Source organism: Geodermatophilus obscurus (assembly GCF_900143215.1).
GTDB lineage: Bacteria > Actinomycetota > Actinomycetes > Mycobacteriales > Geodermatophilaceae > Geodermatophilus > Geodermatophilus obscurus_A.
In genome coordinates this window covers 1-41,279 of sequence record NZ_FRDM01000033.1, presented here as the reverse complement: position 1 = coordinate 41,279, position 41,279 = coordinate 1, and the positions used below count along the sequence as shown (strand labels likewise).

At 75.5% G+C, this 41,279-nt stretch carries 41 protein-coding genes and 1 riboswitch; of the genes, 17 read left to right on the top strand and 24 right to left on the bottom strand.

Features of this window, described 5'->3' with window-relative positions; translation table 11 throughout:
• Window positions 1-843, top strand: a complete 843-nt coding sequence (locus tag BUB17_RS20475) for an ABC transporter ATP-binding protein (RefSeq protein WP_280173900.1) — start codon at window positions 1-3, stop codon at window positions 841-843.
• A gap of 48 nt (window positions 844-891) precedes the next feature.
• Here the strand turns inward: BUB17_RS20475 and BUB17_RS20470 are convergent, their stop codons facing one another.
• Window positions 892-1,812: a siderophore-interacting protein gene (locus tag BUB17_RS20470; RefSeq protein WP_072920529.1), complete on the bottom strand. Its 921-nt coding sequence runs from the start codon at window positions 1,810-1,812 to the stop codon at window positions 892-894.
• Between the two features lie 105 nt (window positions 1,813-1,917).
• Between BUB17_RS20470 and BUB17_RS20465 the strand changes: the two genes are divergently transcribed.
• Window positions 1,918-2,913: an ABC transporter substrate-binding protein gene (locus BUB17_RS20465; RefSeq protein WP_072920528.1), complete on the top strand. Its 996-nt coding sequence runs from the start codon at window positions 1,918-1,920 to the stop codon at window positions 2,911-2,913.
• 45 nt (window positions 2,914-2,958) lie between these two features.
• On the opposite strand, the gene BUB17_RS20460 is transcribed toward BUB17_RS20465, so the two are convergent.
• From BUB17_RS20460 to BUB17_RS20450, 3 genes are all read right to left on the bottom strand, one after another.
• Window positions 2,959-3,906 (bottom strand): EamA family transporter, encoded by a 948-nt coding sequence (locus BUB17_RS20460; protein ID WP_083606472.1) that lies wholly within the window; start codon window positions 3,904-3,906, stop codon window positions 2,959-2,961.
• 73 nt (window positions 3,907-3,979) lie between these two features.
• Window positions 3,980-4,384 (bottom strand): VOC family protein, encoded by a 405-nt coding sequence (locus tag BUB17_RS20455; RefSeq protein ID WP_072920526.1) that lies wholly within the window; start codon window positions 4,382-4,384, stop codon window positions 3,980-3,982.
• 71 nt (window positions 4,385-4,455) lie between these two features.
• Window positions 4,456-6,297 carry a BCCT family transporter gene (locus tag BUB17_RS20450; RefSeq protein WP_083606470.1) on the bottom strand — a complete coding sequence of 614 codons (1,842 nt, stop codon included), beginning with the start codon at window positions 6,295-6,297 and terminating at the stop codon, window positions 4,456-4,458.
• Window positions 6,298-6,551: 254 nt separating this feature from the next.
• On the opposite strand from BUB17_RS20450, the gene BUB17_RS20445 reads away from it, so the two are divergent.
• The 4 genes from BUB17_RS20445 (at window position 6,552) to BUB17_RS20430 (ending at window position 9,217) form a co-directional block, all read left to right on the top strand.
• Window positions 6,552-6,929, top strand: coding sequence for a hypothetical protein (locus tag BUB17_RS20445; RefSeq protein ID WP_141243121.1), 378 nt, complete (start codon window positions 6,552-6,554; stop codon window positions 6,927-6,929).
• 22 nt (window positions 6,930-6,951) lie between these two features.
• Window positions 6,952-7,755 carry a thioesterase family protein gene (locus BUB17_RS20440; protein WP_083606469.1) on the top strand — a complete coding sequence of 268 codons (804 nt, stop codon included), beginning with the start codon at window positions 6,952-6,954 and terminating at the stop codon, window positions 7,753-7,755.
• 86 nt (window positions 7,756-7,841) lie between these two features.
• Window positions 7,842-8,747: a mechanosensitive ion channel family protein gene (locus tag BUB17_RS20435; protein ID WP_072920524.1), complete on the top strand. Its 906-nt coding sequence runs from the start codon at window positions 7,842-7,844 to the stop codon at window positions 8,745-8,747.
• A complete protein-coding gene (locus BUB17_RS20430) occupies window positions 8,744-9,217 on the top strand; it encodes an Rv3103c transmembrane domain-containing protein (RefSeq protein ID WP_072920523.1) in 474 nt (157 codons plus the stop codon). Before BUB17_RS20435 ends, BUB17_RS20430 begins: the two co-directional genes overlap by 4 nt.
• 4 nt (window positions 9,218-9,221) lie before the next feature.
• On the opposite strand, the gene BUB17_RS20425 is transcribed toward BUB17_RS20430, so the two are convergent.
• Window positions 9,222-10,238 carry a zinc-dependent alcohol dehydrogenase family protein gene (locus BUB17_RS20425; protein WP_072920522.1) on the bottom strand — a complete coding sequence of 339 codons (1,017 nt, stop codon included), beginning with the start codon at window positions 10,236-10,238 and terminating at the stop codon, window positions 9,222-9,224.
• A gap of 99 nt (window positions 10,239-10,337) precedes the next feature.
• A riboswitch (SAM riboswitch) is annotated at window positions 10,338-10,454 on the top strand.
• Window positions 10,455-10,497: 43 nt separating this feature from the next.
• Between BUB17_RS20425 and BUB17_RS20420 the strand changes: the two genes are divergently transcribed.
• Complete coding sequence (locus BUB17_RS20420) at window positions 10,498-11,790, top strand: bifunctional o-acetylhomoserine/o-acetylserine sulfhydrylase (protein ID WP_072920521.1); 1,293 nt, start codon at window positions 10,498-10,500, stop codon at window positions 11,788-11,790.
• Window positions 11,791-11,806: 16 nt separating this feature from the next.
• Window positions 11,807-12,907: a homoserine O-acetyltransferase MetX gene (gene metX / locus BUB17_RS20415; RefSeq protein ID WP_179951322.1), complete on the top strand. Its 1,101-nt coding sequence runs from the start codon at window positions 11,807-11,809 to the stop codon at window positions 12,905-12,907.
• A 16-nt stretch (window positions 12,908-12,923) separates the two neighbouring features.
• On the opposite strand, the gene BUB17_RS20410 is transcribed toward metX, so the two are convergent.
• Window positions 12,924-13,502: a gamma carbonic anhydrase family protein gene (locus BUB17_RS20410; RefSeq protein ID WP_244277397.1), complete on the bottom strand. Its 579-nt coding sequence runs from the start codon at window positions 13,500-13,502 to the stop codon at window positions 12,924-12,926.
• Window positions 13,503-13,572: 70 nt separating this feature from the next.
• Here BUB17_RS20410 and BUB17_RS20405 point away from each other — a divergent pair, with 70 nt between their 5' ends.
• Window positions 13,573-14,151 carry a YdeI/OmpD-associated family protein gene (locus tag BUB17_RS20405; RefSeq protein ID WP_208983519.1) on the top strand — a complete coding sequence of 193 codons (579 nt, stop codon included), beginning with the start codon at window positions 13,573-13,575 and terminating at the stop codon, window positions 14,149-14,151.
• Here the strand turns inward: BUB17_RS20405 and BUB17_RS20400 are convergent.
• From BUB17_RS20400 to BUB17_RS20375, 6 genes are all read right to left on the bottom strand, one after another.
• Window positions 14,117-15,592, bottom strand: coding sequence for an APC family permease (locus tag BUB17_RS20400; RefSeq protein ID WP_072920518.1), 1,476 nt, complete (start codon window positions 15,590-15,592; stop codon window positions 14,117-14,119). The two genes, BUB17_RS20405 and BUB17_RS20400, sit on opposite strands and share 35 nt — an antisense overlap.
• A 109-nt stretch (window positions 15,593-15,701) precedes the next feature.
• Window positions 15,702-16,724: a C40 family peptidase gene (locus tag BUB17_RS20395; RefSeq protein WP_072920517.1), complete on the bottom strand. Its 1,023-nt coding sequence runs from the start codon at window positions 16,722-16,724 to the stop codon at window positions 15,702-15,704.
• 197 nt (window positions 16,725-16,921) lie between these two features.
• Complete coding sequence (locus BUB17_RS20390) at window positions 16,922-17,410, bottom strand: hypothetical protein (RefSeq protein WP_072920516.1); 489 nt, start codon at window positions 17,408-17,410, stop codon at window positions 16,922-16,924.
• A gap of 225 nt (window positions 17,411-17,635) precedes the next feature.
• The gene (locus tag BUB17_RS20385) at window positions 17,636-17,938 is read right to left on the bottom strand and encodes a hypothetical protein (protein ID WP_072920515.1); all 303 of its coding nucleotides are present in this window, start codon (window positions 17,936-17,938) and stop codon (window positions 17,636-17,638) included.
• 345 nt (window positions 17,939-18,283) lie between these two features.
• The gene (locus tag BUB17_RS20380) at window positions 18,284-19,675 is read right to left on the bottom strand and encodes a metallopeptidase TldD-related protein (protein WP_072920514.1); all 1,392 of its coding nucleotides are present in this window, start codon (window positions 19,673-19,675) and stop codon (window positions 18,284-18,286) included.
• 34 nt (window positions 19,676-19,709) lie between these two features.
• Complete coding sequence (locus tag BUB17_RS20375; RefSeq protein WP_072920513.1) at window positions 19,710-21,224, bottom strand: TldD/PmbA family protein; 1,515 nt, start codon at window positions 21,222-21,224, stop codon at window positions 19,710-19,712.
• A gap of 90 nt (window positions 21,225-21,314) precedes the next feature.
• Between BUB17_RS20375 and BUB17_RS20370 the strand changes: the two genes are divergently transcribed.
• Together BUB17_RS20370 and BUB17_RS20365 are read left to right on the top strand one after the other, a co-directional pair.
• Window positions 21,315-21,641 (top strand): hypothetical protein, encoded by a 327-nt coding sequence (locus tag BUB17_RS20370; protein WP_141243120.1) that lies wholly within the window; start codon window positions 21,315-21,317, stop codon window positions 21,639-21,641.
• 47 nt (window positions 21,642-21,688) lie between these two features.
• Window positions 21,689-22,507 carry an MBL fold metallo-hydrolase gene (locus BUB17_RS20365; RefSeq protein ID WP_072920511.1) on the top strand — a complete coding sequence of 273 codons (819 nt, stop codon included), beginning with the start codon at window positions 21,689-21,691 and terminating at the stop codon, window positions 22,505-22,507.
• Window positions 22,508-22,540: 33 nt separating this feature from the next.
• Here BUB17_RS20365 and BUB17_RS20360 read toward each other — a convergent pair whose 3' ends face one another.
• The gene (locus tag BUB17_RS20360) at window positions 22,541-23,164 is read right to left on the bottom strand and encodes a TetR/AcrR family transcriptional regulator (RefSeq protein WP_072920510.1); all 624 of its coding nucleotides are present in this window, start codon (window positions 23,162-23,164) and stop codon (window positions 22,541-22,543) included.
• Between the two features lie 64 nt (window positions 23,165-23,228).
• On the opposite strand from BUB17_RS20360, the gene BUB17_RS20355 reads away from it, so the two are divergent.
• Complete coding sequence (locus BUB17_RS20355) at window positions 23,229-23,636, top strand: RidA family protein (protein ID WP_072920509.1); 408 nt, start codon at window positions 23,229-23,231, stop codon at window positions 23,634-23,636.
• 69 nt (window positions 23,637-23,705) lie between these two features.
• Here BUB17_RS20355 and BUB17_RS20350 read toward each other — a convergent pair whose 3' ends face one another.
• Window positions 23,706-25,004: an amidohydrolase family protein gene (locus tag BUB17_RS20350; protein WP_072920508.1), complete on the bottom strand. Its 1,299-nt coding sequence runs from the start codon at window positions 25,002-25,004 to the stop codon at window positions 23,706-23,708.
• Between the two features lie 63 nt (window positions 25,005-25,067).
• Between BUB17_RS20350 and BUB17_RS20345 the strand changes: the two genes are divergently transcribed.
• From BUB17_RS20345 to BUB17_RS20335, 3 genes are read left to right on the top strand one after another with little or no spacing between them, the layout of a single operon-like run.
• On the top strand, window positions 25,068-25,742 hold the full coding sequence (locus BUB17_RS20345; protein ID WP_072920507.1) for a DedA family protein: 675 nt from the start codon (window positions 25,068-25,070) through the stop codon (window positions 25,740-25,742).
• Window positions 25,739-26,407 (top strand): HAD-IA family hydrolase, encoded by a 669-nt coding sequence (locus BUB17_RS20340; RefSeq protein WP_072920506.1) that lies wholly within the window; start codon window positions 25,739-25,741, stop codon window positions 26,405-26,407. Before BUB17_RS20345 ends, BUB17_RS20340 begins: the two co-directional genes overlap by 4 nt.
• On the top strand, window positions 26,404-27,147 hold the full coding sequence (locus BUB17_RS20335) for an alpha/beta hydrolase family protein (protein ID WP_244277396.1): 744 nt from the start codon (window positions 26,404-26,406) through the stop codon (window positions 27,145-27,147). Before BUB17_RS20340 ends, BUB17_RS20335 begins: the two co-directional genes overlap by 4 nt.
• On the opposite strand, the gene BUB17_RS20330 is transcribed toward BUB17_RS20335, so the two are convergent.
• The 4 genes from BUB17_RS20330 to BUB17_RS20315 form a co-directional block, all read right to left on the bottom strand.
• The gene (locus BUB17_RS20330) at window positions 27,116-28,036 is read right to left on the bottom strand and encodes an SRPBCC family protein (protein WP_072920505.1); all 921 of its coding nucleotides are present in this window, start codon (window positions 28,034-28,036) and stop codon (window positions 27,116-27,118) included. The two genes, BUB17_RS20335 and BUB17_RS20330, sit on opposite strands and share 32 nt — an antisense overlap.
• A gap of 188 nt (window positions 28,037-28,224) precedes the next feature.
• The gene (locus tag BUB17_RS20325) at window positions 28,225-29,082 is read right to left on the bottom strand and encodes an FAD binding domain-containing protein (RefSeq protein WP_072920504.1); all 858 of its coding nucleotides are present in this window, start codon (window positions 29,080-29,082) and stop codon (window positions 28,225-28,227) included.
• Window positions 29,083-29,110: 28 nt separating this feature from the next.
• A complete protein-coding gene (locus BUB17_RS20320) occupies window positions 29,111-31,606 on the bottom strand; it encodes a xanthine dehydrogenase family protein molybdopterin-binding subunit (RefSeq protein ID WP_072920503.1) in 2,496 nt (831 codons plus the stop codon).
• 73 nt (window positions 31,607-31,679) lie between these two features.
• Window positions 31,680-32,219: a (2Fe-2S)-binding protein gene (locus BUB17_RS20315; RefSeq protein ID WP_072920502.1), complete on the bottom strand. Its 540-nt coding sequence runs from the start codon at window positions 32,217-32,219 to the stop codon at window positions 31,680-31,682.
• Between the two features lie 328 nt (window positions 32,220-32,547).
• On the opposite strand from BUB17_RS20315, the gene BUB17_RS20310 reads away from it, so the two are divergent.
• The gene (locus BUB17_RS20310) at window positions 32,548-33,546 is read left to right on the top strand and encodes an iron-siderophore ABC transporter substrate-binding protein (RefSeq protein WP_072920501.1); all 999 of its coding nucleotides are present in this window, start codon (window positions 32,548-32,550) and stop codon (window positions 33,544-33,546) included.
• Between the two features lie 28 nt (window positions 33,547-33,574).
• Here BUB17_RS20310 and BUB17_RS20305 read toward each other — a convergent pair whose 3' ends face one another.
• The 5 genes from BUB17_RS20305 to BUB17_RS20285 are packed head-to-tail and all read right to left on the bottom strand — an operon-like array spanning window position 33,575 to window position 39,666.
• Complete coding sequence (locus BUB17_RS20305) at window positions 33,575-34,900, bottom strand: GAF domain-containing protein (RefSeq protein ID WP_244277395.1); 1,326 nt, start codon at window positions 34,898-34,900, stop codon at window positions 33,575-33,577.
• Window positions 34,897-36,453: a mycofactocin biosynthesis glycosyltransferase MftF gene (gene mftF, locus BUB17_RS20300; protein WP_072920500.1), complete on the bottom strand. Its 1,557-nt coding sequence runs from the start codon at window positions 36,451-36,453 to the stop codon at window positions 34,897-34,899. The genes BUB17_RS20305 and mftF overlap by 4 nt, the downstream gene beginning before the upstream one ends.
• Window positions 36,450-36,992, bottom strand: a complete 543-nt coding sequence (locus tag BUB17_RS20295; RefSeq protein WP_072920499.1) for a cysteine hydrolase family protein — start codon at window positions 36,990-36,992, stop codon at window positions 36,450-36,452. Before BUB17_RS20295 ends, mftF begins: the two co-directional genes overlap by 4 nt.
• 38 nt (window positions 36,993-37,030) lie before the next feature.
• Window positions 37,031-37,726, bottom strand: a complete 696-nt coding sequence (gene mftE / locus BUB17_RS20290) for a mycofactocin biosynthesis peptidyl-dipeptidase MftE (protein WP_072920530.1) — start codon at window positions 37,724-37,726, stop codon at window positions 37,031-37,033.
• A 14-nt stretch (window positions 37,727-37,740) separates the two neighbouring features.
• Window positions 37,741-39,666: a mycofactocin system FadH/OYE family oxidoreductase 2 gene (locus BUB17_RS20285; protein ID WP_072920498.1), complete on the bottom strand. Its 1,926-nt coding sequence runs from the start codon at window positions 39,664-39,666 to the stop codon at window positions 37,741-37,743.
• 54 nt (window positions 39,667-39,720) lie between these two features.
• Here BUB17_RS20285 and BUB17_RS20280 point away from each other — a divergent pair, with 54 nt between their 5' ends.
• The gene (locus BUB17_RS20280; RefSeq protein WP_072920497.1) at window positions 39,721-40,098 is read left to right on the top strand and encodes a YchJ family protein; all 378 of its coding nucleotides are present in this window, start codon (window positions 39,721-39,723) and stop codon (window positions 40,096-40,098) included.
• A gap of 98 nt (window positions 40,099-40,196) precedes the next feature.
• Here BUB17_RS20280 and BUB17_RS20275 read toward each other — a convergent pair.
• The coding region (locus BUB17_RS20275; RefSeq protein WP_072920496.1) for an HNH endonuclease signature motif containing protein at window positions 40,197-41,279 on the bottom strand (1,083 nt) is incomplete at its 5' end.

The following is a 41,279-nucleotide window of genomic DNA, read 5'->3' as shown; positions in this document are numbered from 1 at the left end:
GTGACCACCCACCCCGTGACCACCCACCCCGTGACCACCCTCCCGCTCCGGGCCGGACCGGTCCGTCTCGCCGCCGAGTCGGTCAGCCTGGCCTACGACGACCGGGTGGTCGTCCGCGACCTGGACCTGCAGCTCACCGACGGCTCGTTCACCGCGATCGTCGGTCCCAACGGCTGCGGCAAGTCCACGCTGCTGCGGGCGCTGGGCCGGCTGCTGCGTCCCGTCGAGGGCCAGGTGCTGCTCGACGGCCGGGCCATCGCGCGCACGCCGACCCGCGAGGTGGCCCGGGTGCTCGGCCTGCTGCCGCAGACCCCGGTCGCCCCGGAGGGCCTCACGGTCGGCGACCTGGTCGCGCGCGGCCGGCACCCGCACCAGTCGTGGCTGCGGCAGTGGTCCCGCGACGACGAGGCGGCGGTGGCCGAGGCGCTGACCTGGACGGACATGGCCGACCTCGCCGACCGGCCGGTCGACGAGCTCTCCGGGGGACAGCGGCAGCGCGCCTGGATCTCCATGGCACTCGCCCAGGGCACCGACCTGCTGCTCCTCGACGAGCCGACGACCTACCTCGACCTGTCCCACCAGATCGACGTGCTGGAGCTGGTGGCGCGGCTGCACGCCGAGCGCGGCCGCACCGTCGTCGTGGTGCTGCACGACCTCAACCTGGCCGCGCGCTACGCGCACCGGCTGGTCGCCATGGACGACGGCAGGCTGGTGGCCTCCGGGGCGCCGGAGGAGGTGCTCACCGAGCAGCTGCTGGCCGACGTCTTCGACCTGGAGGCGCGGATCGTGCCCGACCCGGTGGCCGGCACGCCGATGGTGGTGCCGGTCCGCCGGCTGCGCTGAGACGGCCCCCTCCAGGGCACCGCCCCGAGCTCGCGAGGAGGGGGTCCTTCAGGAGGCGACGCCCTGCCGCCAGTAGCCCATGAACGCCACCGACCCGCGGGGGACGCCGAGGTCGCCGACCAGGCGGCGGCGCAGCGTCTTCACCACGCCGGCCTCACCCGCCAGCCAGGCGTAGCAGCCCGAGGCGGCGTCCGGGTCCGGCACCTCCCAGAGCAGCTCGTCGCCGACCTCCTCCGGCGGGGTGGCCGGCGTCGAGGCGATGCCCAGCTCGCACAGCGCGGCGTGAACGGCCGGCACCAGCCGCGACCCGCGGGCCACGCCGTTCCGCGGCAGCCAGCGCAGCGTCGCCCCGGCCGGCAGCGCGACGTTCATCGCGTCGTCCGCGGTCGGCACCTCCAGCAGCGCGGTCACCGAGCGGGGCCCGCTCGTGAGGGACTCGAGGATCGCGCACACCGCGGGGACGGCGGTCTCGTCGCCGGCCAGCAGCAGCGTGCGCGCAGCCGGCGGCGGCGCCCACTCCACGCCCCATGCACGGCCGGCGCCGGGGCGGTCGGGGCCGAGCAGCACGATCCGGTCGCCGGGCACCGCCGCGGCCGCCCAGCTCGCGGCCGGGCCGGCGTGCCCGTCGACTCCGTGCAGGACGACGTCGACGTCGAGCTCGGCGCACTCGGGCCGGTACGCCCGCACCGTGTAGGTGCGGATGACCGGGCGCTGCTCCTCGGGCAGAGCGCAGTACTCGGGGTACCAGGCCTGGCCGCGGTCGCGCAGCCGGGCCAGACCGGCGTCGTCGCGGGAGAGCACCAGCTTGAAGCGCTGGTCGCAGCCGGCCGCTCCGAACCCGGCGAGCTCCGTCCCGGTGAGCGTCAGCCGCACGAAGCTCGGGCCCAGCCGGCGGACCGCGGCGACCGAGGCGTCGAAGAACTGCCAGGCGGGAGCGGCGACGACCTCCGGCTGCGCGGTGAGCGTCATGCATCCTCCCCCGATCCGGCCGACCGGTGTGGCGGCTGACTTAGGCAAGGCTAACCTGAGCGTCTTGGCCAGGGAAACACCCCGGGTCCGATCGGAAGGAGACCCGTGCACCGCGGACCCCGCCACCTGACCGGCGCCACCGTCACCCTGGCCGCGTTGATCGCGACGGCCGGCTGCTCCGGTGGGTCCGCCGGGCCGGCCGCAGCGGACGAGGGCGGCTGGAGCTTCACCGACGACCTCGGGAACACCGCCGAGCTCGACGCCGCCCCCGAGCGCGTCGCCGGCCTCAACGACGTCGTGGCCTCGCTGTGGAACTACGGTGTGCAGCCGGTGGCCAGCTTCGGCCAGACCTCCGCGGCCGACGACGTCGCCTTCGAGGGCAGGGACCTCGCCGACCTGGAGATCGTGGGCGAGAGCTACGGGCAGATCGACCTCGAGCGGCTGGCCGCGGCCGACCCCGACGTCATCGTGACCTCGGTGTACCCCACCGACTCCTCCGGTGCCCTGGACCCGGGCCAGCCGCTCTACGGCTTCGAGTCGATCGAGCAGCAGGAACAGGTCGCCGAGATCGCACCCATCGTCGCGATCGCCTACCGCGGCTCGGCCGCCGACGTCATCGAGCGGACCGTGGAGCTGGCCGGCTCCCTGGGGGCCGACGCCGCGGTCATCGACGCGGCCCGCGAGGACTTCGAGGCCGCGTCGGCCGAGCTGACCGCAGCCGGCGAGCGCGGGATCACCGTGCTGCCGGTGTACGCCACCGCCTCCGAGGGCTGGTGGATGGGCAAGGCCGCCGACGACCCGTCCCTGCGCCTCTACTCCGACCTGGGCGTGGACTTCGTCGACCCGGGCGGGGACACGTACTTCTGGGAGTCCGTCAGCTGGGAGCAGGTGACCGACCACCCGAGCGACGTGATCCTGTACTCGCTGCGCGGCGGGGAGAACCCGGAGCAGATGCGCGCCCAGCCGACCTACCCGCTGCTGCCGGCGGTGCAGGCCGGCCAGGAGCACCCGTGGAAGTACATCGGCATGGACCACACCGCCCAGGCCGCGTACATGACCGAGCTGGCCGGCTGGCTGACCGAGGCCCGGAAGGTGACGTGAAGGACCCCGTCCTCCCCACCCTTCGCAAGCTCAGGGCGGGGCCGATCAGGCGGGGGCCGGCTCGGGCACGGGCGCCGGACGGCGCGCCGCCCGGGCGGTCTGCGCCAGCCCGATCCCCACGAGGACGACGACCCCGCCGAGCACCTGCCACCCCGACAGCACCTGCTCCACCCACAGCCAGGCGACGACCGAGGCCAGCACCGGCTCCACCGTGGCGACCAGCCCGGCCGTCGTCGGCGGCAGGTGCCGCAGCGCCGCGAGCGACAGCCAGAACGGCAGCACCGCCCCGAGGACGACGATCCAGCCGACCAGCACCCACAGCGGCACCTGGAGGGAGCCGAGCGAGACCGGCACGGGGGCGCCCAGCACCGCGGGGTCGAACGGCCAGAACGGTGCGGCGACCGCCCAGAACAGCCCGGCCGCGACGAAGGTCCAGCAGGTGAGCGCCACCGGGTCGCGGGTTCTGGTGCCCCGCTCCCCCATCAGGTAGTAGGTCGCCAGGCACAGCGCCGCGCCGAAGGCCGCGGCCACGCCGCCCGCGTCGAGCGAGCCGCCGCCGCGCCAGACCTCGGCCACCAGGACCAGCCCGGACAGCGACAGCCCCAGCGCGGCCCACAGCCGGCGGCGCACCCGCTCCCCGCGCACCAGCCACACGTAGAGCGCGATGAGGACCGGCGCGGTCATCTCGAAGACCAGCGCGATGCCCACCGGCAGCCGGCCGATCGCGACGTAGTAGAGGTACTGGGTCAGCGCGATGCCCACCACGCCGAAGGCCGCGAGGAAGGGCACCTCCCGCCAGGACACCCGCAGCCGTCCCGGCGCGACGACGGCCAGGACGGCGAGCAGGACGACCGCGGCCCCGCCGCAGCGGAGGGCGGTCAGCCAGGGCGCGGGGACGCCCGCCTGCAGGGCCAGCGTGGAGACCGTGCCGTTGACGGCGAACAGGCCCGCGGCGGCGACGGTCAGCGCGTGGCCGAGCGGAGGACGGGACACGCGGCCGACGGTAGCGACCGTCACCCCCCGAGCCCCCTACCGGGGGGTCGCGGTCACCCTGCTCCGGACGGGGTCACTGCACGGCGGCGGGGTCCATCCAGACGGCCTCCCAGACGTGACCGTCGGGATCGGTGAAGCTCACCCCGTACATGGAGCCGTGGTCCTGCGCCGGCTGCCACGGGCGCCCACCGGAGGCCAGCGCCCGCGCCAGCAGGTCGTCGGCCTCCTGGCGGCTCTCGGCCGACAGCGCGTTGAGCACGGTGGTCGCCTTCGCGGGGTCGCCGACCTCGGCGCCGTCCGGGACGAAGTCGGCGAACCGGTCGCGGGTCAGCAACATGACCACGATGTTGTCCGCGACGACGACCGACGCCGTCCGCTCGTCGGAGAACTGCTCGTTGAAGCCGAAGCCCAGGCCGCTGTAGAAGGCCTTGGCCGCGGCCAGGTCGCTCACGGGCAGGTTGACGAAGATCCAGCGCACGGCGTGCCTCCCGGCGTCGCGGGGGCCCGGTCGGCCCCGTCGCAGGTGCAGACGGGGCCGGCCGGCCGAACTCATCGGTCGCCGTCGGGGACCCGCGCGCCCGGGTCGGGGACCGGCGAGCCGACGTCGCGCGCCGTCCGGGCGCCGCCGGAGCCGTGGTGCTCCGCGACCACCAGCGCGGCGGTGCAGGTGGCGGTGTCCGGCACGCCGTCGCGGTCGGCGTCCGGCGCCGGCTCCACCACCAGCACGAAGTCCTGGCCGTGCCGGGTGATGCCCTCCACGACGGCCTGCTCGACCGCCTCCGCGGCGACGGTGCGCCGGAGCATCATCGGATCCGAGCGCACGTCCTTCGCCAGCGACACCGCGAGCCCCACCATGACCAGCGCGAAGGGCAGCGCGGCGATGATCGTCAGGTTCTGCAGGCCGGTGAGCGCCTCGTCGCCGCCCACCAGCAGCATGATCGCCGCCACCGCGCCCATGACGACACCCCAGAACACGACCGTCGACCGGCTCGGCTCGATGGTGCCCCGCTGGGACAGCGAGCCCATCACGATCGACGCGGCGTCGGCGCCGGACACGAAGAAGATCGCCACGAGCACCATGACGAGCACGGTCATCACCGTGGCCAGGGGGAACCCGTCGAGGACGGCGAAGAGCTGACCCTCCGCGGTCGCCTGCCCGCCGAGGTCGGCACCGCCCCGCTGAGCGGCGATCCCGGCTCCGCCGAAGACCGCGAACCAGATCAGGCTGACCACGCTGGGCACCAGCAGCACACCGGTGACGAACTGCCGGATGGTGCGGCCGCGGCTGATCCGGGCGATGAACAGCCCGACGAACGGCGTCCACGAGATCCACCAGGCCCAGTAGAAGACCGTCCAGCCGCTGAGCCACTCGGCCATCGCATCGCCGCCGCTGGCCTCCGTCCGGGCCGCCATCCGGCCGAGATCGGCGAAGTAGTTGCCGATCGTCGTGGGCACCAGGTCGAGGATGAGGACCGTCGGACCGACGGCGAACACGAACACCGCCAGGATCAGCGCGAGCACCATGTTCGTGTTGGCGAGGTACTGGATGCCCTTGGCGATGCCGGAGACCGCCGAGGCGACGAAGGCCGCGGTCAGCACGGCGATGATGCCCACGAGCAGCCCGTTGCCGACGTCCCCGGCCCAGCCGAGGATCTCCGCGCCGCTGCCGATCTGCAGCGCCCCCAGCCCCAGCGAGGCCGCCGAGCCGAAGAGCGTGGCGAAGATCGCCAGGACGTCGATGACCGTGCCGGCCGGGCCCTCGGTGCGCCGCGTGCCGAACAGCGGCGCGAAGGCGGCGCTGATCAACTGCCGCCGGCCGCGGCGGAAGGTGCCGTAGGCGATGGCCAAGCCGACGACGGCGTAGATGGCCCACGGGTGCAGCGACCAGTGGAACAGCGTGGTCGCCATCGCCGTCTGCAGGGCCTCGGGCGTCTCGGCCGCCACGGTTCCCGGCGGCGGGGAGACGTAGTGGGACAGCGGCTCGCTGACGCCGAAGAACATCAGCCCGATGCCCATGCCGGCGCTGAACATCATCGCGACCCAGGAGACGGTCCGGAACTCCGGCGCCTCGTCGTCCCGGCCCAGCGGGATGCGCCCGTACCGGCTCGCGGCCAGCCACAGCACGAAGACCACGAAGGCCGACGCCAGCAGCACGAACAGCCAGCCGAGGTTGTGCATCACCCAGGCCAGGGCCGTGCCGCTCGCGCCGCCGAGGCCCTCCGGGGTCACGAAGCCCCAGGTCACGAAGGCCAGGGCGACGACGGCGGCGAAGCCGAAGACGGCGCGGTCCAGCGCGGCCCCGCGGTCGGCCGGCGACGGCGGTGGCTCGGCGACGGCGGGGTGAGTCTCCGCGGCTCCGGACGGTCTGGGGTGTGCGGGTGTCGTGGTCACAGGTGTCGTCGCGCCGGTGCCGGCGCGCCTCCCTCTCTCGCTCGACGACGGGCACCACCGGCACGGAGCGCCGACGGCAACCCGTCCACGGTAGGGACGCCGCAGGACGGGTGCGAACTCGCCGCGATCTCAGCGAGGCCGACTCGGGAGGACCACCGGGTGGTGTGCCCGCCCGGGGAGCCGGGCACACCACCGGCAGCGAGGCGTCCGCCCGACCGGGACGGCGGAGCCGTGACGAGGGGAGCCACCGGACCGTGAGCGAGCCGCGTCCGCCCTGGTCAGCGCGCCGGCGGAAGCTGCTGCTGTGGCTGGCGGTGGGCGCCGTCCTCGGGGGTCTCGGCGCCGTCGGCCTGCCGGACGAGTTCGGGGTGACGGCGGGGTTCGTGGCCGCCCTCTGCGCCTTCCTCGTGGTGGTCGCCCTGGTGGTGTTCATCACCGTCCCGGGGCCGGACACCCTGGGCACGCTGCTGCGCACCGCACCGCTGGCCGGCGCGGTGCTCGTGGTCGCCGTCCTGCTGGTGCTGTCCAACCCGACCGGGTCGTCGCTGCGCTGGCTGTGGGTGGTCGCCGCGGTCGGCGCCGCGGCGTGGACGGCGTTCGCCGTCTGGGAGACCCGCCGCTCCGGCGGCTGACCGCGGCGGCAGACTGCCCGACGTGACCGCCGGCCTGCCCACCGCCCTCTACGTCCCCGACGGCGACGGCTTCCTCGCCACCGACCTGACCATCGGGCCGTGGGACCCGGGGCTGCAGCACGCCGGGCCGGTCGCGGCGCTGCTGGCCCGGGAGGCCGAGCGGGTCACCGGGATCCCCGACGGGCAGACCGTGCGGCTGGCCTTCGACATCCTCGCGCCGGTGCCGGTGGGCCCGGTGCAGGTCACCGCCCGGCTGCTCCGGCCGGGACGGCGGATCGAGCTGCTCGAGGCGGTGCTGACCGCGGAGTCCTCCCCCACCCGCCCCGCGCGGCCGCTGATGCGGCTGACCGCCTGGCGGATGCGGACCTCCCCGGTCGAGGGGACGCCGGAGGCCGGCGTCCCGCTGCCCGGGCCGGAGGAGAGCCGCTCGGAGACGGCGGCCTTCTTCACCACCGACGTGGCCTACCACCGGGCGCTGGACTGGCGCTTCGCGCACGGCTCCTTCAACGCCCCGGGGCCGGCCGCCGCGTGGACCCGGCCGGTGTGCGCCCTGGTCGAGGGCGAGCCGATCAGCCCGCTGCAGCACCTGCTGGTGATGACCGACGCGGCCAGCGGCATCTCCGCCGTCCTGGACTGGAAGCGGGCCACCTTCGCCAACGTCGACCTCACCGTCGCCCTGGTGCGGCCCCCGGCCGGGGAGTGGCTCGGCGCGGACGCCGTCACCACGGTCGGCCCCTCCGGTGCCGGGCAGTGCTTCGCCGACCTCTACGACGCCACCGGCCGCATCGGCCGCTCCGCGCAGGCGCTGTTCGTCGCGCCGCGCTGACCGGCCGGGACCGGGTCGGCACCGGGTCGGCACCGGGTCGGCACCGGGTTGCCGTTGCCGACGTCCGCCGTGGAGGCTGGGGACCGATGGAACCGCTGGACACGCTGCTGACCTGGCTCGCCGGGCGCGGGCTGGAGATCGTCCTGCTCGTCCTGGGGTCGGTGTTGCTGGCCCGGTTCGTCGCCTGGGTCGGCGAGAAGATCACCGACCGCATCGACGCCCGCGCCACCGGCGGTGACGCCCTGGTGCGCTCGGAGGCCGCCAAGCACCGGCACTCGCTGACCCAGGTGATCACCTGGACGCTCGTCGTGCTGATCTACGCGGTCGCGGTCTTCGCCGTGCTGGACCGGGCCGGCATCCCGATCGGCGGGCTGGTCGCGCCGGCGACCGTGCTCGGTGTCGGGCTCGGCTTCGGCGCCCAGCGGATCGTCGGCGACGTGCTGGCCGGCTTCTTCATCATCACCGAGCGGCAGTACGGCTTCGGGGACGTCGTGTCGATCCAGGTCGTCGGCGGGGTCGAGCCCGCCGAGGGCACCATCGAGGACGTCACGCTGCGGGTCACCCGGCTGCGCTCGGCCAACGGCGAGGTCATCACGCTGCCGAACGGGCAGATCGTCAAGGTCACCAACCTCTCCCGCGACTGGGCCCGCGCCGTCGTCGACGTCCCGGTCCCGACGACCGTGGACGTCGGCCGGGTCAACGAGATCCTCAAGGACGTCGGCGCGGAGGCCTTCCGCGACCAGCGGCTGCGCCCGCTGCTGCTCGACCCGCCCAGCGTGATGGGTGTGGAGACGATCGACCTGGAGCAGGTCAACGTCCGGATGGTGGCCCGCACGCTGCCCGGCAAGCAGTTCGAGGTCGGCCGTGACCTGCGCGCCCGCGTCGTGGCGGCGTTCCGGCGAGAGGGCCTCAACGTCCCGCCGCCGACGGCGGCACCGCAGGCCGGCGGGTTGACCGCCTCGGCCCCGTCCTCCGGCGACGGTGTGCGGTGACCACCCCGGAGACCAACGGCCCCGGCGAGCCGGTCCGCCAGGTGTCGGTGAGCACCGCGCCGCCGCCCGTCCCCCGCCGATGGTGGTCGGCGGTGCCCCACCACCTCGGACGCGCCCGCACCTCGACCGTCGTGCTGGCGCTGCTGTTCGTCGGGGTCTACACGCTCTACATCCACGTCCGCCCGCCGGACGCGGCCGTCGCGCCCGCGCCGGAGTCGACGGTGCAGACGCCGGTGGATCCCGCCCCGGCGGAGACCGCCGAGCCGACCACCACGGCCCCGTCGTCGGCGCCGACGACGACGGCCGACCCCGGCTCCACGCCACCTGCGGGGACGACCGGCGAGGAGGCCCCGGCGGGGTCCGCGGAGCCGGCACCGACCACGGCCGGGGACGAGACGACGCAGGCGCCCCCGACCGCCGCGCCGACCGCGACCGCGGTGCCGACGGCGACCGGTGCGCCCGGGACCTGACCGGTCAGAAGCGGGTGACCACCGCGATCCCCGGCTCGCGGCCCACCGCGGCGATGGCGGCGCCGGCCTCGTCGAGAGCCAGTTCCCGGGTGACCAGCGCCTGCGGCCGCAGCCGGCCGGCGGCGATCAGTCCGAGCACGGCGGGATAGCTGTGCGCGGCCATGCCGTGGCTGCCCCTCACCTGCAGCTCCCGGGCGACGACGAGGTCCATCGGCACCGCCGGGCGGCCCTGGGCCGGCGGCAGCAGCCCGACCTGCACGTGCCGGCCCCGCGGCCGCAGACACCGGATCGAGTTCTCGCAGGTGACGGCCGCACCGAGGGCGTCGAGCGAGACGTGCGCGCCCCCGGCGGTCAGCTCGGGGATCGCGGCCGGGTCCGCCACGGTGTGCTCCGCGCCGAGGTCGGCGGCCAGCCGCAGGGCCGCCGGCGAGACGTCGACGGCGACCACCCGAGCGCCGGCGACCACCGCGACCTGCACCGCCGAGAGCCCCACCCCGCCGCAGCCGTGCACGGCCAGCCACTCCCCGGGCTGCACCCTCGCCACCTGGACGACCGCGCGGAAGGCGGTGGTGAAGCGGCAACCGAGGCTCGCGGCGGTGGCAGCGTCGAGCCCGTCGGGGAGCGCGACGAGGTTGACGTCGGCGGCGTCGAGCGCCACGTACTCGGCCATCGAGCCCCAGTGCGTGAAGCCGGGCTGGGTCTGCCGGGTGCAGACCTGGTGCTCGCCGGCGGCGCACTGCGCGCAGCGGCCGCAGGCGTTGACGAACGGGACGGTCACCCGGTCGCCTCCCCGCCAGCGCCGGACGTCCGCCCCGACGGCGGCCACGGTGCCGGCCAGCTCGTGCCCGGGCACGTGCGGCAGGACGACGTCCGGGTCGTGCCCCTGCCAGGCGTGCCAGTCGCTGCGGCAGACGCCGCTGGCGCCCACCCGGACGACGACGCCGCCAGGGGCCGGGTCGGGCGCGGGGACCTCCCGCACGGTCAACGGGCCGCCGAAGGTGTCGAACAACAGTGCGCGCACCCCGGCAGCCTCTCCCGGGCCGCGCCCGGGCTGCCTGCGGGTCCACCACCCGAGACGCCCGGTTCCACGGAGCACGGCGGCCTGCCTAGGATCACGCTGGCTCACGAGAGGCAGTGACAAGCACCTGGCTGGCTGCCCGGCAACCTCTACTCCGTCTGAGGTGCTCCCAGGGGAAGAGCCGGCCGGACGGCATCCGCCGCCCGGCAAGGACGGAGTTCTCGCGCGCCGCGGGTCCTCCGCGAGGAAGAGGAGACGGCGCATGAGCGACCCGCAGAGCTGGAGCTTCGAGACCCGGCAGATCCACGCCGGCACCAGCCCCGATCCCACGACCGGCGCCCGCGCGCTGCCGATCTACGCGACGACGGCCTACCAGTTCCGCGACAGCCAGCACGCCGCGGATCTGTTCGCGCTGGCCGAGATGGGCAACATCTACACGCGGATCATGAACCCGACGCAGGACGCGCTCGAGCAGCGCGTCGCCTCCCTGGAGGGTGGGGTCGCGGCGCTGGCGGTGGCGAGCGGCCAGTCGGCGACGACGCTGGCGATGCTCAACGTCGCCGAGGCCGGCGACCACGTCGTCGCCTCCGCCTCGCTCTACGGCGGCACCTACAACCTGCTGCACCACTCGCTGCCCAAGCTCGGCGTCACCGTCTCCTTCGTCGAGGACCCCGACGACCCGGAGAACTGGCAGTCGCTGGTGCGGGAGAACACCCGGGCGTTCTTCGGCGAGTCGATCGGCAACCCGAAGGGCGACGTCCTCGACATCGAGACCGTCGCCGGCGTCGCCCACCGCAACGGCGTGCCGCTGATCGTGGACAACACCATCGCCACGCCGTACCTGATCCGGCCGCTGGAGTTCGGCGCGGACGTCGTCGTGCACTCCGCCACCAAGTACCTGGGCGGGCACGGCACGGTCATCGCCGGGGTGATCGTCGACGGCGGGACGTTCGACTGGACCCGCGGCAAGCACCCCATGTTCACCACGGCCGACCCGACGTACCACGGCGTGGTGTACGCCGACCTGGGTGCGCCGGCGTACGCGCTCAAGGCCCGGGTGCAGCTGCTGCGCGACCTCGGCCCGGCCGTCTCGCCGTTCAACGCGTTCCTCGTCGTCCAGGGCGTCGAGACGCTGTCGCTGCGGATGGAGCGGCACGTGCAGAACGCCCAGCGGGTGGCCGAGTTCCTCGAGGCCCACGACGAGGTGGACCGGGTCAACTACCCGGGCCTGCCCTCCTCCCCCTGGCACGCCGCGAAGCAGAAGTACGCGCCCCGTGGCGCCGGCGCGGTGCTCACCTTCGAGCTGCACGGCGGTCGCGAGGCCGGCCAGCGGTTCGTCGAGGCCCTGGAGCTGCACAGCCACGTGGCCAACATCGGCGACGTGCGCAGCCTGGTCATCCACCCGGCCTCGACGACGCACTCGCAGCTGACCCCCGAGGAGCAGCTGACCACCGGTGTCACGCCGGGCCTGGTGCGGCTGGCCGTCGGCCTGGAAGGCATCGAGGACATCCTCGCCGACCTGGAGTCCGGCTTCCGCGCCGCGAAGGGGGCCTGAGGTGGGCGGGGCCCGGGTGACCTCCTGGGCCCCGCCACGGCTGGGGGGCTGGCGCGAGGGGGACCCGGTCGGCGACCGGCGCTTCCTCGACCTGCCCGGGCCGCTGCGGCTGGAGCGCGGCGGCGAGCTCCCGGCGGTGCGGGTGGCCTACGAGACCTGGGGGACGCTCGCGCCCGGCGGCGGCAACGCCGTCCTCGTCGAGCACGCGCTGACCGGCGACAGCCACGTCGCCGGCCCCGCGGGCCCCGGGCACCCGACACCGGGCTGGTGGGACGGGCTGGTCGGCCCCGGGGCGCCGCTGGACACCGACCGGCTGTTCGTCGTCTGCGCCAACGTCCTGGGCGGCTGCCAGGGGACGACGGGACCCTCCTCGACCGCCCCCGACAAAGCCCCGTACGGCTCGCGGTTCCCCGCCGTCACGGTCGCCGACCAGGTGCGGGTCGAGGCCGCGCTCGCCGACGCGCTGGGCATCCCCCGGTGGACGGCGGTCCTCGGCGGCTCGATGGGCGGCATGCGCGCGCTGGAGTGGGCGGTGGCGCTGCCCGACCGGGTGGAGCGGCTGCTGTTCCTCGCCTCCTGCGCCGCCGCGACCGCCGACCAGGTGGGCACCCAGACCACCCAGCAGGCCGCGATCCGCGCCGACCCCGCGTGGGCCGGCGGGGACCATCTGCCCGGCGAGGGGCCGGTCGCCGGGCTGGGCGTCGCCCGCCGGATCGCGCACCTCACCTACCGCAGCGGCCTGGAGCTCGACGCCCGGTTCGGCACCGAGGTGCAGGACGACGGCCGGTACGCCGTCGCCTCCTACCTCGACCACCACGCCGACAAGCTGGTCCGCCGGTTCGACGCCGGCAGCTACGTGGTGCTCACCGAGGTCATGAACTCCTGGGACGTCGGCCGCGGCCGCGGCGGGGTCCGGGCGGCACTGGCCCGGGTCACCGCGCGGACCGTCGTCGCCGGTGTCGACACCGACCGGCTGTACCCGCTCGCGCTGCAGCAGCAGGTGGCCGACGCCCTCGGCGTCCCGCTGCAGGTGATCACCTCCCCGTACGGGCACGACGGCTTCCTCGTCGAGGCCGACGCCGTGGGCGCGCTGGTCCGGGACCTGCTGGGGACGTGACCCTGCAGGGAGGTCCTCAGTCCATCGCGTCGCCGGGCGTCTGCCCGGCCGGTGGCAGCGGGCTGCGGACGACCGGGCGCACCCGGCGGGCGCTGTCGAGGCGGTCGGTGTAGCTGGCGGCGTTCCCGCGGATGTGCGCCAGGTCGTCGTCCGTGGCCTGCCGGAGGACCTTGGCGGGGACGCCGGCGACGAGCGAGCCGGGCGGCACCTGCGTGCCCTGGGTGACGACGGCGCCGGCGGCGACGATGGAGCCCGAGCCGATGTGGGCACCGTTCAGGACGACGCTGCCCATGCCGACCAGGACGTCGTCGTCGATGCGGGCCCCGTGCAGGACCACGCGGTGCCCGACGGTCACGCCGCGGCCGACGAGGAGCGGGAAGCCGGGGTCGGAGTGCAGGGTGCTGCCGTCCTGGATGTTGGAGCCCTCGCCGATCTCGATCACCTCGGCGTCGGCGCGCGCGATCGCGCCGTACCAGATGCTCGATCGCGGGCCCATCGTCACGGCGCCGACCACGACGGCGGTCGGCGCGACGAACGCCTCGGGATCGATCTTCGGGGACCCGAACGGCAACTCGGCGATGTAGTTCTCGGCCACGGGCGACAGCACAGCACAGGCGCGTCCCGGGCGCACCGCCCGGAGGCCCGGTGCCGCCAGGATGGCTGCCGTGACGCTGCCGACCGACCTGCCGGTGCTGGCCTTCGCCGACCAGGCGGCGCTGGAGGAGTGGCTCGAGGCCGAGCACGCGACCGCCCCCGGGCTGTACGTGCGGCTGGCGAAGAAGGGGTCCGGCGTCCCCTCGGTGACCTACGCCGAGCTGGTCGAGTCGGCGCTCTGCTTCGGCTGGATCGACGGGAGGTCGCAGCGGCTGGACGAGACCTCCTACCTGCAGCGGATCACCCCGCGCCGGCCGCGCAGCGTCTGGTCGCAGAAGAACGTCGCCGCGGTGGAGGCGCTCATCGCCGCCGGCCGGATGCGCCCGGCCGGCCTGGCCGCGGTCGAGGCGGCGCAGGCCGACGGCCGCTGGGACCGCGCCTACGCCGGCCCGGCCACGATCACCGTTCCCGACGACCTCGCCGCCGCGCTGGCCGCCGTCCCCGCCGCGCAGCAGGCGTTCGAGGGCCTCGACGGCCGCAACCGCTACGCCGTCCTGCACCGGGTCGCCACGGCCGCGACACCGCAGACCCGCGCCCGCCGGATCGCCGCCGTCGTCACGATGCTCGCCGAGGGACGGCGTCCGTACTGACCTGCGGTCGCTCGTCCCAGAACCGCGCGTCGCGCCGCCGCCACACCAGCATGAGGACGACGCCCGCGGCCATGATCGCCACGCCGATGACCAGCGGCGGCCCGAGCCCCAGCCAGGCCTGGCCGGTGTAGCTGTTCGCCGGGTCGGCGAGGTCACGCACGGAGAGCACGAGCAGCCAGCCGAGCATCCCGGCGCCGACCAGCGGCCCGACGCCGAGCAGCAGCAGGTCGCGCAGGCTGCGGATCAGCCGCCGCCGGAAGTACACGGCGCAGGCGATGCCGGTGAGCGCGTAGTAGAGCGCGATGAGCAGCGACAGCCCGGTGATCGAGTCGAACAGCGCGTTCTCCGACACCGCGCTGACGCCGAGGTACCAGGCGACGGCCACGCCGGCGACCCACCAGGTCGAGACGTCCGGCGTCCGGTGGCGCGGCGAGATCGACCCGAACCGGGCCGGCAGTGCCGCCCGCCGGGCCATCGACAGGCCGGTCCGGGACGCCGGGATGATCGTCGTCTGCGTGGCGGCGATCGCCGAGGTGGCGACGGCGAGCAGCACCACCCAGTCCCAGCCGCCGAGCACCCGCTCGGACAGCAGCGCGAAGACCGCCTCCTCCTCGGCGGCGTTCTCCGCCAGCCAGCCGGTGCCGGCGAAGCAGACGACGGCGACCGCGACGCCGAGGTAGGTCAGCAGCAGGACGACGGTCGAGAGCACACCCGCCCGGCCGGCCGCGTCCCCGCGCGTCTCCTCGGTCAGGTTGACCGCCGACTCCCAGCCCCAGTACGCGAAGACGCCGAGCAGCAGCCCGCCGGTCAGCGCCGCGCCGCCCGCTCCGAACGGGTCCAGCCAGGACCACTGCGGGGTCAGCGCGCCGAACGGGCTGTCCCCGCGCAGGCCGCGCACCAGCGCGACGACGGCGAAGACCGCCAGCGCCGCGGTCTGCGCGACGATCAGCCCGTTCTGCACCCGGGCGGAGAGCTCGGTGCCCAGCACGCACAGCGTCGCCATGGCCAGGACCAGCAGCACGCTCAGCCCGAGGACGACGGGTGTCGAGGACTCCCAGCCGTCGAGCCCGGCCGCGAGCAGGGTGAACCGGACGCCGACCTCGGCCAGCGACCCGACCACCAGCACGCCGGTCATCGCGATCGCCCAGCCGCCGAGCCAGCCGGCCCACGGGCCCATCGCCCGGGTGACCCAGGAGAACGTCGTCCCGCAGTCGGGGTCGGCGCGGTCGAGGGCGGCGAACGCGGCCGCGATGAGCAGCATCGGCACGAAGGAGGCGAGCAGCGCGCCCGGCGCGTGCACGCCGACCAGCGCCACGACCGGCCCGATCACCGCGGCCAGCGAGTAGGCCGGCGAGGTCGAGGCCAGGCCCACGACGAGGGCGTCGCCGAAGCCGATCGCGTCGGGACGCAGGGTGGGCGGGGACTCCGCGGCTGCGGTCACGGTTCGCGACGCTACGGCCGCCGCCGCTCGCGCTGCCGTCGGCTCCCCTGCAGGAGGACCCCGTCCTCACCCTCGCGAGGTCGGGGCGAGCCTCGGGACGGGGCCGCCCTCACAGGATGCGGCGGGCTCCGGCGTAGCCACCCATGTCCACACTGGTCACCGCGACCGGCTGACCGAAGGTGCGGGCGTGCACCATCTTCCCGCTCCCGACGTAGATGCCCACGTGGTAGATGGGCGAGCCGAAGAAGACGAGGTCGCCGGGCTGCAGGTCGCCCCGCGGGACAGCCGTGCCCATCCGCGCCTGAGCGCGGCTGGAGTGCGGCAGCGAGACGCCGGCGGCGGCGTAAGCGTAGCTGGTCAGGCCCGAGCAGTCGAAGCCGCCCGGCGCCGACCCACCCCAGACGTAGGGCGTGCCGACCTGCGCGAGCGCGGCCTCGAGGACGGCCCCGACGTCGCCGCTCGGGGCGGCGGCCACGACCGCGCCGACGTCGGCGGTCAGCGCCGGTCCGGCCACGGCGGTCCGGACGGCGGCCTGCTCGGCCGCCGAGAGGCTGGCGTAGTCGCGCTCGTACTGCTGCTGCCGCGCCTGCACGTCGGCCCGCTGGCGCTCGAGCTCGACGAGGGTGGCGGTGGCCTGCGCGGCAGCGGCGTCGGCGTCGGAACGGGCCTGCCCGGCCGCGCGCTGGGCCACCGACACCTCGCCGAGCAGACCCTCGGTGTGGGCGGCGATGAGGTCCAGCGTGGTCATCTGCTGGACGACGTCCGCCGCGGAGTCGGAGGTGAGGAAGGCGGCCATCCGGGACTGCGTCGTGCCGGCGCTCTGCGCGATGGCCGCCAGCTGCGGGCCGTAACCGGCGAGCACGGCCTCGGCCTGGGACGCCAGCGCGGCGGCGTCGGCCGCGGTCTGCTGCTGGGCGGCGACGGTCAGCTGGGCCTCGTGGACCTGCTCGTCGAGGGCGGCCACCTGCTTGCTCGCCTCGGCGACCAGCCGCGAGGCCTCGTCCGCCGACGCCGGAGCCGCGCCCGCGGTGGCCGGGGTCAGCAGCACCGCGACGGCCACGGCCAGGGACAGCGGGCCGCCGGCCAGCGTGGCGCGCGACCAGCGTCGCCTCGTCGTCCGGTTGCGGCCCATGACCGGCCCCCTCTCGCCGCGCCCCGCCCCGGGGAGGAGGCGGTGTTCCAAGCGCGTGAGCACGCACGGTAAGGACGGGATGACGTGCGGTAGGGGGTGGCGCGCGGGCTGCAGCCCAGGGCGGTCGACTCAGTCGTCACACGGACCCCGATGGCCCCGTGTGCCGCAGGAGGGCCGCGTCCTGTCGGGGGTGTGGGCTACCGCCGGCGCGGCGGAGCGGAGCCGGCGGGCGTGCGGTCCGGTGCGAGGGGGACCAGCCGGTCGGCGACCGCACCGGTCACGAAGGAGTAGACGGCCTTGCCGCCGAGGTCGACGACCTGGTCCTGGCGCGACCACGTCCACGGCGGCGCTCCCACGCCGGTGGCGTTCTCGAGGGTCTGGTCGGTGGCCAACCGCACCGACGTGTGCCAGGCCGAGGCGCGCCAGCCGCGCAGCCCGCTGGCCGACCACACGCCCCGCAGGGCGCCGACGAGCGCACCGGTGCCCCAGTGCATGAGGTGGTTGCGCACGGGCGGGCGCGCGGACCCCGGCAGCCGGCGACGGGTGGTCAGCGCCGTGAGGGTGCGCCCGGGCACGTAGGAGTCCGGTCGGTGCGTCACCGATTGCTCGACCTTCTCGGCGAGCGTCATCGCCGCGGTGCCGGCGAGACCGGCGAGGGCGCCTCGGAGGGCAGCTCGTCCCAGCATGGACCGGCCCTACCCGGGCAGCGGTGCGGCAGAACCGCGGCCCGGCCCCGCGGGTGCGGAGCCGGGCCGGGTGGAGCGTTCGTCGGTCCCGTCCTGAGCCTGGTGACGTGCGGGGACGGCCACCTCTCGGGGTCCCGCCGGCCCCGTCCCGAGGCCCGCCCCGAGCCTGCGAGGGGTGGGGAGGACGGAGCCCTGCTACGAGGCGGGGCGGAGAGGGGTCCTCCCTCAGCCGGCGAGGGGCTCCGGGGCGTCGAGGCCGGCGACGACCTGCAGGTCGCGGACGACGGCGCTGAGCTCGTCGGCGGTCCACGGCTCGCAGCAGTCGCAGCCGCCCTCGCGGTGGCTGACCAGGCCGATCAGGCCCTGGGCCTGGTCCTCGGCGATGGCCAGGTGCCCGGCCGACGGGTGGCGGTGGCAGGCGCACGCCGAGATGCACAGGCCCAGGCCCCAACCGGACACCACGACGGCGTTCCCGTCGTCCCACACCCTGCCGACCTGGAAGACCGACGGCTTCTGAGCCCTCGTCACGGGACCCTCCCCTCACCGGTCCGGCTGCGCCGGAGCCCTTCTGCGGTCGGGCGGGGAGAGCCCCACCCGGTGCACGTTTCGGCGTGCGAGCGAGGTGGTGAAGTCGAAGGCCCACCGCCGCGCACGACAGAAGGTAGGCGGACAGACGCGCACCGTCACGGCGCCATGCGGAACCGCTGTGACGGACCGGTCACATCGCCCCACGGGACCCACGCGTCCCACCCGTGCCCGCCCACCCGGACGTCGGGTGACGGAGGAAGGACCCCGTCCCCTCACCCCTCGCAGGCTCGGGACGAGCCTCTGGACGGGGCCGGCGGGACCCTGCGCGGGGGCCGGGGGCTTCTTTCAGCTGGCGGGCGACACCGAGCTCATGTTGAAGTCCGGGACCCGCACGGCGGGCATCGCGGCCCGGGTGAACCAGTCGTTCCACTCGCGGGGCAGGGTGCGCTCGGTGCGCCCGGCCTGGGTGATCCGGCCGAGCAGGTCGACCGGCGACTCGTTGAACCGGAAGTTGTTCACCGCGCCGGCCACCTCTCCGCCTTCGACGAGGAAGACGCCGTCGCGGGTGAGCCCGGTGAGCAGCAGCGTCTGCGGGTCGACCTCGCGGATGTACCAGAGCGTGGTCAGCAGCAGACCGCGGTCGGTGGCGGCGACCATCTCGTCCAGCGACTCCGTGGCGCCCGGCAGCTCGAGGACGAGGTTGTCGACGGTGGCGGTGGCCGGTGCGGTGGTCCTCAGCGCCCAGGCCCGCGGCCGGATCAGGTTGGCGAGCACGCCGCCGGAGATCCACTCGACCGCCGGCGTCCCCATGCCGTTGTCGAACACCGAGGCCGAGGCCGACGAGCCGCTGACCACCTGGAACGGGCACGCCTCCAGGCCCGGCTCGAACGGGTCGCTCCGCAGCGTCAGCGGCAGCGCGGCCAGCCGCTCGCCGATGCGGTTGCCCCCGCCCGGCCGGGCGTAGACGTTGCGGCCCTCGTCGGCGTCGCGGGCCTGCATCGTCCAGTGGGTGTAGATCATCAGGTCGCTGACCGCCGAGGGCGGCAGCAGGGTCTCGTAGCGCCCGGCGGGCAGGTCGATGCGGCGCTGCGACCAGCCGAGCTTGCGCTGCACGTCGCCGACCAGGTCGGCCACGGACACGTCGGCGAAGTCGCGGGTGCCGACGCCGGCCCACACCGAGCGGCTCATGTCGCCGCTCTTGCCGTTGAGCTCCACGCGGCCACTGGGCTGGTCGTGCCGCAGCCGCAGCCCGGTCGACGTCCCGAGGTAGGTGGTGGCCATGCCGTGCTCGGCGTAGCCGAACAGCAGCTCGCCGCGGTCGCGGGCGCCGCCGAACGCCTCTCCCAGCGCCGGCGCGAAGTCGCGGAAGACGCCGATCGAGGTCTCCGCGGGGTCGGCGTCCCAGTCGCCGGCGCCGGGCGGCGCCTCGCTGACCAGCGGGACGGCGTCCTCGGCCGGGCCGGCGTCGCGGGCGGCCTGCTCGCTGGCGGCCACCAGCGCCGCGACGTCCGGGCTGCCGGTGCGGGCCACCGTGCCGGCCGCCATCCCCGCGCCGCCGTCGACGAAGGAGATGACCACGACCTGCCGGGAGCGCACGGAGCCGTTGGTGGTCAGGCTGTTGCTCGCCCAGCGGAGGTTGGCCGCCGAGCTCTCCACGACGAAGGCGACCTGTCCGTCGGCGGTGGAGGCGGCCAGCGCCTTCTCGACGACGTCCTGCGGACGGTCCCACGAACTCATCGTTGCGCTCCTCGCTCGCCGGCGCTCGCACCGCTCATCGCCCGGCCTCATGGGACGTGTTCAGGACGTTCACGTTCTCGAACAGCGCCACCGGGCAGCCGTGGCTCACCGGGGCGACCTGCCCTGGCTGGCCCTTGCCGCAGTTGAAGGCGCCGCCGAGCTGGTACGTCTGCGGGCCGCCGACGACGCGCATCGAGCCCCAGAAGTCCGTCGTCGTCGCCTGGTAGGCCACGTCACGGAGCTGGCCGGCCAGCTCCCCGCCCTCGATCCGGTAGAAGCGCTGACCGGTGAACTGGAAGTTGTAGCGCTGCATGTCGATCGACCAGCTCTTGTCGCCGACGACGTAGATGCCGCGCTCGACGCCGGCGATGAGCTCGTCGGTGGCGGGGCCGTCGGGCGCCGGCTGCAGCGAGACGTTGGCCATCCGCTGCACCGGCGTGTGCTGCGGCGAGTCGGCGAAGGCGCAGCCGTTGGAGCGCGCCATGCCGCCCATCCGCGCCGTGTTGCGGTCGACCTGGTAGCCGACCAGCACGCCGTTCCTGATGACGTCCCACTGCTGGCCGGCGACGCCCTCGTCGTCCCAGCCGATCGTCGACAGCCCGTGCGGGGCGGTGCGGTCGCCGGTGACGTCCATGATCTCGGACCCGTAGCGGAGGGTGCCCAGCTTGTCGACGGTGGCGAACGAGGTGCCGGCGTAGGCCGCCTCGTAGCCCAGCGCCCGGTCCAGCTCGGTGGCGTGGCCGATGGACTCGTGGATGGTCAGCCACAGGTTCGACGGGTCGACGACGAGGTCGTAGCGGCCGGCCTGGACCGAGGGCGCCTTGGCCTTCTCGCGCAGCAGCTCGGGGATCTCGGCGATCTCGGCGCGCCAGTCCCAGCCGGTGCCGGTCAGGTACTCCCAGCCGCGGCCGGCCGGCGGGGCGATGGTCCGCATGCTCTCGAACGCGCCGGTGGTGCGGTCGACGGTGAGCGCGGTGAGGTCGGGGTGGATGCGCACCCGCTGCTGGCGGGTGCGGGTGCCGGCGGTGTCGGCGTAGTACTTCTGCTCCTTGACCGCTTGGCAGACCGTCTCCACGTGCTCGACGCCGTCGGCGGCCAGCAGCTGCTCCGACAGCTCGGTGAGCAGTCCGGTCTTCTCGGCGTCGGGGACCTCGAACGGGTCGACGTCGTAGTGGGACACCCAGGTCGCGTCGGGGTACACCGGCTCGGGCGCCAGTTCGACGCGGTCGCTGTTGACCGCCGCCGACACCTGCGCGACGGCGACCGCCTCCTCGGCCAGCCGGACGGCCTCCGCGGCGGTGAGGACGACGCCCGCGGCGAACCCCCAGGTGCCCTCGTGCACCACGCGCACGGCCAGGCCGAGGTCCTCGCCGTCGGCCAGGGACTCCAGCCGGGCGTCGCGCAGGCTGATCGACTGGGTGCGGATCCGCTCCACCCGGAGATCGGCGTGCTCGCAGCCCAGGTCGAGGGCACGGGTGAGCGCGGCGTCGGTCAGCGCGGAGAGCGGGAGGGCGAGGAAGGACGCGTCCACGTCGCGGGAGGCAGCCACCGTCCCTGTCTACCAGCGCGGGCGGCACGGTCCACGCCGGGCCCGAGGGCCCGCCGTCCGGTGCGGCACGGGCGCCACTAGCCTCGCGGGGTGCTCCGATGCCGCGTGTGGGCCGTCACCGCGGCGGTGCTCACCCTCGCCGCCTGCGGGGGCGGCGAGCTGGACCGGCCGTCGACCGAGGCGTGCGACGCCGTGGCCGCCTGGATCGAGGTGGGGAGCCCGGCCGACCAGCGGGCCCAGGTCACCGAGCAGGCCGGCGACCTGCTCGGGCAGTCGGACTCGACACCGCTGACCGACCCCTACGAGCGCTTCCGGGACACCCGGGAGGACGACCTCGACTACGCCGCGGTCGTCGAGGCGGGCGCCAACTTCCTCCGGGCCTGCATCGACCACGGCTGGGCGCCCGCCGAGGGCTGACCCGCCGCACTGCGTGGCCGCGGAGCGACCGGGGTAGACGCCGGGACATGGCCGCGCCCACCCCGTCGTCCCCCGCCGACGACGTCACGCTGACCTTCGGCGGGAACGCCACCACGCTGCTGCGGCTCGGCCCGTTCACCCTGCTCACCGACCCCAACTTCCTGCACCGCGGCCAGCGCGCCTACCTCGGCAAGGGGCTGTGGACGAAGCGGCTCACCGAGCCCGCGCTGCAGCCCACCCAGCTGCCGGCGCTGGACTCGATCCTGCTGTCGCACCTGCACGCCGACCACTGGGACCGGATCGCCACCCGCACCCTCGACCGCGGCACCCCCGTCATCACCACCCCGGCGGCCGCCCGCGCGCTGGGCCGCCGGGGGTTCCGGGAGACCGTCGACCTCACGCCCTGGCAGCGGCACGAGCTCACCCGGGACGGCGCGACGCTGCGGATCACCTCGGTCCCCGGCGCCCACGGCCCCGGCCCGGTCGCGAAGCTGCTGCCGCCGGTGATGGGCAGCGTGCTGGAGCTGCTGCGCGACGGCGAGGTCGGCTGGCGCGGCTACATCAGCGGCGACACGGTCTTCCGGCCGGAGCTCGGCGAGGTGCTGGAGCGCTGCGGGCCGCTCGACGTCGTCATCCCGCACCTGGGCGGCACCAGGGCGCTCGGGTTCACCGTCACCATGGACGGCCGGCAGGGCGCCGACCTGGTCGAGCTGCTGAAGCCGCCGGTCACCGTGCCGGTGCACTACGACGACTACGACCGGTTCGCCTCTCCGCTGGGCGACTTCGTCCGCGAGGTGGCCGCCCGCCGCGCGCCCGGGGAGATCCGCGCGGTGCTGCGCGGCGAGACGATCTCGCTGCGGGCCTGACCTGACGGGCAGGACGCGGGGAACGCGCCCGGGTCACTCCGCCGACGCAGGCAGCGACCAGCCGGCGGACACCGAGCGGGCGGCCCGCTGCGCGTCGTCGCCGGCCGCGGCGAACAGCGCGGCCGCGACCGCCGGGGCGTGCGCGGCGAGGGCGTCGGCGGGGAGCACGCCGGTGAGCACCAGCAGGGTCAGGCCGTGGCCGGAGGCCCAGTAGCGCGTCGCGACGGCCTCGGGGTCGCTGTCCGGTGCGAAGCGCCCGGCGTCCCGGGCGCGGGCCGCGGCGTCGACCAGCGCCTGGAAGGGCGCCGCCGCGGCGTCGGGGTCCTCCAGCTCGGCCGCAGCGTCGAACATGGCCCGGTAGAGGGCCGGCGCGGCCAGCGCACTGGCCACGTAGGCCGCCCCGAGGGCGGCGAGGTCGCGGACCGGGTCGTCGCTCGTGGGCACCGTTCCCAGCCGCGCGGCCAGCCGGGTGAAGCCCTCCTGCCGGACGGCCCGCCACAGCCCCGGCATCCCGCCGAAGTGCGTGTACACGGCCATCGTCGAGGCCCCGGTGCCCTCGACCAGCGCGCGCAGCGTCACCGGCTCGCGGCGCGTCAGCATCTCGGCCGCCCGCTCGAGGAGGGCGGCGCGGACGGCGGGCGAGGCGGTGCGGGGCACTTGCCCAGTATTCCATGGCGGTGCTATACATAACACCGTCATGGAATGAGTGGAGGAGGACGACATGAGCGTCGATCTGATCGACCCGGCGGGCCTGCTGACCCCGCAGATGTACCGGCAGGTGGCCGTCGCCTCGGGCAGCCGGACGGTGTACCTGTCCGGCCAGGTCGCCCGGGATGCCGAGGGGCGGCCGGTCGGCGCCGGCGACCTGGCCGCCCAGGTCGAGCAGGCCTACCGCAACGTGGCCACCGCACTCGCGGCCGTCGGCGGCACGTTCGACGACGTGGCCAAGCTGACCGTCTACGTCGTCGACTGGTCGCCGGAGAAGCTCGCCGACCTCGGCGCCGGCGTCTCCCGCGCCGCCGACGCGATCCGGGGCGATCCGATCCGGCCGACCACCCTGCTGGGCGTGGCCGCCCTCGGTGAGCCCGACCTGCTGGTCGAGGTCGAGGCGGTGGCCGTCCTCGACTGAGCGGCGCCGGGCGGGCGGGGAACACGGCGCGCCCCCAGCGCCGGGGCACTCTGCTCGGGCGCGCTCCGCTCAGGCGCCGGCGAGGCGCCGGGCGCGGTCGGCGACGTCGGCGCGCAGCGCGTCGGCGTCCACCGTCGTGCACACGCCGTCGCGCACGACCTGCCGCCCGCCGACCCAGGTGTCGCGCACCAGCCGCGAGGTGCCCGACCAGACCAGGTGGGTGAGCAGGTCGACCGGGTCGAGCACCGGGTCGAACAGCAGGTCGCGGGTGTCGACGTGCACCAGGTCCGCCCGCCGGCCGACGGCGACCTGGCCGAGGTCCGGGCGCCCGATCGCATCGGCCGCCGCGCCGGTGGCCAGCCAGAACGCCTCGGCGGCGGTCAGCGCGGTGGCCGAGCCCGCACGGAGCCGGGCCAGGCCCGCGGCCAGCCGGACGTCGGCGAGCAGGTCCAGCCCGTCGTTGGACGCCGGCCCGTCGGTGCCCAGGCCCACCCGGATCCCGCGGTCGAGCATCGCCCGCACCGGCGCGATCCCGCTGGCGAGCTTGGCGTTGCTCGCCGGGCAGTGGGCCACCGCGACGTCGTACTCCCGCCACAGCTCCAGGTCGCCGTCGTCGACGTGCACGCTGTGTGCGGCCAGCACCCGCCCGCCCAGGACGTCGTGCGCGGCCAGCAGGGCGGGCACCGACAGCCCGTGGGTGGCCAGCAGGTCCCCGCCCTCGCCGGCGGTCTCGGCGACGTGCAGGTGCAGCAGCAGGCCGTGCTCCCGGGCGGCGGCCGCGGCGTCGCGCAGCACCGGCAGCGGAAGCGTGTAGGCCGCGTGCGGGCCGAGGCCGTACTCGACGGCGCCGTCGCCGGGCGCGGAGGTCGCCAGCGTCACCGCGTCGGCCAGCTGCTCGGCCGGCGGCGGCATCCCGGGCAGCGGCAGCAGCGGGGTGGCCACCACCGCGCGGGCGCCGGTGCGGCCGACGGCGGCGGCGATCCGCCCGGGCGAGAAGTACATCTCGACGCTGGTGGTGACCCCGCCGCGGAGCATCTCCGCCGAGGCCGCGGTCATCGCCACCTCGACGTCCTCGGGGGTCAGCCGCGCCTCCCGCGGCCAGATCACCTCGCGAAGCCAGCGCGCCAGCGGCAGCCCCTCGGCCTGCCCGCGGAACAGCACCATCGGCGCGTGCGAGTGGGCGTTCACCAGCCCCGGCAGCAGCACCCCGGGGACGGCGACGACCTCGGCGTCCCCGGGGTCCGGCGCGTCGGCGGCCGGGCCGACCCAGGTGAGCGTGCCGTCCTCGACGTCGACCGCGGCATCGGGCACGACCGTGCCGGCGCGGTCCCCGACGACGACGGCCCGGGCGGTGAAGCGCTGCCGCATGGGTGGCGAACCTACCCCCGCCGCCGCCCGGTCCCGTCCAGACGACGCCGTTACCGTGGGCGCATGTCTGCGCTCGCCGCCGCCGCGTCCTCCGACGGAGGCGGCATCACCGGCTTCCTGCTCGACCTGGTCGAGCGGCTCGGCGCCGTGGGGGTGGGCCTGTCGATCCTGCTGGAGACCGTCATCCCGCCCATCCCCAGCGAGGCGGTGCTCGGCCTGGCCGGGGTGCTGATCAACGACGGTCGGCTCTCGGTCGTGCCGGTGGTCCTCTTCGCCACCCTGGGCTCGATCCTGGGCGCGATCTTCTTCTACTACGTCGGCCGGGCGCTCGGCCCGCGCCGCTCGCACGCGTTCCTCGACCGGCTGCCGCTCGTGGAGACCGCGGACGTCGACAAGACCTTCGCCTGGTTCGAGCGGCACGGGCGCTCGGCGGTCTTCTTCGGCCGCATGGTGCCGATCGTGCGCAGCTTCATCTCCGTCCCCGCCGGGGTCGTGCGCATGCCGTTCGGGCAGTTCCTGCTCTTCTCCGCCGCCGGCAGCCTGATCTGGAACAGCGTGCTGATCGGCCTCGGCGTGGCGGCCGGCGACTTCGTGCAGGCCAACCTCAAGTACCTCGACTACGCCGTCGTCGCCGCCTTCGCCCTGGGCATCGGTTACCTGGTCTACAAGCGGGCCAAGGACGTCCGCCACCACCGCCAGGCCCGCCGCGCCGACACCGACGAGAGCCGGTCGACGTGAGCGCGCGGCGCCCGGAGGTCGTCGCCTTCGACGTCAACGAGACGCTGCTCGACCTCGGCCCCGTGCGGGCCGCGCTGGTCGAGCTCGGGCAGCCGGCCGACCTGCTGCCGGCGGTCTTCGCCCGCACCCTGCTCACCGGCTTCGCCGCCGCCACGACCGGCACCTGGTGCCGCTTCCGCGACGCGTTCGACGCCGCGCTGGCGCAGGCCACCGACCTCGGCCCGGACGAGCGGTCGCAGGTCGCCGGCGCCTTCTTCGAGCTCGCGCCGCACCCGGACGTCGAGCCCGCGCTCCGCCGGCTGGTCGGGGCCGGCGTCCGGGTGGTGACGCTGACCCACGGCTCCCCCGGCGTCGCCGAGGCGGGGCTGGAGCGCGGCGGCGTCGCCGCGCTGGTGGAGCGGTCGCTGTCCAGCGAGGTCATCCGGGCCTGGAAGCCCGCCCGCGAGGTCTACCTGTGGGCAGCCGGGGTCTGCGACGTCGAGCCGTTCCGCCTGGCGCTGGTCGCGTCGCACGGCTGGGACGTGCACGGCGCGCTGCGGGCGGGTCTGACGGCCGCCTGGTTCCCGCGCGCCGAGCGCGCCTACCCGGCCGTCTACGACCCCGCCGCGATCGTCGCCGGCGACCTGGCCGGCGCGGTCGAGGCGCTCCTCGCACTCCCTGCATGAGGCAGGTCGACACCCCGCTCGGTCCCGCCCGGGTCACCGCCACCGAGCCCGCGGGCGACGTCGTCGGGACGCTGGCCCTCGGCCACGGGGCGGGCGGGGGTACCGGGTCGGCCGACCTGGTCGCCGTCACCGCCGGTGCCGTCGCCGCGGGCTGGCGGGTGCTGGCCGTCGAGCAGCCCTGGCGGGTGGCCGGGAAGCGCATCGCGCCGGCACCGCCCCGGCTGGACGAGGGCTGGACGGCGGTGCTCGCCGCGCTCCGGGACGGCGGTCGGCTGACCGGCCCGCTGGTGCTCGGCGGCCGCAGCGCAGGAGCGCGGGTGGCCTGCCGGACGGCGGCCGGACTCGAGGCGGACGGCGTGCTGTGCCTGGCCTTCCCGCTGCACCCACCGGGCCGCCCCGAGCGCAGCCGCGCCGGCGAGCTGACCGCCGTGGCGGTGCCGCTGGGGATCGTGCAGGGCGAGCGGGACGCGCTCGGCCGCCCGGAGGAGCTCGCGGCGGTGCTGACCGGGCAGCCCGGCGCCTCGCTCTACGCCGTCCCCGGCGACCACGCGCTGGGCCGCAGTCCGGACGTCGTGGCCCTGGCCGCGGTCGACTGGCTGGCCGGGGTCGTCGGGGCGCGCCCCGGCGACCCCGCCGTCCCCACGCACCTCGGCCCCCTCCAGGGCACCGCCCCGAGCGTGCGAGGGGCGGGGAGGAGGGGGTCCTCGATCAGCGGCGCCGGCGCCGGACGACCAGCGTGACGATGAGCAGCAGCGCCGCGGCACCGGCCAGCGGAGCGGCGTAGCGGGTCAGCGCGGCCCCGCCGGCGACCTCGAGCAGGTCGATCGGCTCGGGCTCGGCCTGCTCGGGACCCGACGTCCGGGCCGCCGGAGCCGCCGGGGCGGCCGTCCTGGTCGGCGGCGGCGGGATGACGGCGGCCGGCGCGGTGTCGCCCGCCGCCGGGGCGGCGTCGGCCGCAGCGGGGGCGGTGTCGCCCCCCGACACCCCGTCGGTGGCCGCTGCTGCGGTCTTCTTCGCCGCCGCCGCGGTCCGGCGGGTCCTCTCCGCCACCGCGTTGTCCGCTGGCACCTGCTCCACGGAGGCGGCGATCTCCTCGGCGGCACCCGCCGCCGTGGCCGCGGCCTGCTTCGCCGGCGTCGCCTTCTCCGCGGGTGCCGGAGCAGCGACCGCCGTCGCCCCGGCATCTCCGGCACCCAGCTGGACGGCGAGCTTGTCGGCGAACTGGCCGAGCAGCTTGTTGCCGACGTCGGTCATGACGCCGCGGCCGAACTGGGCCGGCCGGCCGGTGATGTTCAGGTCGGTCAGGACGTCGACCCGCGTGGTGTCGCCCTCGGCCTTGAGCTGGGCGGTGATGAGCGCGGCCGCGGTGCCGTTGCCGCGCTGGTCCTTGCCACGGCCGTCGATGACCGCCTTGTGCGCGTCAGCGTCCTTCTCGATGAAGGAGGCCTTTCCTTGATAGGTGAGGTTGATCGGGCCCAGCTTCACCTTGACCCGGCCGGTGAAGTCGTCACCGGTGACCGAGTCCAGGGCCGCGCCCGGCATGCACGGCGCGATCCGCTCGATGTCCAGCAGCACCCGCCAGGCTTCGTCGATCGGCACGGGGACGGTGAACGAGTTCTCCAACTGCACGGTGCTACCTCCGAGGTGCGGCGGTCGGCCGGCCCACCCACGAGGGGCGGGCCGGCCGAGTCAGGCGCGGCCCCGTCCAGGGCCGGCCCCGTCCAGAGGCTCGCTGCGAGCCTGCGAGCCTGCGAGCGGTGCGGAGGACGGGGTCCTTCTACTGCGAGTGCTGGGGGGCAAGGGGGCCCTGCGTCAAGCTACAGCCCCACGGCGGCCGTCACCGCGCGACGGGTGAGCACCTGCGCCAGGTGCTCCCGGTAGTCCGCCTGGGCGTTGAGGTCGCTCGTCGGGGAGGTCCCCTCGGCGGCCGACCGGGCCGCCGAGGCGATCGTCTCGGGGCTGGCCTCGGCACCGGCCAGCGCGGCCTCGACCGCGCTGGCCCGCAGCGGCGTCGAGCCCATGTTCGTCAGCCCGATCCGCGCCTCGGCGATGTGCCCGTCCTCCCGCCGGACGACCGCGGCCACCGCCACGATCGACCACGCCTGCGCCACGCGGTTGAACTTCTCGTAGCGCATCCCCCACTCACCGGCCAGCTTGGGGACGCGGATCTCGACGAGCAGCTCCCCCTCCTCCAGCGCAGTGGTCAGGTAGTCGACGAAGAACTCCGACGCCGGCACCGTCCGGCGCCCCTGGGGGCCGGCGATGACGAAGTCGGCGTCCAGGGCGAGGGCCACCGCCGGCAGGTCGCCGGCCGGGTCGGCGTGGGCCAGCGCTCCGCCGAAGGTGCCGCGGGCACGCACCTGCCGGTCGGCCACCGTCTCGGTCGCCTCGGCGATGAGCGGCGCGTGCTGCAGCACCAGCGGATCGGTCATGACGTCGTGGTGCGTCGTCATGGCCCCGATGACGATGGCGTCGCCGTCGTCCCGGACGCCGCGCAGCTCGGCGACCCGGGTCAGGTCGACCACCGTCTCCGGCGCGGCCAGCCGCAGCCGCATGACGGGGATCAACGACTGGCCCCCGGCCATGATCTTGACGTCTTCGCCACCCTCGGCGACGGCCCGCAGGGCCTCGTCGACGGTGGTGGGACGGGCGTACGCGAACGCAGCGGGGATCATGGCTCGACTCCTTCGTCGTCTCGGCAGATCACCGGTCACCTCCGAGGGCGGACTGGGGGGTGGAGACGCCGGCGGTGGTCTCGGTCTGCGCCCCGCCGTAGGCATTGGTGCCGGCGGTGGCGCGGTCGCCGCCGTCCCCGCCGTCCTGCAGTGCCCGCCAGACCCGTTCCGGGGTCAGCGGCATCCGGATGTCGCGCACCCCGAGGTGCCGGACGGCGTCCAGCGCGGCATTGACCACCGCGGGCGTGCTGGCGATGGTGCCGGCCTCGCCGACGCCCTTCGCGCCGATCGGGTTGCCCGGGGCCTCGTGCACCGTGTTGCCGGTGTCGAAGTGCGGCAGGTCGGCGGCCGAGGGCACCAGGTAGTCGACGAAGCTGCCGGTGGTCAGGTTGCCGTCGGCGTCGTACACGGCCTCCTCGAACAGGGCCTGGGCGATGCCCTGCGCCAGCCCGCCGTGGATCTGCCCCTCGACGATGAGCGGGTTGACGATCGTGCCGACGTCGTCCACGCAGGCGTACTTGCGGATCTTCACCATGCCGGTCTCGGTGTCGACCTCCATGGCGCAGAGGTGGGTGCCGTGCGGGAAGGAGAAGTTCTCCGGGTCGAAGGTCGCGTCCGCGTCGATCGAGGGCTCCATGCCCTCGGGGAAGTTGTGCGCCGCGAACGTGGCCAGGGCGATCTCCTGGATGGAGACCTCCGAGCCGGGCGTGCCGCGGACGGCGAACTTCCCGCCGGAGAAGTCGAGGTCGTCCTCGCTGGCCTCGAGCAGGTGGGCGGCGACCCGGCGGGCCTTGGCCACGACCTTCTCGGCCGCGTTGACCACCGCGGCCCCGCCGACCACCAGCGACCGGGACCCGTAGGTGTCCAGCCCGCGCGGCGAGACCGAGGTGTCGCCGTGCAGCACCTCGATGTCCTCGAACGGCACACCGAGCCGGTCGGCGACCAGCTGGCTCCACGCCGTCTCGTGGCCCTGGCCGTGCGGGGTCGCCCCGCTGACCACCTCGACCTTGCCGGTCGGCAGCATCCGGATGGAGGCGTGCTCCCAGCCGCCGGCGCCGTAGGACAGCGAGCCGAGCACCCGGGAGGGCGCCAGGCCGCACATCTCGGTGAAGGTGGAGACGCCGATGCCGAGCTGCACCGGGTCGTTCGACTCCCGCCGGCGCTGCTGCTCCGCGCGCAGCTCGTCGTAGCCGAACAGCTCCAGGGCCTGCTGCGTGGCGGCCTCGTAGTCGCCGCTGTCGTAGGTCATCCCGGCCACCGAGGTGAACGGGAACTCCTCGGCCCCGATCCAGTTCTTGCGGCGCAGCTCCAGCGGGTCCATGCCCAGCTCGACGGCGAGCTCGTCCATGATCCGCTCGACGGCGAAGGTCGCCTCGGGACGCCCGGCGCCGCGGTAGGCGTCGGTGGGCACCTTGTTGGTGAAGACGCCGTCGCACTCGAAGCGGTAGGCCGGGAACTTGTAGATGCCGTTGAACATGAAGGCGCCGAGCACCGGGACGCCCGGGCTGACCAGGCGCAGGTAGGCGCCCATGTCGGCGAGGATCCGGCAGCGCAGGCCCTTGACGTTGCCCTCGCGGTCGGCGGCGATGTCGATGTACTGGATCTGGTCGCGGCCGTGGTGCGCCGTCATCAGCGACTCGCTGCGGGTCTCGGTCCACTTGACCGGCTTCCCGAGCCGGCGGGCCACCAGCAGGCTGATGACCTCCTCGGGGGTGACCTGCAGCTTGCCGCCGAAGCCGCCGCCGACGTCGGGAGCGACCACGCGCAGCTTGTGCTCGGGCACGCCGGTGACCATCGCCAGCATGATCCGCAGGATGTGCGGCACCTGGGTCGAGGACCACATCGTGTAGTTGTCGCCCTGCGGCTGGACGACGACCGACCGGGGCTCCATGAACGCCGGGATCAGCCGCTGCTGGACGAACCGGCGGCTGACCACGACCTCAGCGGAGGAGAAGGCCTCGTCCGTGTCGGTCCCGGTGCCGGCCTCACCGCCGTCGAAGACGAAGTGGAAGCTGCGGTTGGAGTCGAGGTGGTCGTGGGTGAGCTGGGCGCCCTCGGCGACCGCCTCCTCCATGTCCAGCACCGCGGGCAGCAGGTCGTAGTCGACGTCCACCAGCTCGACGGCGTCCTGCGCGGCGGCCTTGCTGCGGGCGACGATCACCGCGACGGCCTCGCCGACGTGGTTGACCTCGTCGGCCGCGATCGACGGGTGGCCGGGGTTGACCATGTCGGGGGTCACCGGCCAGGCGCACGGGATGGAGCCCTGCTCGTCGGCGACGTCGCGGCCGGTGAGGACCGCGATCACGCCGGGCGCCTGCTGGGCGGCCGAGACGTCGATGCTGGTGATCTTGCCGTGGGCCACGGGGCTGCGGACGACGGCCAGGTGCAGCATGCCCGGCAGCACCATGTTGTCGGTCCAGGTGGTCCGGCCGGTGATCAGCCGGGCGTCCTCCTTGCGGCGGCGGGCCTTGCCGACCTCGCGCTCCGGCGCCTCGGTGGTGGCCCGGTCCTCGACGGCGGTCATCGTGCCTCCTCGCCGGCGCTCGTCGGCGCGCTGACCGACTCTGCTGACTCGACTGCTGAGCTCGCGCGCCCGCTCACGACTGCGCCGCCACGTGCGGGGCGGCCGCGGTGTCGACCTCGGCCGGGGAGGCGTGCCCGTTGGTGGAGCCGCGCATCTCGCCGGCGGCCTGCTGCACCGCGCGGACGATGTTCTGGTAGCCGGTGCAGCGGCAGAGGTTGCCCTCGATGCCCTCGCGGACCTCGGTATCGCTCGGGTCCGGGTTCTCCTTGAGCAGGTCGACCGAGGCCATGATCATCCCCGGCGTGCAGTACCCGCACTGCAGGCCGTGCATCTCGTGGAACGCCTTCTGCATCGGGTGCAGGCCGCCGCCCTCGGGTGCCAGCCCCTCGATGGTGGTCACCTCGCCGCCGTCGGCCTGGACGGCCAGCACGGTGCAGGACTTCACGGCCGCGCCGTCCAGGTGGACGGTGCACGCGCCGCAGTTGCTGGTGTCGCAGCCGATGACGGTGCCGACCTTCCCCAGCTGCTCCCTCAGGTAGTGCACCAGCAGCGTCCGGGGTTCGACGTCGTCGGTGTACGTCACCCCGTCCACCCGCACGTTGATCTGGGTCACCGTTTCCTCCGCTCCTCTGCAGGGGTCGCGTGTGGCTCCGGACACAGCCGCACCTGCGCCGAGTCTGGCGATCGGCACGTGACTTAGGCCACGCTTACCCGAGGATAACGACAGTTCGACTGCCGCAGGTGCGAAGTTCGGAGCCAAATGTCCCCGCGGCCTCGGGACTCTTGCGGTCGACGAGTCCGCAGTCGCGGCACGAGAGCAACGTTGCAGCGCCGTTGCAGCGCCGTTGCGGGGACTCCGGGGACGACCGCGACGGGGACCCGGGTGGAGCGGCTCTCCGGGGGCGTAGTTAGGTGAGCCTGCCCTACTCAGAGGAGAGCTCATGCCTGTCCGCCCGTTCCTGCGTGGCACCGCCCTGCTCGCCGCCACCGTCCTGGTCGCCGGCTGCGGCTCCGGCGACACCGGGTCCGCGGCGGACGCCGCCGCGTCCGGCAGGTCCTCGGACGGCGGCGCCTTCCCCGTGACCGTCGAGACGGCGTTCGGCCCGGTGGAGGTCGCCGAGGAGCCCCAGCGGGTGGTCGCTCTGGGCTGGTCGGACGCCGAGACGGCGCTGGCGCTCGGCGTGCAGCCGGTCGGGGCCAGCGACTGGCTGGCCTTCGGCGGCGAGGGTGTGGGCCCGTGGGCCGAGGGCCGCTACGACGAGGCCCCCGAGATCATCGAGACGCTGGAACCCAGCCTGGAGGCGATCGCCGCCCTGGAGCCCGATCTCATCCTCGACACCCGCTCTCCCGCCACGCAGGAGCGCCACGACGCGCTCGACGCGATCGCGCCGACCATCGGCCAGCCCGAGGGCGTCGGGGCGTACCTGACCACCTGGCAGCAGCAGCTGGACCTGGTGGGCCAGGCGCTGGGCCGCGAGGAGCAGGCCGCCGAGCTGCAGGCCGAGGTCGAGCAGCAGTTCACCGAGGCCGCGGCGGCCCACCCCGAGTTCGACGGCACCGAGGTCGCCGTCGGGGCCTACACCTCCGAGGGCTTCGGCGCCTACGTCCGCGGGGACACCCGCGTCAACTTCATGGAGGCGCTGGGGTTCACCAACGCGCCCGCCATCCAGGACCTCGCCGGCGAGAGCTTCTTCGTCTCGATCAGCGAGGAGCAGGTGCCGCTGCTCGACGCGCCGCTGACCGTCGTCTTCCCGATCTTCGTCGAGGCCGGCCAGATCACCGACAACCCGCTGTGGCAGTCGCTGCCGTCGGTGCAGCAGGGCAACGCCCTGGTGCTCGAGGACCCGACGCTGGTCAACGCCTTCTCCAGCGGGTCGGCGCTGGGTACTCGGTACGCGCTGGAGAACGCCGTCCCGCTCTTCGCCGAGACGCTGCAGTAGCAGGCCTCCTGCCCGTCACCGGGGGTCCTTACTGCAGCGGCGCCCGGGGAGCCCGGCGCAGGCGGTGCAGGTGCGCGGCGACGGCCGGCCGGCTCGGAGCGCCGGGCGGCAGGGACTCCAGGCAGGCCTGCCACACCGCGGCGTCGCCCTGGGCCTCGGGCAGCCGGGTGTAGCGCAGCAGCAGCTCGGGACGGCGGGCGGCGAGCACGGCCTGCCGCAGCGAGGCGGTGAGCCGGTCCCGGGCGGCGACGACGCCGGGCGCCGACGAGCGCGGCAGGACGGCGCCGGGGTAGCGCTCCAGGGCCGGGCCGACGGCGCTGCGGGCCAGCAGCCGGCGCACCTGGTCCAGGTCGGTCTCCAGCGGACCGGTCAGCCGGTAGGGACGCGAGCCGAGCAGGGAGGCGCCGACCAGCCGCCGCAGCCGGGACAGCTCGGCCCGGACGGTGACCGCTGCCGCGTCGCCGGCGTGGCACTCGGCGGCCAGCTGCTCGGCCGTGCGCCCGCCGCCACCGGCTGCTGCCTCGGCGAGCAGCAGCAGCAGCTCGGAGTGGCGCAGCGAGAGCTCCGCCGGGCCGGAGGGCAGCACCAGCCGGGCGCGTTCCCGGCCGAGCACCTCCAGCCGTGGGGCGGGACGGGCGGCCGGCCGCGGTGTCGGGGGAGCCGGCCGGGCGGCGTCCTCGCGGTGCAGCCAGCGCAGCTCGGCCTCGACGGCGGCCACCGTGGCCCGCACGAGGGTGAGCATCTGGGGGCTGGCCACGTGGTCGCCGCCGGTGACGTCGATGGCGCCGAGCAGCACGCCGGTGACCGGGTGGTGCACCGGCGCGGCCGAGCAGCTCCAGGGCTGCACCGGGCGCCGGTAGTGCTCGCTGCCGTAGATCTGGACGGCGTGGTCGAGGGCCAGCGCGGTGCCCGGGGCGTTGGTGCCGGCGACCTCCTCGGCCCACCGTGCCCCCTCGACAAAGTGCATGGTCTCGGCCCGCGCGCGCAGCTGCCGGTCGCCCTCGACCCACAGCATCCGGCCGTCGGCGTCGGTGATCGCGACGATCATCCGGTCGGCCTCGGCGTCCTCGACCAGCAGCCGGCGGATCACCGGGAGCACCGGGGCCAGCGGGTGTGCGGCGCGGTAGGCCAGCAGCTCGTCGTCGAGCAGGTCGACCGGCGGGGCGTTGCCGTCGGGGTCGACGCCGCTGCCGAGGCTGCGCCGCCAGGAGTTCCAGACGACGGCGCGGACCTGGTCCGGGACCGCGGGACCGGAGCGGGTGACGAGCGCCTCGTGTGCCGCGCGCAGCCTGCGGGTGTGCGCGGGGTCGGGCAGGCCGTCGGGCAGCGCGACCCACGGGTTCACCGTCGTCACGGCTCAGCCGTCATGTGGTCGTCCGCGGGCTCGGGGTCCATCGTCCGCCCATCGTGACCGCTGTTCCGCGATTCCACCAGGGAGCCGGTGGGGCGTGACACGTTCGGGGAGGGCGGCATCGGTGCAGGCCGGGAGGGCAGGAGCGCCCGGAGGTCGCGCGCCCGCAGCGCCCCCGTCCACAGGCCCGCGCCGTAGGCGAGGTCCTCGAGTCGTCGGCCGGCGGCGAAGCGCAGCGGCCCGATCCGTCCGCGGTGCGGCCACCAGGCGAGGACGGCGTCGGCGACGGCGGCCGCGGCGACCGCGCGCCGGGCGCGTCGGGAGACCGCGGCGGCGGCCAGCGCGACCGGCCAGTGGTGCCGGGTGACGCTGCGCGCCAGCGTCTTCCCCGCCGCGGCGCTGCCCCGCACGACGAGCCCCGCGGCCAGCCCGACCGGCGCGCGGTCCCCCGGGCGGGCCAGCCGGGACGCCAGGCGGGCGGTGGCGCCGGCGAGCACCGCGGCGCAGGCCAGTGCGCCGGAGCGGCGCCCGGTCAGCACCAGCGCCCAGGCCGCCGCCGACCACGGCGCGACCACCAGCGGCGCGACCGCGGCGCCGTGCCGTGCGGCGAGCAGCGCGGCGCCGGTGCCGTAGAAGAAGCGGCGGCGCAGCCACTCCCCGGTCGCCGCCCGGTGCTCGTGGGCGACGGCGGCCGACGGCTGGTAGCGCACCCGCCAGCCGGCCGCGACCAGCCGCCACACCAGGTCGACGTCCTCGGCGACCCGCATCGACTCGTCGAACCCGTCGCCGAGGGCGTCCCGGCGGGCCACCATCGCGGCGCTGGGCAGGTACGACACCGCCGTCCCCGGGGCGACCGGAGCGAGGCGGGGGCCCATGTCCAGCGCGCTCACCGTGGCCTCGTACGGCTCGACCCAGCCGCCGCCGTCCGCGGGCAGCGCGGTGATCCGCGGGGCGACGAGCGCCAGCCGCGGGTCGGCGGCGTGCCGGGCCAGGGCCGAGGACCAGCCCGGCAGCGGCACGCAGTCGGAGTCGAGGAAAGCGACCAGGTCCGTGGTCGCCGCACGGAGGCCGGCGTTGCGGGCGGCGGCCGGGCCGCGGGCAGTGGCGTGCCGCAGCACCCGGGCACGGTGCCGGCCGGCGATCGCCGTCACCGCGGCCGGATCGGCGGAGCCGTCGTCCACCACGACCACCGGGACGGCGGCGGTGTCGGGGTCGGCGCGCACGGCGGCGAGCAGCCGGGCCAGCTCGGCCGGGCGGTCCCTGACCGGGACGACGACGGTGAGCCGCCCCGCCGGGGCGCCGTCCGGCTCGGGGTGGGCGAGACCGGCGTCGAGCAGCTTGGCGGCCAGCACGGCGGTGGCGGTGTCCCGGACGACGAGCCGGTCGGTGCGCAGCAGGTCGCGGGCGCGGGGCTGCAGGCGGACCAGCCGCAGCGGTGACCCGCCGAGCAGCGTCGTCCCGCCGTCGCGGCGGCGGACGCGGGGGTCCAGGAGGACGGCGGCGCCGTCGGGGAGCCGGTCGCGCGGGGGGACGGCGACCGCTGGCCCGGCGCTCATGCCTCGGCCAGGACCTCGGCGGTCGTGGTGACCTCGACCAGGGGCGCGTAGCAGCCGAGGATCCGCATGGTGTCGTCGTGGGCCTCGTCGCTCGCGCCGGCGCAGGCGTCGGAGACCACCCGCACGAGCACGCCGGCGTCCGCGGCGGGCAGCACGGTGGAGAGCACGCAGCAGTCGGTGGCCACCCCGGCGACGGTGACCGGGCCGCCGCCGACCAGCTCCGCGACCTCGGGGACCCACTTGCCGAAGGTCGGCGCATCCACGACGGGGCGGCCGCCCGGGTCCTCGCTGAGCTGGAACAGCGGGATGGCGTGCGCCTGCGTGAAGTAGTCGTACTTGGCGTAGTAGTCGGCCCACGCGCCGGTCGGCTCGTCCGGGACGACGAAGCGGGTGAACACGACGCGCTCGCCGAAGGCCTCGACCAGCGAGCGGATGCGCGGCCGGACCTCGTCGAAGCGCGGCGTCGTCCACGGCGAGGTCGGATCGCGGAAGACCTCCTGGTAGTCGACGACGACCAGCCAGCCGGACGGGGACCCCATGCGTCGGACGATAACCCCGGGCGGCCGGTGCGGTTCCGTCAGCCGCGCAGCCGGCCGGCGGGGTCGACGTCCCACGCCCGGACGGCGGCGGCCAGCCGCCCGGCCATCCCGGTGAGCAGCTCCGCGCCTTCCTCGGCCGAGGCGCCGGCCGGGTCGCCCAGCACGCCGGTCGGGCTGACCGCGCGCACCCCCTCGGCGCGCAGCCGCGGCAGCAGCTCGGCGATCGGCGTGGTCTCCCCCGCCACCGCTCGATCCCCGCGGACCCTCTCGGGTTCCACGTGCAACATGAGTGACGTCTCGGTGCGTCCGGCGTGCGCGTCGGCGCCGGCGACACCGCAGGGGAACCAGGCCACCTCGCGCCCCTCCGCCCGCAGCTTGGCGCCGGCCGTGCCCAGTGCGTCGAGGTTGCCGCCGTGGCCGTTGACGAGCACCAGCCGCCCGACCCAGCGGCACGCCGACCGGCCGTACTCGACGAGCAGCCCGGTCAGCGCCTCGGTGCCGATCGAGACGGTGCCGGGGAAGTCCTCGTGCTCGCCGCTGGCGCCGTAGGCCAGTGCGGGGGCGAGCAGAGCGCCGTCCAGGTCGTCGACGGCGGCCTCGGCGACCGCGCAGGCGACGGCGGTGTCGGTGCCCAGCGGCAGGTGGTGGCCGTGCTGCTCGACGGCGCCGAGGGGCACCAGCAGCAGCGGACGCTCGGACAGGTCGGGCCAGGTGGCGCCGGCGAGCGTGCTCACCGCCGCCACGGTAGTCAGACCGCCAGGCCCACCCGGTCCCCGTCCAGGGTGGCCGCGCCGGCGCGGCGCGGGGCGAGGCAGTCGCCGACCCGGTGCACCTCCAGGCCGCTGCCGCGCAACGCGGTCCACAGCCCGTCGTCCGCCCGTGGGGCGGTCGCGACGACCAGCCAGTCGACGGTGCGTTCCTCGACCGCGCCGGTCGGGTGGTGCAGCAGTCGCACGGTGCGGCCGTCGACGGCGGTGACCAGCCGCTCCGTCGTCCGCCGGATGCCGAGGGCCGCGGCCCGCCGCTCCCAGCCGGGCCGGTCGAGGGTGGGGCCGAGGTCCTGGCCGACGACCAGCGCCGCCGTGCCCACCTCAACCGTGCAGCCGCGCGCGGCCAGCAGCTCGGCGACCGAGGTCGCCGCGGTGGCGCCCAGGTCGTCGACCACCAGGACGTCGCCGGTGGGCTCGACCGCGCCGGTGAGCACGTCGCGGACGTCGACCACCCGGTCGCCGGCCCCTGCCCAGTCCGGTCGCACCGGGCGGGCGCCGGTGGCGAGGACGACGACGTCGGGGGTCTCCGCCCGCACCGCGTCGGCGGTGGCGCGCACGCCGGTGCGGACCACCACTCCCGTCCGCGCGCACTCGGCCGCGAGGTCGTCGACCAGCGGGCGCAGCCCCTCCCGGCCGGGGGCGGACGCCGCGAGCCGGAGCGCTCCCCCGGTGTCGGTCGCCTGCTCCCAGACGGTGACCGCGTGCCCGCGGGCGGCGGCCGTGGCCGCGGCGCGCAGCCCGGCGGGTCCACCGCCAACGACGAGCACCCGCCGCCGGCGCTGCGGCACCGGCAGTGGCGCCTCCCGGCCGGCCCGCGGGTTGGTCACGCAGCCCAGCGGGCGGTTCAGGCCGACCCGGCCGACGCACTCCTGGTTGCAACCGAGGCAGCGGCGCACCTCGCCGTCCCGCCCGGCCAGCGCCTTGGCGGCGAACTCGGGGTCGGCGATCTGCGCCCGGACGGCGCCGACCAGGTCGCAGTCCCCGTCGGCCAGCGCGCGCTCGGCCTGGGCGGGGGTGAGGAAGCGGCCGACGCCGATCACCGGCACGTCGACCGCGCTCCGGATCGCCGCCGAGAGGTAGCGGGCGTAACCGGGCGGCGTGGTCATCGGCGGGACGACGCGGTCCAGGGTTGCCGTCGCGACGCCGACGGTGGTGCTGATGTGGTCGACGAGCCCGCGGTCGGCGAGGAGTCGCGCGGTGGCCACGGCCTCGGCGAGGGTCGTCCCGCCGTCGCGGCCCTGCTCGTCGGCCAGCCGGACGCCGAGGGCGCGGCCGGGGCCCAGCGCCTCCCGGACGGCGGTGAGCACCTCGACGAGGAAGCGGGCACGGAACTCGAGCGGGCCGCCGTAGCGGTCGGTGCGCCGGTTGGTGGCGCGGGAGAGGAACTGGCGGACCAGCGAGGACTGCGAAGCCTGCACCTCCACGCCGTCGAACCCGGCGGCGGCGCAGCGGGCGGCGACGCCGGCGTACCCGGCGACCAGCCGGGCCAGGTCAGCGGTGCCGGCCTCGCGCGGCACCTCGCGGAACAGCGGGTCGGCCACCGGGGACGGGGCGAGGACCGGCATGCGGGTATGCACCGAGTCCGACTGCCCGCCGTTGTGGTTGACCTGGGCGAACACCGGCACGCCGTGCGCGTGGACGGCGTCGGCGACCCGCCGCATGCCGGGCAGGACGGCGGGGTCGTGCCCGCGGACGAGCTTCTCGTAGGGCCGGTCAGCCGGGTCGGTCGAGAGCTCCTCGGTGACGACCAGCCCGGCGCCGCCGGCCGCGCGGGCCGCGTAGTAGGCGGCGTGCCGTTCGGTGAACCCGCCGTCGACGGCGTAGTTGGTCAGGTGGGCGGGGAAGACGATGCGGTTGGCCAGCGTCACCGGCCCGACCCGCAGTGGCGCGGACAGGTGTCGCACGTGGTCCCCCCCTGCTGCCGGGCCGGATCCTGCGAACGGTAGAGACTCGCAGGCATGGCCCCTCGACGCTGCCCCTGCGGGACCGGGCTGCCCTACGCGGAGTGCTGCGGCCGACTGCACGACGGCACCGCGACGGCGGCGACCGCCGAGCAGCTGATGCGCTCGCGGTACAGCGCCTTCGCCGTGGGCGACCCGGCGTACCTGCTCGCCACCTGGCACCCCTCGACCCGCCCGCCGTCGCTGCAGCTCGACCCGACCGTGCGCTGGACCGGCCTCGACGTGCTCGCCACCACCGGCGACGGGCTGCTCGCGGCGGAGGGCACGGTCGAGTTCCGGGCCTGGTACCGGCACGAGAGCGAGACCGGCAGCCAGCACGAGACGAGCCGGTTCGTCCGCGAGGACGGCGCCTGGCGGTACCTCGACGGCAGCTGACCCTCGCTCTCCCGCACGCGGGCAGCCGGCAGCCGAGCGGTGTCCGGAGGTGGGCATCGGTCGGCTACTGGCTGGGTGACGGCGGGATGGTGTCGGGATCAGGCGGCGGTGGTGAGCGGTGGCCCGGTCCGCTGGGGTCCGATCAGGATCTCGGTGCCATCCGGTCGCCAGGTGCGCCATCGGCCGTCGGGTTGTCGCTCGACGCGGAAGCCGTGGTGGACCTTGGTGTGGTGCCGCTCGCACAACAGGGCGGCGTTGTCCAGGCTGGTCTCGCCGCCGTTGATCCAGGCGATCAGGTGGTGCACGTCGCACCAGTGCGTCGGGGCGCCGCAGCCGGCGAACACGCAGCCCCCGTCGCGGACCTCGGCGGCGCGGCGCAGGTGCGGTGGCACCAGCCGCACGCTGCGGCCGACGTCCAGCGGCACCCCGTCCGGGCCCATGACAATGCGGGTGACAGCCCCGTCGCAGGCGATCCAGCGGGCCCGGGCGGCGGAGATGGTGGCGCCGAACCCCGTCTCGGCGGCACCGCGGCCAACCTGCGGGCCAGCCAGGTCGCCGATGCCGATCTTGACGATCACCTGCGGCTTGTGCCCGCGCAGCGTCGGCAGCTGACCGGAGGCCAGGGCGTTGTCGGCCAGCTGCACCAGCGCATCGGCCAGCTGTTGCGCCCTGGTGCGCTCATCCCCGGCACACCGCCCGGCCTGCACCGCCTCCAGCGCCGCCTGCAGCCTCTCCCCACCCACCGCATCCAGGTCGAATCGGCCGGTGATGCTGCCGTCGGCGTGCCGGGCGATGACCAGCCGGCGCCCCTCGGTGGGATCGGGCTCCGGCCCGTCGGCATCCAGCCGGTCCAGGTAGTGGTGCACCGCCGTGGCGGTGTCGGCGTGCGGCCGCTCGCGAGCGATGTCGGTGAGCACGGTGTCCACCGCACCCAGATCCACGCCCTGCTCGGCGGCGCGGGCGAGCTGCTCCGGCTCGGTCACCCGGGCGATCAGCCCGGCCTGCTCGGCGGTCACCGCACCGGCGGCGAACGCGGCGGTCATCCCGGGCAGGTGCTGAAGCGCTCGCCCGGTGCGCACCACCCGCGCGGCCTCGGCGGTCGACAGGTGCCCGTGCCCACGCAGCCAGGAGCCCATGGACTTCAGCCCGTCGACCTCCGCGGCACCGGACACCTCGCACTC

What these genes read in the sequence shown, in the direction of transcription:
- BUB17_RS20325 (WP_072920504.1), bottom strand. Translation starts at nt 29,082, where the DNA reads ATGATCCCCGCTGCGTTCGCGTACGCCCGTCCCACCACCGTCGACGAG.
- BUB17_RS20390 (WP_072920516.1), bottom strand. Translation starts at nt 17,410, where the DNA reads ATGCTGGGACGAGCTGCCCTCCGAGGCGCCCTCGCCGGTCTCGCCGGC.
- BUB17_RS20350 (WP_072920508.1), bottom strand. Translation starts at nt 25,004, where the DNA reads ATGCGGCAGCGCTTCACCGCCCGGGCCGTCGTCGTCGGGGACCGCGCC.
- BUB17_RS20355 (WP_072920509.1), top strand. Translation starts at nt 23,229, where the DNA reads ATGAGCGTCGATCTGATCGACCCGGCGGGCCTGCTGACCCCGCAGATG.
- BUB17_RS20365 (WP_072920511.1), top strand. Translation starts at nt 21,689, where the DNA reads ATGGCCGCGCCCACCCCGTCGTCCCCCGCCGACGACGTCACGCTGACC.
- BUB17_RS20280 (WP_072920497.1), top strand. Translation starts at nt 39,721, where the DNA reads ATGGCCCCTCGACGCTGCCCCTGCGGGACCGGGCTGCCCTACGCGGAG.
- BUB17_RS20320 (WP_072920503.1), bottom strand. Translation starts at nt 31,606, where the DNA reads ATGACCGCCGTCGAGGACCGGGCCACCACCGAGGCGCCGGAGCGCGAG.
- BUB17_RS20335 (WP_244277396.1), top strand. Translation starts at nt 26,404, where the DNA reads ATGAGGCAGGTCGACACCCCGCTCGGTCCCGCCCGGGTCACCGCCACC.
- BUB17_RS20420 (WP_072920521.1), top strand. Translation starts at nt 10,498, where the DNA reads ATGAGCGACCCGCAGAGCTGGAGCTTCGAGACCCGGCAGATCCACGCC.
- BUB17_RS20310 (WP_072920501.1), top strand. Translation starts at nt 32,548, where the DNA reads ATGCCTGTCCGCCCGTTCCTGCGTGGCACCGCCCTGCTCGCCGCCACC.
- BUB17_RS20380 (WP_072920514.1), bottom strand. Translation starts at nt 19,675, where the DNA reads ATGAGTTCGTGGGACCGTCCGCAGGACGTCGTCGAGAAGGCGCTGGCC.
- mftF (WP_072920500.1), bottom strand. Translation starts at nt 36,453, where the DNA reads ATGAGCGCCGGGCCAGCGGTCGCCGTCCCCCCGCGCGACCGGCTCCCC.
- BUB17_RS20295 (WP_072920499.1), bottom strand. Translation starts at nt 36,992, where the DNA reads ATGGGGTCCCCGTCCGGCTGGCTGGTCGTCGTCGACTACCAGGAGGTC.
- BUB17_RS20435 (WP_072920524.1), top strand. Translation starts at nt 7,842, where the DNA reads ATGGAACCGCTGGACACGCTGCTGACCTGGCTCGCCGGGCGCGGGCTG.
- BUB17_RS20345 (WP_072920507.1), top strand. Translation starts at nt 25,068, where the DNA reads ATGTCTGCGCTCGCCGCCGCCGCGTCCTCCGACGGAGGCGGCATCACC.
- BUB17_RS20395 (WP_072920517.1), bottom strand. Translation starts at nt 16,724, where the DNA reads ATGGGCCGCAACCGGACGACGAGGCGACGCTGGTCGCGCGCCACGCTG.
- BUB17_RS20470 (WP_072920529.1), bottom strand. Translation starts at nt 1,812, where the DNA reads ATGACGCTCACCGCGCAGCCGGAGGTCGTCGCCGCTCCCGCCTGGCAG.